General features: G+C 69.9%; 50 protein-coding genes (1 of these 50 cut by a window edge). 27 read left to right on the plus strand and 23 right to left on the minus strand.

Features of this window, described 5'->3' with window-relative positions; translation table 11 throughout:
* The first annotated feature begins 260 nt into the window (after positions 1-260).
* Positions 261-2,204, plus strand: a complete 1,944-nt coding sequence (locus tag ABS78_RS12200) for a PQQ-binding-like beta-propeller repeat protein (protein WP_293379226.1) — start codon at positions 261-263, stop codon at positions 2,202-2,204.
* Positions 2,205-2,219: 15 nt separating this feature from the next.
* Here the strand turns inward: ABS78_RS12200 and dnaJ are convergent, their stop codons facing one another.
* From dnaJ to ABS78_RS12215, 3 genes are all read right to left on the minus strand, one after another.
* Entirely contained in the window at positions 2,220-3,380 is a 1,161-nt protein-coding gene (dnaJ, locus tag ABS78_RS12205; RefSeq protein ID WP_293379228.1) for a molecular chaperone DnaJ, read from the minus strand.
* Positions 3,381-3,642: 262 nt separating this feature from the next.
* The gene (gene dnaK / locus ABS78_RS12210; protein ID WP_293379231.1) at positions 3,643-5,547 is read right to left on the minus strand and encodes a molecular chaperone DnaK; all 1,905 of its coding nucleotides are present in this window, start codon (positions 5,545-5,547) and stop codon (positions 3,643-3,645) included.
* Between the two features lie 205 nt (positions 5,548-5,752).
* A complete protein-coding gene (locus ABS78_RS12215) occupies positions 5,753-6,229 on the minus strand; it encodes a hypothetical protein (RefSeq protein ID WP_293379234.1) in 477 nt (158 codons plus the stop codon).
* A 91-nt stretch (positions 6,230-6,320) separates the two neighbouring features.
* On the opposite strand from ABS78_RS12215, the gene ABS78_RS12220 reads away from it, so the two are divergent.
* The gene (locus ABS78_RS12220; RefSeq protein WP_293379237.1) at positions 6,321-7,190 is read left to right on the plus strand and encodes a dienelactone hydrolase family protein; all 870 of its coding nucleotides are present in this window, start codon (positions 6,321-6,323) and stop codon (positions 7,188-7,190) included.
* Positions 7,191-7,226: 36 nt separating this feature from the next.
* On the opposite strand, the gene ligD is transcribed toward ABS78_RS12220, so the two are convergent.
* From ligD to otsB, 3 genes are read right to left on the minus strand one after another with little or no spacing between them, the layout of a single operon-like run.
* A complete protein-coding gene (gene ligD, locus ABS78_RS12225; protein ID WP_293379240.1) occupies positions 7,227-8,189 on the minus strand; it encodes a non-homologous end-joining DNA ligase in 963 nt (320 codons plus the stop codon).
* Entirely contained in the window at positions 8,155-9,558 is a 1,404-nt protein-coding gene (otsA, locus tag ABS78_RS12230) for an alpha,alpha-trehalose-phosphate synthase (UDP-forming) (RefSeq protein WP_293379243.1), read from the minus strand. The genes ligD and otsA overlap by 35 nt, the downstream gene beginning before the upstream one ends.
* Positions 9,555-10,304 (minus strand): trehalose-phosphatase, encoded by a 750-nt coding sequence (gene otsB / locus ABS78_RS12235; protein WP_293379246.1) that lies wholly within the window; start codon positions 10,302-10,304, stop codon positions 9,555-9,557. Before otsB ends, otsA begins: the two co-directional genes overlap by 4 nt.
* 121 nt (positions 10,305-10,425) lie before the next feature.
* On the opposite strand from otsB, the gene zwf reads away from it, so the two are divergent.
* Positions 10,426-11,880 carry a glucose-6-phosphate dehydrogenase gene (gene zwf / locus ABS78_RS12240; RefSeq protein ID WP_293379249.1) on the plus strand — a complete coding sequence of 485 codons (1,455 nt, stop codon included), beginning with the start codon at positions 10,426-10,428 and terminating at the stop codon, positions 11,878-11,880.
* A gap of 4 nt (positions 11,881-11,884) precedes the next feature.
* Here the strand turns inward: zwf and ABS78_RS12245 are convergent, their stop codons facing one another.
* Positions 11,885-13,789, minus strand: coding sequence for a glycoside hydrolase family 15 protein (locus tag ABS78_RS12245; protein ID WP_293379252.1), 1,905 nt, complete (start codon positions 13,787-13,789; stop codon positions 11,885-11,887).
* 201 nt (positions 13,790-13,990) lie between these two features.
* Here ABS78_RS12245 and pgl point away from each other — a divergent pair, with 201 nt between their 5' ends.
* From pgl to glk, 3 genes are read left to right on the plus strand one after another with little or no spacing between them, the layout of a single operon-like run.
* Complete coding sequence (gene pgl / locus ABS78_RS12250; protein WP_293379255.1) at positions 13,991-14,665, plus strand: 6-phosphogluconolactonase; 675 nt, start codon at positions 13,991-13,993, stop codon at positions 14,663-14,665.
* Positions 14,666-14,676: 11 nt separating this feature from the next.
* Complete coding sequence (gene edd / locus ABS78_RS12255; RefSeq protein WP_363083180.1) at positions 14,677-16,488, plus strand: phosphogluconate dehydratase; 1,812 nt, start codon at positions 14,677-14,679, stop codon at positions 16,486-16,488.
* Positions 16,488-17,459 carry a glucokinase gene (gene glk, locus ABS78_RS12260; protein ID WP_293379258.1) on the plus strand — a complete coding sequence of 324 codons (972 nt, stop codon included), beginning with the start codon at positions 16,488-16,490 and terminating at the stop codon, positions 17,457-17,459. The genes edd and glk overlap by 1 nt, the downstream gene beginning before the upstream one ends.
* A gap of 10 nt (positions 17,460-17,469) precedes the next feature.
* Here the strand turns inward: glk and ABS78_RS12265 are convergent, their stop codons facing one another.
* From ABS78_RS12265 to ABS78_RS12275, 3 genes are read right to left on the minus strand one after another with little or no spacing between them, the layout of a single operon-like run.
* Complete coding sequence (locus ABS78_RS12265) at positions 17,470-18,321, minus strand: hypothetical protein (protein ID WP_293379261.1); 852 nt, start codon at positions 18,319-18,321, stop codon at positions 17,470-17,472.
* Between the two features lies 1 nt (position 18,322).
* Positions 18,323-19,105: an enoyl-CoA hydratase/isomerase family protein gene (locus tag ABS78_RS12270; protein ID WP_293379263.1), complete on the minus strand. Its 783-nt coding sequence runs from the start codon at positions 19,103-19,105 to the stop codon at positions 18,323-18,325.
* Positions 19,102-20,268, minus strand: a complete 1,167-nt coding sequence (locus tag ABS78_RS12275; protein ID WP_293379267.1) for an acyl-CoA dehydrogenase family protein — start codon at positions 20,266-20,268, stop codon at positions 19,102-19,104. The genes ABS78_RS12270 and ABS78_RS12275 overlap by 4 nt, the downstream gene beginning before the upstream one ends.
* A gap of 99 nt (positions 20,269-20,367) precedes the next feature.
* Here ABS78_RS12275 and ABS78_RS12280 point away from each other — a divergent pair, with 99 nt between their 5' ends.
* From ABS78_RS12280 to ABS78_RS12290, 3 genes are read left to right on the plus strand one after another with little or no spacing between them, the layout of a single operon-like run.
* Positions 20,368-21,126, plus strand: coding sequence for a helix-turn-helix domain-containing protein (locus ABS78_RS12280; RefSeq protein WP_293379270.1), 759 nt, complete (start codon positions 20,368-20,370; stop codon positions 21,124-21,126).
* A 28-nt stretch (positions 21,127-21,154) separates the two neighbouring features.
* Positions 21,155-22,384 (plus strand): CoA transferase, encoded by a 1,230-nt coding sequence (locus ABS78_RS12285; protein ID WP_293379273.1) that lies wholly within the window; start codon positions 21,155-21,157, stop codon positions 22,382-22,384.
* Positions 22,385-22,397: 13 nt separating this feature from the next.
* Positions 22,398-22,937, plus strand: coding sequence for a hypothetical protein (locus ABS78_RS12290; protein WP_293379275.1), 540 nt, complete (start codon positions 22,398-22,400; stop codon positions 22,935-22,937).
* Positions 22,938-22,956: 19 nt separating this feature from the next.
* Here ABS78_RS12290 and ABS78_RS12295 read toward each other — a convergent pair whose 3' ends face one another.
* A complete protein-coding gene (locus ABS78_RS12295; protein ID WP_293379278.1) occupies positions 22,957-24,099 on the minus strand; it encodes a hypothetical protein in 1,143 nt (380 codons plus the stop codon).
* A 166-nt stretch (positions 24,100-24,265) separates the two neighbouring features.
* Here ABS78_RS12295 and ABS78_RS12300 point away from each other — a divergent pair, with 166 nt between their 5' ends.
* Positions 24,266-25,372 (plus strand): hypothetical protein, encoded by a 1,107-nt coding sequence (locus tag ABS78_RS12300; RefSeq protein ID WP_293379281.1) that lies wholly within the window; start codon positions 24,266-24,268, stop codon positions 25,370-25,372.
* 25 nt (positions 25,373-25,397) lie between these two features.
* Here the strand turns inward: ABS78_RS12300 and ABS78_RS12305 are convergent, their stop codons facing one another.
* Entirely contained in the window at positions 25,398-26,090 is a 693-nt protein-coding gene (locus tag ABS78_RS12305) for a DnaJ domain-containing protein (RefSeq protein ID WP_293379284.1), read from the minus strand.
* A 91-nt stretch (positions 26,091-26,181) separates the two neighbouring features.
* Between ABS78_RS12305 and pdxH the strand changes: the two genes are divergently transcribed.
* The 4 genes from pdxH (at position 26,182) to ABS78_RS12325 (ending at position 30,680) form a co-directional block, all read left to right on the plus strand.
* Positions 26,182-26,856, plus strand: coding sequence for a pyridoxamine 5'-phosphate oxidase (gene pdxH / locus ABS78_RS12310; RefSeq protein ID WP_293379287.1), 675 nt, complete (start codon positions 26,182-26,184; stop codon positions 26,854-26,856).
* 16 nt (positions 26,857-26,872) lie between these two features.
* Positions 26,873-28,369, plus strand: coding sequence for a bifunctional aminoglycoside phosphotransferase/ATP-binding protein (locus tag ABS78_RS12315; protein WP_293379290.1), 1,497 nt, complete (start codon positions 26,873-26,875; stop codon positions 28,367-28,369).
* A 95-nt stretch (positions 28,370-28,464) separates the two neighbouring features.
* Complete coding sequence (locus ABS78_RS12320; RefSeq protein ID WP_293379293.1) at positions 28,465-30,111, plus strand: long-chain-fatty-acid--CoA ligase; 1,647 nt, start codon at positions 28,465-28,467, stop codon at positions 30,109-30,111.
* Between the two features lie 41 nt (positions 30,112-30,152).
* Positions 30,153-30,680 (plus strand): GNAT family N-acetyltransferase, encoded by a 528-nt coding sequence (locus tag ABS78_RS12325; RefSeq protein ID WP_293379296.1) that lies wholly within the window; start codon positions 30,153-30,155, stop codon positions 30,678-30,680.
* On the opposite strand, the gene ABS78_RS12330 is transcribed toward ABS78_RS12325, so the two are convergent.
* A complete protein-coding gene (locus ABS78_RS12330; RefSeq protein WP_293379299.1) occupies positions 30,641-31,111 on the minus strand; it encodes a DUF983 domain-containing protein in 471 nt (156 codons plus the stop codon). The genes ABS78_RS12325 and ABS78_RS12330 overlap by 40 nt on opposite strands.
* A 79-nt stretch (positions 31,112-31,190) precedes the next feature.
* Between ABS78_RS12330 and ABS78_RS12335 the strand changes: the two genes are divergently transcribed.
* Positions 31,191-32,573, plus strand: coding sequence for a PLP-dependent aminotransferase family protein (locus tag ABS78_RS12335; RefSeq protein ID WP_293379302.1), 1,383 nt, complete (start codon positions 31,191-31,193; stop codon positions 32,571-32,573).
* Positions 32,574-32,851: 278 nt separating this feature from the next.
* Here ABS78_RS12335 and ABS78_RS12340 read toward each other — a convergent pair whose 3' ends face one another.
* Positions 32,852-33,751, minus strand: coding sequence for an MBL fold metallo-hydrolase (locus ABS78_RS12340; protein WP_293379305.1), 900 nt, complete (start codon positions 33,749-33,751; stop codon positions 32,852-32,854).
* Complete coding sequence (locus ABS78_RS12345) at positions 33,748-34,158, minus strand: TIGR01244 family sulfur transferase (RefSeq protein ID WP_293379307.1); 411 nt, start codon at positions 34,156-34,158, stop codon at positions 33,748-33,750. The genes ABS78_RS12340 and ABS78_RS12345 overlap by 4 nt, the downstream gene beginning before the upstream one ends.
* A gap of 137 nt (positions 34,159-34,295) precedes the next feature.
* On the opposite strand from ABS78_RS12345, the gene oppB reads away from it, so the two are divergent.
* Both oppB and ABS78_RS12355 read left to right on the plus strand, forming a co-directional pair.
* The gene (gene oppB / locus ABS78_RS12350; RefSeq protein ID WP_293379310.1) at positions 34,296-35,219 is read left to right on the plus strand and encodes an oligopeptide ABC transporter permease OppB; all 924 of its coding nucleotides are present in this window, start codon (positions 34,296-34,298) and stop codon (positions 35,217-35,219) included.
* The gene (locus tag ABS78_RS12355; protein ID WP_293379313.1) at positions 35,216-36,094 is read left to right on the plus strand and encodes an ABC transporter permease subunit; all 879 of its coding nucleotides are present in this window, start codon (positions 35,216-35,218) and stop codon (positions 36,092-36,094) included. The genes oppB and ABS78_RS12355 overlap by 4 nt, the downstream gene beginning before the upstream one ends.
* A 26-nt stretch (positions 36,095-36,120) precedes the next feature.
* Here ABS78_RS12355 and ABS78_RS12360 read toward each other — a convergent pair whose 3' ends face one another.
* Positions 36,121-36,654 (minus strand): hypothetical protein, encoded by a 534-nt coding sequence (locus tag ABS78_RS12360; protein WP_293379316.1) that lies wholly within the window; start codon positions 36,652-36,654, stop codon positions 36,121-36,123.
* Between the two features lie 302 nt (positions 36,655-36,956).
* Here ABS78_RS12360 and ABS78_RS12365 point away from each other — a divergent pair, with 302 nt between their 5' ends.
* Positions 36,957-39,977 carry a TonB-dependent receptor gene (locus ABS78_RS12365; protein ID WP_293379319.1) on the plus strand — a complete coding sequence of 1,007 codons (3,021 nt, stop codon included), beginning with the start codon at positions 36,957-36,959 and terminating at the stop codon, positions 39,975-39,977.
* Between the two features lie 127 nt (positions 39,978-40,104).
* On the opposite strand, the gene sppA is transcribed toward ABS78_RS12365, so the two are convergent.
* The 6 genes from sppA to ABS78_RS12395 form a co-directional block, all read right to left on the minus strand.
* Complete coding sequence (gene sppA / locus ABS78_RS12370; protein ID WP_293379322.1) at positions 40,105-41,883, minus strand: signal peptide peptidase SppA; 1,779 nt, start codon at positions 41,881-41,883, stop codon at positions 40,105-40,107.
* A gap of 112 nt (positions 41,884-41,995) precedes the next feature.
* Positions 41,996-42,364, minus strand: a complete 369-nt coding sequence (locus ABS78_RS12375) for a response regulator (RefSeq protein ID WP_293379325.1) — start codon at positions 42,362-42,364, stop codon at positions 41,996-41,998.
* A 1,017-nt stretch (positions 42,365-43,381) separates the two neighbouring features.
* On the minus strand, positions 43,382-44,566 hold the full coding sequence (locus tag ABS78_RS12380) for an FAD-dependent oxidoreductase (protein WP_293379328.1): 1,185 nt from the start codon (positions 44,564-44,566) through the stop codon (positions 43,382-43,384).
* Between the two features lie 15 nt (positions 44,567-44,581).
* A complete protein-coding gene (locus ABS78_RS12385; protein ID WP_293379331.1) occupies positions 44,582-45,409 on the minus strand; it encodes an alpha/beta hydrolase in 828 nt (275 codons plus the stop codon).
* 27 nt (positions 45,410-45,436) lie between these two features.
* Positions 45,437-46,270: a hypothetical protein gene (locus tag ABS78_RS12390; RefSeq protein ID WP_293379334.1), complete on the minus strand. Its 834-nt coding sequence runs from the start codon at positions 46,268-46,270 to the stop codon at positions 45,437-45,439.
* 11 nt (positions 46,271-46,281) lie between these two features.
* Positions 46,282-46,542, minus strand: a complete 261-nt coding sequence (locus ABS78_RS12395; protein ID WP_293379337.1) for a hypothetical protein — start codon at positions 46,540-46,542, stop codon at positions 46,282-46,284.
* Between the two features lie 192 nt (positions 46,543-46,734).
* On the opposite strand from ABS78_RS12395, the gene ABS78_RS12400 reads away from it, so the two are divergent.
* Entirely contained in the window at positions 46,735-48,342 is a 1,608-nt protein-coding gene (locus ABS78_RS12400; RefSeq protein ID WP_293379339.1) for an AMP-binding protein, read from the plus strand.
* Positions 48,343-48,349: 7 nt separating this feature from the next.
* Here the strand turns inward: ABS78_RS12400 and ABS78_RS12405 are convergent, their stop codons facing one another.
* Complete coding sequence (locus ABS78_RS12405; RefSeq protein ID WP_293379343.1) at positions 48,350-48,910, minus strand: TetR/AcrR family transcriptional regulator; 561 nt, start codon at positions 48,908-48,910, stop codon at positions 48,350-48,352.
* A 300-nt stretch (positions 48,911-49,210) separates the two neighbouring features.
* Between ABS78_RS12405 and ABS78_RS12410 the strand changes: the two genes are divergently transcribed.
* From ABS78_RS12410 to ABS78_RS12445, 8 genes are all read left to right on the plus strand, one after another.
* Complete coding sequence (locus ABS78_RS12410) at positions 49,211-50,581, plus strand: MFS transporter (RefSeq protein ID WP_293379346.1); 1,371 nt, start codon at positions 49,211-49,213, stop codon at positions 50,579-50,581.
* A gap of 4 nt (positions 50,582-50,585) precedes the next feature.
* Positions 50,586-51,800, plus strand: a complete 1,215-nt coding sequence (locus ABS78_RS12415) for a CoA transferase (protein WP_293379349.1) — start codon at positions 50,586-50,588, stop codon at positions 51,798-51,800.
* 119 nt (positions 51,801-51,919) lie between these two features.
* Positions 51,920-52,255 carry a non-heme iron oxygenase ferredoxin subunit gene (locus ABS78_RS12420; RefSeq protein ID WP_293379352.1) on the plus strand — a complete coding sequence of 112 codons (336 nt, stop codon included), beginning with the start codon at positions 51,920-51,922 and terminating at the stop codon, positions 52,253-52,255.
* Positions 52,252-53,580, plus strand: coding sequence for an SRPBCC family protein (locus ABS78_RS12425; protein WP_293379354.1), 1,329 nt, complete (start codon positions 52,252-52,254; stop codon positions 53,578-53,580). The genes ABS78_RS12420 and ABS78_RS12425 overlap by 4 nt, the downstream gene beginning before the upstream one ends.
* A 1-nt stretch (position 53,581) precedes the next feature.
* Entirely contained in the window at positions 53,582-54,160 is a 579-nt protein-coding gene (locus ABS78_RS12430; protein WP_293379357.1) for a 3-phenylpropionate/cinnamic acid dioxygenase subunit beta, read from the plus strand.
* Entirely contained in the window at positions 54,157-54,963 is an 807-nt protein-coding gene (locus tag ABS78_RS12435; protein ID WP_293379360.1) for an SDR family NAD(P)-dependent oxidoreductase, read from the plus strand. The genes ABS78_RS12430 and ABS78_RS12435 overlap by 4 nt, the downstream gene beginning before the upstream one ends.
* A gap of 120 nt (positions 54,964-55,083) precedes the next feature.
* On the plus strand, positions 55,084-55,884 hold the full coding sequence (gene hpaH / locus ABS78_RS12440) for a 2-oxo-hept-4-ene-1,7-dioate hydratase (protein ID WP_293379363.1): 801 nt from the start codon (positions 55,084-55,086) through the stop codon (positions 55,882-55,884).
* Between the two features lie 2 nt (positions 55,885-55,886).
* On the plus strand, positions 55,887-56,527 hold the 5' portion of the coding sequence (locus ABS78_RS12445) for an aldolase/citrate lyase family protein (RefSeq protein WP_293379366.1). It continues 148 nt past the right edge of the window; 641 of the gene's 789 nt are visible here — the first part of the coding sequence; the start codon lies at positions 55,887-55,889; the stop codon falls past the right edge of the window.

Below are 56,527 nucleotides of genomic sequence, written 5' to 3' on the forward strand. Positions count from 1 at the left end.
CTTGGCTTTACTCAGCTATTTCGACCCTCACCCAAATCGCACTTGACTTAGCGTTGCCTTCGGAGGGCAACGCTCTATCCAGCTGAGCTACGGGTGCGTCTCTCGCGGAGCGGTGTCTCTAGCGGAAAGGGCGCGCGGCCGCAAACGCTGGCTCGCTCGCCGGCCAGGATTTCAGCGAGGCAATCGCGCTGGAGGTTTTCACGGCTAGGTTCCGCGCCTGGAACATGGTCGAAAGACCGGTATGGCGTCTGGGGGGAAGCATGGGCGGCTGGAAGCAGACCCGGAAGCCGATTCCGGGATGGGTCGGGCTGATCGCGGCGGTCGGGCTCGCCGCGGCGAGCGTCGGTTCGTCCCTGGCCTGGGCGCAGGCCCAGGCGCATGTGGAGGACGAGCCGCCCGGAAAGCTCGTCTACGAACAGTTCTGCGCCGCCTGCCACGACAATGTCCCCGCGGGCGACCGCGCCGCGCCCGTGGCGGCGCTCAGGAAGATGAGCGCCCAGACGCTGACGACCGTATTGACCACCGGCGTGATGAAGCCCATCGGCGACAGCCTGGACCCTCGCCAGCTCCGTGACGTGGTGGCGTATCTGGCGGCGCCGGAAGATGCTGCGGGCACGGCCTGGATCGACGACGCACGCTGTGCGCCCGACCGGCGTGAGGTCGACCTGAGGCCGACGCCGGCCCAGATCGGTTTCGGTGTCGATCACGAGAACTCCCGGCGGATGAGCGCGGCCCAGGCCGGGCTGAAGACGGCCGACATGGCGAAGCTGGAGGTGGCGTGGAGCTTCGCCCTGCCGCGCACCTCGGGCCTGCGCGGGTCGGGAGTGGTGGTCGGGTCCACGCTGTTCTATCCCGCCGGACAGGCCGGCTATGTGCTGGCGCTCGACACCCGCACGGGCTGCGTGAAGTGGGCGACGCCCACGCCGTCCCAGGTGCGCAACAGCCTGGCCTATGGCCGCCTGGGCCAGGACGGCCCGCTGGGCCTCGTCGCCGCTGACGGCCAGGGCCGCCTGATCGCGTTCGACGCGAAGACGGGCGACATCCTGTGGCGGGTCGACCCCCGCCACGACAGGACGGCGCCGCTGTCGGGCTCGGCGCTGATCCACGACGGCAAGGTGATCGTGCCGATCTCGGGCAGCGACGTGGGCGCGGCCATAAGGCCGAGCTACGAATGCTGCAAAGGCCACGGCGCCGTCGCGGCCGTGGATGCGAAGGACGGCCGGGTGCTGTGGACCTGGCACACCATGCCGGACGCCCGCCCGCTGGGCGTGAAGAATTCCCAGGGCGTCGAGATGTACGGGCCCTCGGGCGCGCCGGTGTGGTCCTCGCCCGCGATCGACGTGCGGAAGGGGCTGGTCTTCGCGTCGACGGGCGAGAACACCTCGCCCCCCGCCACGAAGACCAGCGACGCCATCGCCGCCATGGATCTGGCGACCGGTCGGGAGACGTGGGTCTTCCAGGCGCTGGAGAACGATGTCTGGAACTTGTCGTGCCCCGTGGGGTCGCCCACGGGCGACCGCGGACCCGGTCCCAACTGCTTCTTCGCCGGCGAGGGCAGCGTCCTGCTGGACCACGACTTCGGTGCGGGGCCGGTGATCTTCCGCCGCCCTCGCGGCAAGGACGTGATCCTGGGCGGCCAGAAGTCGGGCGACGTCTGGGCGCTGGACGCGGAGACGGGCAGGGTGCTGTGGCGACAGCGGTTCGGAGAGGGTACGCCGCTGGGCGGGATCCACTGGGGCATCGCCCACGACGGCAAGCGGGTGTTCGCGCCGATCAGCGATCCCAACGTGCCCAGGGAGCGTTCGGCCGCGGGCATGCACGCCGTCGACATCGCGACCGGCAAGGTGGCGTGGCAGTGGTTCGCCGCGCCCGACTGCGAAGGCCCGCGCGCCAAGGTCGTCACCTGCAAGACCCGGCACGGGCTCTCGGCCGCGCCCCTGGTGATCGACGGGGCGCTGCTGGCGGGATCGCTGGACGGGCGGCTGTGGGTCTTCGACGCCGCGACGGGCAAGGTGCTGAACATGGTCGACACGGCGACCGCCGACTACCGGCCGGTGAACGGCCTCCCGGGCGCCGGCGGCTCGATCGATGCGGCCGGCCTCTTCGCGGGCGACGGCATGGTGTTCGTCAACTCGGGCTACGCCAGTTTCGACCAGGCGGCGGGCAACGTGCTGGTGGCGCTGCGGCCGAAGTCCGGCCGTTGACCGGGAGGGACGGGATCAGGCCTGTCCCGTCACGCTGTCCCAGAAGCGCCTGGCCTTGCCGGTGAAGCCGGCGGCCTTGGGGTGCTGCTGTTCCTCGCAGAGGCCCGCCAGTTCGCGCAGAAGCTCCTTCTGGCGCGCATTGAGCTTCGTGGGCGTCTCGACGAACAGCTCCACGACGAGGTCGCCCCGTTGCGGTCCGCGCAGCGAGGGCATGCCGCGCCCCTTCACCCGCACGGTGCGGCCGGTCTGCGCGCCCTCGGGAATCTGGACGGTGATCTTGCAGTTCCCGTCGCAGTTGTCGCCGCCCAGCAGGCAGGGCGCGTCGATCTCGCCGCCGAGGGCCGCGACGCACATGGGCACGGGCACCGTGCAGAGCAGGTCCAGGCCGTCGCGCTCGAACAGTTCGTGCGGGGCCACCGAGATGAAGATGTAGAGGTCGCCGCGCGGGCCGCCGCGCATCCCCGCATCGCCCTCGCCGGCCAGGCGGATGCGGGCGCCGTCGTCCACGCCGGCCGGGACGCGGACGGCGAGCGTGCGGTTCCGGCGGATCTGGCCCTGGCCCCGGCAGTCGCCACAGGGGTCGAGGACCATCCGGCCCGAGCCGCCGCAGCGGGGGCAGGCGCGCTCGATCGAGAAGAAGCCCTGCGTGGCGCGCACGCGGCCCTGGCCCTGGCAGGTGGTGCAGGTCGTGGGGCTGGTGCCGGGCTTGGCGCCCGAGCCGTCGCAGGTTTCGCAGGTCAGGGTGGCCGGGACGGTGATCTCCACCTCGGCGCCGGCATAGGCCTGCTCGAGGGTGATCTCCAGATCGTAGCGCAGATCCGAGCCGCGGGCCGGGCCGCCCCGCTGTTGGCGACCGCCGCGGCCGCCGAACATGTCGCCGAAGACGTCGCCGAACACCTCGTTGAAGATGTCGTGGACGTCGTGGAACTGGCCATTGCCGCCCATTCCGCCCTGGCCGTTCACGCCGGCGTGGCCGAAGCGGTCGTAGGCCGCGCGCTTCTGGGGATCGGACAGGACCGAATAGGCCTCGTTCACTTCCTTGAAGCGCGAGGCCGCCTCTTCGCAGCCGCCGTTCCGGTCGGGATGGTGTTCCATCGCGGCCTTGCGAAAGGCGCTCTTGAGGGCTCCCGCGTCGCAACCGCGGTCCACGCCCAGGATCTCGTAATAGTCCCGCATGAAATCGTCAGGCGCTCGATAACTGATGGATTTTCAGGTGGGTGGCCCCCCGCCCACCCGCAAGCCTTAGCAAGGCCGGGGGGGCGGGGAAACCGTTCCGGGCGCGCGGGGTGAAATCGACTGGCGGTTTCGCCCGCAATGCGCGCTCCAATTCAACGTCCGGGCGCCGATCGGGCGCCCGGGCCGCGAAGGCGGCGGCGACGACCCCGTGGCCGTTGTGACGCCGGGGCGCCGGTCGGGCCATGGGGCGCATCGTCACGCCCTACTTCTTGTCGTCGCCGTCGACTTCCTCGAACTCGGCGTCCACGACGTCGTCCGAAGCCGAGGGGCCGTCCTCGGGCTGGCCGTCGCCGGCGTCGCCCTGCTGGGCCTTGTACATGGCCTCGCCCAGCTTCATCGAAGCCTGGATGAGGGTCTGCGTCTTGGCCGAGATCGCCTCGGCGTCACCGCCCTCCAGCGAGCCCTTCAGGTCGTCCAGCGCGGTCTGGATGGCCGAACGGTCGGCTTCCGAGACCTTGTCGCCGTGCTCGCTGAGCGCCTTCTCGGTCGAGTGGACGACCGCGTCGGCCTGGTTCTTGGCTTCGACCGCCGCCTTGCGCTTTTCGTCGTCGGCCTTGTGCGACTCGGCGTCCTTGACCATCGCGTCGATGTCCGCGTCCGAGAGGCCGCCGTTGGCCTGGATGCGGATCGACTGCTCCTTGTTGGTCGCCTTGTCGCGGGCCGTGACGTGCACGATGCCGTTGGCGTCGATGTCGAACGTCACCTCGACCTGCGGCACGCCGCGCGGCGCCGGCGGGATGCCGACCAGGTCGAACTGGCCCAGCATCTTGTTGTCGGCCGCCATCGGGCGTTCGCCCTGGAAGACCCGGATCGTCACCGCCGACTGGTTGTCGTCGGCGGTCGAGAACACCTGGCTCCGCTTGGTCGGAATGGTGGTGTTGCGCTCGATCAGCGGGGTGAACACGCCGCCCAGGGTCTCGATGCCCAGGGTCAGAGGCGTCACGTCCAGCAGCAGCACGTCCTTGACGTCGCCGGCCAGAACGCCCGCCTGCACGGCGGCGCCCAGGGCCACGACCTCATCGGGGTTCACGCCCTTGTGCGGCTCGCGGCCGAAGAAGGCCTTCACCGTATCGACGACCTTGGGCATGCGGGTCATGCCGCCGACCAGGATCACCTCGTCGATGTCGGACTTCTTCAGGCCCGCGTCCTTCAGCGCCTGCTCGCAGGGGCCGATGGTCCGGGTGATCAGGTCCTCGACCAGGGCTTCCAGCTTGGCGCGCGACAGCTTGATGTTCAGGTGCAGCGGACCCGAGGCGTTCATGCTGATGAAGGGCAGGTTCACCTCGTACTGGGTGACGCTGGACAGTTCCTTCTTCGCCTTCTCGGCCTCTTCCTTGAGGCGCTGGAGGGCCAGCTTGTCCTTGCGCAGGTCGACGCCCTGCTCCTTCTTGAACTCGTCGGCCAGGTAGTCGACGAGCCGCAGGTCGAAGTCCTCGCCGCCCAGGAAGGTGTCGCCGTTGGTCGACTTCACCTCGAAGACGCCGTCGCCGATCTCCAGGATCGACACGTCGAACGTGCCGCCGCCCAGGTCGTAGACCGCGATCTTCTTGCCGTCGTTCTTCTCCAGCCCATAGGCCAGGGCCGCCGCCGTCGGCTCGTTGATGATGCGCAGGACTTCCAGGCCGGCGATCTTGCCGGCGTCCTTGGTGGCCTGGCGCTGGGCGTCGTTGAAGTAGGCCGGGACGGTGATGACCGCCTTCTCGACCTTCTCGCCGAGGTGCTGCTCGGCGGCTTCCTTCATCTTCTGCAGGATGAACGCCGAGACCTGCTGAGGCGAATAGTCCTTGTCGTGCGCCTTCACCCAGGCGTCGCCGGTCGGACCCTTCACGATCTCATAGGGCACCATGCCCTTGTCCTTCGCGACCACGGGATCGTCGAAGCCGCGGCCGATCAGGCGCTTGATCGCGAACAGGGTGTTGGCGGGGTTGGTCACCGCCTGGCGCCGGGCGGGCTGGCCCACGAGGCGCTCGCCGTCGTCCAGGAAAGCCACGACCGAAGGGGTGGTCCGAGCGCCTTCGGCGTTCTCGATCACTTTCGGGTTCTTGCCGTCCATGATGGCCACGCACGAATTCGTGGTGCCGAGGTCGATGCCGATGATCTTGCTCATTAGTGGGTCTTGCTCGCTCCTTGTTGGCGGACGCCGCGGGTGGGCCTTCTAGAGAAGCGCCCGAGGAAAAGCGACGCCCCCGGTTCGATTAAGTTCCTCGTCCGGCCCCGGCGCCCGAGTGGGCGAGGACCGTCTTCGAGAGCCGATATGGGAAGGTTTGGCGCCCCTGCAAGAGCGAAAGCCCTTCGTACTGTAAGGATATACGCTACGTCCGCCGCCACGCCGTGCTGGCCTCGGCGTAGCGGGCCGCGGGGTGCGGCGTCTCGCCGCCCCTCGACGCCAGGAAGGCGTGCTCCACGATCATGGCCTGCTGCTCGATGTTCAGGGCGGCGAAGGGCGGTCCGTCCAGGTCGTAGGCGTAGGCCCGGGGCCCGTCGCCCGCGCGCAGCTTGGCCAGGATCAGCGAGATTCCGTTCTGCGCCTGCCACACGTGGGTCAGCTCGTGGACGAAGACGGCCTGGCGTCGCAGCGGCGTCTCGGGCGCCGCGAAGTCGGCCGGGCAGGTCGCCGCGGGCCAGACGATCAGCGCCGGGCCGGCCACGAACGCTCGATTCCAGGCCGGGACCGCCAGGATGCGCACACGGCGGCCGTCGAGGCCGGGCCCGAACATCTCGGCGCCCAGCGCCCGCTCGCCGGCCGTCAGCGGCCGGATGGAGAAGGGTTTCGCGGAGGTGGCGGCCATCGGCGGTTGACGGCTCCTCGGACAGTCGGGTTCGCTGCGTCCCAGCATCCCGCCAAACGCCGCGCATGGAAACGCCCGAAAGGAAACCCTCATGGTCACCCTCACCCGTCCCGACGGCACGCGCCCGGAAGACCTGAACCTCTCGCGCCGCGGGCTGACGCTCGCGATCACCGGCGGCTATGCGCTGGCGGCCTGGTCGGCGCAGGCGGCGCCCATCAGGACCGATGACGCGGGCCTCTGGACCGGCATGGTCGGGATCAAGGCCCCCGACCGCGAGATCCCGGCCTTCGTCGCCCGGCCCTCGAAGGCCGGGAAGCATCCCTGCGTGGTCCTGGTCTCGGAGATCTTCGGCCTGCATGAGTATATCCGAGACACCGCGCGACGCCTGGCCAAGGCGGGCTATGTCGTCGTCGCGCCCGACTTCTTCGTTCGCGCCGGCGACCCGTCGACGATGACGGACTTCCCGGCGATCCTGAAGATCGTGGCCACCGCGACCGACGCCCAGGTGGCGGGCGACGTCGGCGCGGCGCTGGCCTGGCTGAAGGCCCAGCCGTTCGCCGACGCGAAGCGTGTGGCGATCACCGGCTACTGCTGGGGCGGCGCCGTGACCTGGGAAGCGGTGGCCCGGTTCCCGGAATTCAAGGCCGGCGTCGCCTGGTACGGCCGCCTCACCAGCGGCATGGCCGCCGATCCGGATAACAAGAATCCCCTCGATCTCGCCGGCGAGCTGAAGGCGCCCGTACTGGGTCTCTACGCCGAGAAGGACAGCGGCATCCCCCTGACAGACGTCGAGAAGATGAAGGCGGCGCTGAAGGCGGCCGGCAAGACCGACAGCGACATCGTCGTCTATCCCGACGCCCAGCACGGCTTCCACGCCGACTACCGACCCTCCTACAAGCAGGACGCCGCCGAGGACGGCTGGGCCAGAATGCTGGCGTTCTTCAAGCGGCACGGGGTGTAAGGCGTCCGCGCGCGCCGGATGGCGGCGGCTCGGGACTCAGCCGCGGTCCAGTTTACGGATCGCGGGCGACAACGGCCGCGCGGCCGCCTCGTAGTCCGCCCAGGCGGTCGTTCGGGCGAGAGCGGCGGGCGCGGTGCGGAGGGTCCAGGTATGCGGGTCCAGCCCCGGCTTCACCTGATCCCAGATCAGGGGGAAGGCGACCGTCGCGCCCGGTCGCGCCCGCGGTGAGAGCGGCGCGACGGCCGTGGCGGTGCGGTCGTTGCGCAGATAGTCCAGGAAGATCCGGCCCTTCCGCTTGGCCTTGGCCATGTTGACCACATACCGGTCGGGGGCGTCGGCGGCGACCGCCTCGCAGACGCGCCGGGCGAAGGCCTTGGCCGCGTTCCAGTCGGGTCCGCCGCGCTTCGGGGCGGCCAGAGGGGTGACGACGTGCAGGCCCTTGCCGCCAGTGGTCTTGCAGAAGGCCACGAGGCCCAGGGCCTCCAGCCTCGCCCTCACCGCCAGCGCCGCCGCCACCACCCGGTCGAAGGGCAGCCCCTCATCGGGGTCCAGGTCGAAGACCAGCCGCCCGGGCGCATCGGGCCGCCCCGGCGCGCCGTTCCAGGGATGCAGTTCGATCGCGCCCATCTGCGCCAGCGCCGCCAGCGCCTCGACCCGGTCCACCTGGAGATACGGCTTGCCGGAAGCGCCTTCGGTGTCGACGCGGGTGACCAGCGGCGACAGGCCCCGCGCGGCGTGCCGCTGGAAGAAGCGCGGCCCCCCGATCCCGCCCGGCGCGCGAACCAGGGAGCAGGGGCGCCCCGCAAGGTGGGGCAGCATCCATGCGCCGACCGTCTCGAAATAGCGGGCCAGATCCAGCTTGCTGATCGGCGCGCCCGCGCCGTCGTCGGGCCAGAGCGGACGATCGGGGTTGGTCAGCCGCACGCCCATCACCCACGCCGGGGCGGGTTCGCGGGGCGGCGGGTCAGACGGCGTGGGCGGGGGCGTGGGCTGGGTCACGGCCCATCAGTTTGCGCACGAACGCGTCGCGCCACCAGCTCACATCCTCGCGCTGGACGGTCTCGAAGAGCGCGGTCCAGCGCCGGACCCGCTCGGCCCGGTCCATCGTGAGCGCGCGCTTCAGCGCGTCGGCGACGTCCTCGGGGCTGTTGGGGTTGACCAGCAGGGCGTCCGGCATCTGTCCCACGGCGCCTGCGAAGCGCGACAGAACCAGCACGCCGGGATCCTCGGGGTCCTGGGCGGCGACGAACTCCTTGGCCACCAGGTTCATGCCGTCGCGCAACGGCGTCACCAGGCCAACCCGCGCCGCCGCGTAGATGCCGGCCAGTTCGTCGCGCCGGTAATTCTTGTTCACGTAGCGGAAGGGCGTCCAGTCGACGTCGGAGTATTCGCCGTTGATGCGGCCGCTCAGGGCGTCCAGACGGCCCCGGATCTCCTGGTAGGCTTCGACGGCCTCGCGGCTGGGCGGGGCGATCTGAAGCATCAGGACCTGGCGGCGCAGGTCGGGGTTGTCGGCCAGGAACTGCTCGAAGCCCAGGAACCGCTCCTCCAGCCCCTTGGAATAGTCCAGCCGGTCGACACCGACGATCAGGCGTCGGAACACCGTGGTCGCGGTCATCAGGTCGCGCATGCGCCGCGCCCGCGCGCTTGTCTTCATCCGGGCGAAGTCGGAGGCGTCGATCCCGATCGGAAACGCGCCCACCTGCAGCGTCCGGCCGAACGCCTTCAGCCAGTCCGGCTCGGGCTGCTCGCCGCCGGCCTCGGTCAGCACATATTCCTCGAACGCCTGCTGGTACTCGGCCGTCTGGAAGCCGGCGAGGTCGTAGTCGAACATCGCCTGCACGAGCTGGCGGTGGTGCGGCAGGTTGATCATCACCTGATGGGCCGGCCAGGGGATGTGCAGGAAGAAGCCGATCCGGTTCTTCACGCCCAGAGCCCGCAGTTCCCGCGCCAGCGGGATCAGGTGATAGTCGTGCACCCACACCACGTCGTCCGGCTGGATCAGCGGGGCGAGCGTTTTCGCAAAGCGCCGGTTCACCCGCGTGTAGCCGTCCCGGTAGGCGCGATCGAAGGCCGCCAGGTCGTTGCGGTAGTGGAACAGCGGCCACAGCGTCTTGTTGGCGAAGCCGTTGTAGTACTCGTCGAGATCGGCCTCCTCGAGATCCACCGTCGCAGCGGTGACGCCGCCGACCGTCTCGATGTTCAGGTCCCCCGTGAAGGTCTCGGTGGTGCGACCGCTCCAACCGAACCAGACGCCGGACGATTCCTTCAGCGCGGCCGCGAGCGCCATGGCCAGGCCGCCGACGCTTTCCTCGCCGTTCCCGGAGGGTGGGTTCACCCGGTTCGAGACGACGATGAGGCGGCTCAACGGGCGGCCTCCAGCCAGGCCAGGACCTCGTCCACGTCGCGCAGTCCGAACGTGGCCGCCGTCGCCCTGGGCGCGCCGACCAGGACGCCGTAGCCGCCCAGGCGGCGAACCTCGGCGAAGCCGTGCTCGTCGGTCACGTCGTCGCCCACGAAGACCGGCGTGGCGCCCGCGAACGCGTCCATCGCCATGAAGGCCCGGACGGCGTCGCCCTTGGTCGGCCCCGGGGTTCGCAGTTCGGCCACCATGTCGCCCTCCTGAATCGTCAGTCCCGTTTCGGCGGCCAGGTCCTTCGCCAGCCGCCTCGCCTCGGCGGCGCAGGCCGGCGCCAGCCGGTAGTGCAGCGCCACGCTGGCGCCCTTTTCCTCCACGATCAGGCCGTCGGCGCCCGCGGCGAAGGCCTGAAGTCGAGCGCGAACGGCCGGAAGCTCGGGATGTGCGGGCGTCTCTAGCACCGCCCGGCCGGCGTCGCGCCGTACAAGGCCGTGAACGGCGGCGGCCCATGCGACTCTGCCCTCCAGGATGGCGTCGATCTCGGGCAGGGTCCGTCCGCTGACCACGGCGAGGCGCCCGCCGAGCCCCGCGTCCAGCCGCTCCAGCAGGCGTGTACGCCGCGGATCGGGGCCGACGTCGGTGGGGCGGTCGGCGAGGGGGGCTATGGTTCCGTCGAGGTCCAGGAAAAGGGCGATGGCGCCCAGGGCCAGGGGCCCAGGCTTCGGCAAGGTGTCGATCAGCATATCCGGCAGCATAGCGGTCTCGTCCGGGATCGCGAAACGCGCGGGGGCGGACAACGATCCCGACCCGGCGTTCCGGGCTTGACCGCGCGGCGCGCGCCATGTCGTCTCCGCGCCGGAAACGGAAGGGCGAACCATGCATCAGGCCGACGCCATCGTGCTGTTCGGGGCTACGGGCGACCTGGCGCGGCGCATGCTGCTGCCTTCGCTCTACTTCCTCGACGCGGACGGCTTCCTGCCCGACGGCTTCCGCATCGTGGCCACGGCCCGCGCCGAGATGACCACCGAGGCCTTCCGGGCGCAGGCGGAGAAGATCCTGGCCGACCGGCCCGAGGGCCTGGACCCGCAGGTCTGGGCGCGGTTTTCGGATCGCCTCGCCTATGTGGGCGCCGACGCCACCACCGCCGAGGGCGCGGCACTTCTGCGGCCCGCGCTGGAGAGCTGCGGCGCGCCCTTCTTCTTCCTGGCCGTCTCGCCCAGCCTGTTCGAGAAGATCTGCGTGGCCCTGGCCGACGCCGGTCTCGCCACCGACCAGACCCGGATCGTGCTGGAGAAGCCGATCGGCCGCGACCTGGAGACCTCGCGCCACATCAACGCCGCGCTGGGCGCGATCTTCGACGAGGACCAGATCTTCCGCATCGACCACTACCTCGGGAAGGAGACGGTCCAGAACCTGATCGCGCTCAGGTTCGCCAACGCCTTCTTCGAGCCGCTGTGGAACAATCTCACCATCGACCACGTCCAGATCACGGTGGCCGAGACCGAGGGCGTGGGCGCGCGATGGCCCTACTACGACGAGTACGGCGCCCTGCGCGACATGCTCCAGAACCACATGCTCCAGCTCCTCTGCCTGGTGGCCATGGAGCCGCCAGCCGACATGGAGCCGGACTCGGTGCGCAACGAGAAGGTGAAGGTGCTGCGCAGCCTGCGCCGCTTCACCCGCGTGGACGCCGGCGACAAGTCGGTCCGCGGCCAGTACACCCCCGGCGTCGTGGCCGGCGCGGCGGCGGACGGTTACGAGTCCGAGCGTGGCCAGAAGAGCGGGACGGAAACCTTCGTCGCGCTGCGCGCCGACATCGACAACTGGCGCTGGGCCGGCGTGCCGTTCTTCCTGCGCACCGGCAAGCGCATGCCCGAGAAGCGCACGTCGGTGTCGATCCAGTTCAAGCCCGTGCCGCACTCGATCTTCGGGCAGGCGTCGATCCACGACATGACGCCGAACCGCCTGGTCATCGACCTCCAACCCGACGAGGACATCAGCCTGACCCTGATGAACAAGGCGCCGGGGCTCAGCTCGGGCGGCATGCGGCTTCAGTCGCTGCCGTTGTCGCTGTCGCTACTCAGCACCTACGAGGGCGCGGGCGGGCGCCGACGGATCGCCTACGAGCGACTGCTTCTGGACGTGATCCAGGGTGACGCCACCCTCTTCGTCCGCCGCGACGAGGTGGAGGAGGCCTGGCGCTGGGTCGACGGGGTCGCCGACGCCTGGGCCGAGGCCCGGCTGGAGCCCAAGCCCTACGCCGCCGGAAGCTGGGGCCCCTCGGGCGCCTTCGCCCTCATCGAGCGGTTCGGCAAGGCGTGGTCGGACTGACCGGTCAGCGGATCGACTGCCAGCTCTTCGACAGCAGGTTCGCGCAGTTGATGATGCCGACCAGGGAATAGGTCTGGGGATAGTTGCCCCAAAGCTCCTCACCGTCGAACGAGATGTCCTCGGGCAGCAGGCCGGCGGCCGTGCGCCGCGTCAGCATCTCCTCGAACAGGTCGCGCGCCTCGTCCGTCCGGCCCGACAGGTGGAGCGCCTCGATCAGCCAGAAGGTGCAGAAGTTGAAGGCGGTCTTGGGCGCGCCGAAGTCGTCCGGGATGGCGTAGCGCAGCATGTAGGGCCCGCGGCGCAGGCCGGCCTCCACCGCGGCCAGGGTGGCCTTCATCCGCGGGCTCTCGGGGTCGGCGAACCGCACGTCGACCATCTGGAGCAGGGACGCGTCGAGCTGGTCTCCCTCGAAGGTGGCGGCATAGCGCCCCAGTTCGGCGTTCCAGGCCCGTTCCTCGATCGTGGCCCGCACCTGGGCGGCGCGGGCGTTCCAGTAGTCGGCGCGCTCGGGCAGCCCGAGCCGGGCCGCCGCATTGCCCAGCCGGTCGCAGGCGGCCCAGCACATGACCGAGGAATAGGTGTGGACCGCCTCGCGCCCGCGGAACTCCCAGAGGCTGGCGTCCGGCTTGTCGTGCAGTTCGAAGGCCCGTTCGCCGATGGGCTCCAGGGCGTGGAAATCGTCGGCCGTGGCCGGGCGCAACAGGCGTTCGTCGAAGAAGGCCTGAACCGTCGAGAGCACGATCTGGCCGTAGACGTCGTGTTGCAGGTGCTCGTGCGCCTGGTTGCCGATCCGCACCGGGCCGATGTCGCGGTAGCCGGGCAGGTGCGGCGCGATCCACTCCGTCAGCATGGCCTCCAGCCCGACACCGTAGACCGGCTGGATATGGTCCGAGGCGCCGTTGGGCTTCCGTGTGGCTTCCAGGCCCGGGATGGAAGCCTGCCGGGCGCGTCGCCCGTCGGCCTTCATCTCGCCCCGCGTGGCCAGGTCGACGAGGTTGCGCAGGTAGACGAGGTAGTTCTCGAGCATGTCGGCCGCGCCCAGCCGGTTCAGCGCCTGGACCACATAATAGGCGTCGCGCAGCCAGCAGTACCGGTAATCCCAGTTTCGGCCCGCCCCGGCCTCGGCGTCGTGCTCGGGGATCGAGGTGGTCAGCGCCGCCACGATGGCGCCTGTCTCTTCGTGGGCGCACAGCTTGAGGGTGATCGCCGCGCGGATCACCGCCGCCTGCCATTCCAGCGGCACGCTCAGGGTTCGCACCCATTCCCGCCAGTAGTGCGTGGTTTCGCGCAGCATCCGGTCGACGGTGGCCGACACCTCGGCGTCCAGGCCCTCGTCCGGCCCCAGGAAGAAGCCCAGGGTGTCTTCCAGCCGGAACGGCCGCTCGTCCAGGATGTGTCCCACCGGGGCGTCGGTGGTGAGGCGCAGGTTGGTGCGGGAACCCAGGTATCGGATGTGGTTAGAGCCCGCGGTCTGCTCGCACAGGCGCTCGCCGTAGTTGCGCATGGGGCGCAGGCGGATGCGGATGCGCGGCGAGCCGTCCAGCGGCCGTACGCGACGCACGAAGGCCAGCGGCCGGTATTGCCGGCCGCGTTGGCGGAAGCGGGGGCAGAAGTCCAGAATCTCCACCCCGGCGCCGTCGGCGTTGCGGATCTCGGTGCGCAGGATGGGCGTGTTGCGCAGGTATTCCTGGCGGGTCTCGACGGCGCCCTCGACCTCGATGGACCAGACCCCCAGCGCGCCCTCGCCCTCGGCGTCACGTCCGCCGAGCAGGCCGCAGAAGAAAGGATCGCCGTCCACCCGCGGCGTACAGGCCCAGACAAATCGCCCCATGGGGTCGATGAGGGCGCTGGCGGCGCAGTTGCCGATCGGGAACAGGTCTAGGGTCTGAGGCAAGGCCCAGGTCTCCATCCGGTCATGCGTTCTGGCGGCGCGCAGGCGCCCGGCTCTCCCCGTGCGGTCCTAACGCCGAAGCGTCGCCCTGGCTCCCCCAATTTCCGGCGAAAGGGTGAGGCCTGCGTTACCGCTCCGCACTCGGACGGCGGACGAGTTTCGTGCTTTTGGGACGGGCAGGGGCGCCATCCGGGCGGCCGCCGCGTTATGCAGGCGTCCATGATCGAAACCTTTCCCGACGGCGGCGCCCTGGCCGAGGCGGCTGCGTGCGGCGTCGAAGCCGCCCTGTCGGAGGCGCTCGCCTTGCGCGGGCGTGCGAGTCTCGTGGCGACGGGCGGCAGGTCCCCGGGACCGGTCTACGATCGTCTCCGCGAAACAGTCGTCGATTGGTCCCGCGTCGGGGTGACCCTGTCCGACGACCGATGCGTGGACCCCGACGACCCGGCCTCCAACGCCGGCCTGGTCCGGGCGCGGCTGTTGAGAGGCCCGGCGGCGAAGGCCACGTTCCTGCCGCTCTGGCCTGCGCCGGACCCACAGGCCCTGGCTCCGCTCCTGCCCTTCGACGCCGTTATGCTGGGGATGGGCGAGGACGGCCACGTCGCCTCGCTGATCCCGGGCGACCCGGGACTGGCCGACGCCCTGGCGACGACGGACCTCGTGCGGCCGGTGCCCGCCGGCCTCGGCAAGCCGCCGCTGGCGCGGATCACCCTGACCCTGGCGCCTCTGACGGCCGCGCGTCGGGTCTTCCTCTTGATCGCGGGCGAGGCTAAGCGCGAGGTCGTGGCCCGCGCCCTGGCCGCCGCGAACTCGCCTGGGGACCTGCCGGTCGCCCGGCTGGCGAAAGGGGCAGGCGAGCGGCTGAGGATACTCTGGACCCCCGACGGAGGCTCATGACCATGACCGCCATCCATCCCGTCACGGCCGAGGTGACCCAACGGATCGTCGCGCGCAGCCGCGCGTCCCGCGCCGACTACCTGGCGCGCATGGAGGCGGCTCGGCACGACGGCCCAGGCCGCGCCAAGCTGTCGTGCGCCAACTGGGCCCACGCCTTCGCCGCCTCGCCCGACGGCGACAAGACCCGGATGCGCGATCCCGGCGCGCCCAATGTGGCCATCGTCTCGGCCTACAACGACATGCTCTCGGCCCATCAGCCGTACGAGCGGTTTCCCGACTTGATCCGCCGCGCGGCGCGCGAGGCCGGCGCCACGGCGCAGTACGCGGGCGGCGTGCCCGCCATGTGCGATGGCGTGACCCAGGGCCGGCCGGGCATGGAGCTGTCCCTCTTCAGCCGCGACGTGATCGCCATGTCGACGGCCATCGCGCTGACCCACGACGCCTTCGACGCGACCCTGATGCTGGGCATCTGCGACAAGATCGTGCCGGGTCTCTTCATGGGCGCGGCCGCCTTCGGCCACCTGCCGGCGATCTTCGTGCCGGGCGGGCCGATGACCTCGGGGATCTCCAACGCCGAGAAGGCCCGCGTCCGCGCCCTCTACGCCGAGGGGAAGGCCACGCGCGACGAGCTGCTCGATTCCGAGATGAAGAGCTACCACGGGCCGGGAACCTGCACCTTCTACGGCACGGCCAATTCCAACCAGATGATGATGGAGATGACGGGCCTGCATCTGCCGGGCGCCGCCTTCGTCACGCCCAACACCCCGCTGCGCGACGCCCTGACCGCGGCGGCGGCCCGCCGGGCGGTGGAAATCCGCGGCGGGACCAACGCCTACACGCCCTTCTACGCCGTGATCGACGAGAAGAGCCTCGTGAACGCCACGGCCGGCCTGCTGGCCACGGGCGGCTCGACCAACCACACCCTGCACATCCTGGCCATGGCGCGGGCGGCCGGCGTCCAGATGACCTGGGAGGACATGGACGACCTCTCGCGCGTCACGCCGCTGATCGCACGGGTCTATCCGAACGGGACCGAGGACGTGAACGCCTTCCATGCCGCGGGGGGCATGGCCTTCGTGACCCGCACCCTGCTGGATGCCGGCCTGCTCCACGAGGACGTCCGCACCGTGGCCGGGGAGGGGCTGAGCCGCTACCGGCAGGAGCCGTTCCTGGACGACGGCCGCCTGGTGTGGCGCGATGGGCCCGAGTCCAGCCTGAACACCGATATCCTCCGCCCGGCCAGCGATCCGTTCGAAGCGGAGGGCGGCCTGCGCCTGCTCACCGGACCGCTGGGGCGAGGCGTCATCAAGACCTCGGCCGTCAAGCCGCAGCACCGGATCGTCGAGGCGCCCGCCGCGGTGTTCGACGACCAGGACGCCCTGCTGGACGCCTACAGGCGCGGCGAGCTGAATCGCGACTTCGTCGCCGTGGTGCGGTTCCAGGGGCCGCAGGCCAACGGCATGCCCGAGCTGCATTCGCTCACGCCGCCGCTGGGGGTGTTGCAGGACAAGGGTTTCAAGGTGGCCCTGGTCACCGACGGCCGCATGTCGGGCGCCAGCGGCAAGGTGCCGGCGGCGATCCACATGACCCCCGAAGCCGCCGTCGGGGGACCGCTCGCCTACGTCCGCGACGGTGACGTCATCCGCCTGGACGCCGAAGCCGGGACGCTCGACATCCGGATCGACCCGCGGGAACTGATGGGCCGCCAGCGTGCGATCTGCCCGCCGGCCGGCCACGGCTTCGGCCGCGAGCTGTTCGGCTGGATGCGCCGCGCCGCCGGCCCGGCCGACACCGGCGCCTGCGCCCTCTTCGAGGCCGCCTGATGCGCACGCTCTGGATGGGACTGGTGGGAGACATCGGCGGCACCAACGCCCGTCTGGCCCTGGTCGACGTGGAAGGGCGCATCCGGCACCCCCGCACCTTCGCCAACAAGGACTACGCCAGCCTGGACGACGTGATCGCCGACTATCTCGCCACGACGGCGGGCAAGAAGCGGCCGCCTCGGGCCGTGCTGGCCGTGGCGGGGCCGGTGGTGGACGGCGAGATCGAGTTCACCAACCTCCATTGGACCGTTTCCGAGGGCGATCTCCTCGCCCAGTTCGAGTTCGAGGCGGTCGAACTGATCAACGACTTCGCCGCCCAGGCCCTGGCGTGCCCGCGCCTGGAGGGCGCCGATCTGCGGGTCCTCGGTCCTGACCTGCCCAAGGGCGCCCACGACTGCCCGATCGTCGCCCTCGGCCCCGGCACGGGGTTCGGCGTGGCGGCGCTGGCGCGGGGCGAGCGGGGGGAAATCCCCATCGCCACCGAGGGCGGCCATGCCGGATTCGCCCCGTCCGACGAGGTGGAAATCGAGATCCTCAAGCAGATGTCGGCGAAATACGGCCGGGTCTCGGTCGAGCGCCTGCTGTCCGGACAGGGCCTGTACGACCTCTATGGCATCCTCGCCGAGATGCGCGGCGAACCGGCGTCGCTTCCGGACGAGGCGGCCGTGACGCGGGACGGGCTGGTGGGCGATCCGCTGGCCGGCGCCGCCCTCGACCGCTTCTGCCGCATCCTGGGCTCGGCGGCGGGCGACCTGGCGCTCACCTTCGGCGCCCGCGGCGGCGTGTTCGTGGCGGGCGGCATAGGCCCGCGGATCGCCGAACGCCTGGCCGGCGGCGCGTTCCGGAAGCGTTTCGAGGCCAAGGGCCGGCTGTCGGACTATGTGAAGGCGATCCCGACCTATCTGGTCATCCACCCCTATCCCGCGATCGTCGGCGCCGCGCGGCGCCTGGAGCAACTGGACCGCCTGTAGCCGTTCCGGCTCAGCAGGGGGGTGCGGGACTCAGGCGGCGGATCTGGATGGTTTCGGTCTGGGCTCCGGCCGGGGCGCGGGTGACCCGACGCTCGGTCAGGGTCACCACCCGTCCGTCGGTGGCGGCCACCTCGGCTTCGGAGACGATCGCGCGGCTGACGCCCGAGGCCGAGCGGCTGGTCTCGCGCTTGATCCGCACGCGGCAGTCGGGCTTCTCGACCGACACCTCCAGCGTGGCGCGTCCGGCGGTGGGACGGTCGGCGTTCAGATCGGTGATCCCCAGGGGCGCGGCGCCCTGGATCTCCATGGCGGCCATCAGGCGCAGATCGCCCAGCACCAGTTCGTCGGCGGCCAGCAGCGGCGGCTGATCCAGGCGTTGGCGCACCAGCGCTCGCACGGGATCGGTCTCGGGCAGGGCGGCTTCCACCCGCGCCTGCATCCGTTCGCGGAACTCCGGCCAGTTGTCGACGGCGGTCAGCCGGCCGTCACGACCGATACGGAATTCCAGCCCCTCGCCGACCGTCGCCTTGAGGGCCGCTTCCATCGAGGCGCCGCCGCTGTCCTTGAGCCGAGCTTCACGCAGCGTATAGCGCAGGCGCAGGCCGCCGCCAGGCTCCACCCCCAGCACCTCCAGGTCGAACACCTGACGGTTGGACTGGGTCTGGCCGCCCTGGTCGTCAGTCTGGACGAACTCGGTGTCGCTCTGGAAGCGGTAGAGGTCGCCGGCCTGATCGGGCCGGGTCCGCACCGCCACCGTCGTCCGGCCGTCATTCGGGACGACGGCCGTATCGCCCACCTGCGCGCCCGCGGGCGCGGTGGCGGACGCCGCCAGGACCGCGGCGCCGAGGATGGCGGCGCGCATGCTAGCGCCCCTTGAAGTTCCCGGGCCGCCGCTCGGCGACCGAGCGGACGCCCTCCTGGAAGTCCTCGGTCGCCCGAAGCGCCGCCTGCTTGGTGTGTTCGATGTCGGTGCGCGCCTTTATCGCCTGGGCGAGGTCGGCGCGGAGGGTCTTGCGGGTCTCGATCACCGCCAGCGGCGCCGCCTCGGCGATCTCCTGCGCCAGCTTGAGGGCCGCGGCCCTCAGCTCCGCCGCCGGGACAATCTCGTCCACCAGGCCCCACGGCAGGCCGTCCTCCGGCTTCACGCGCCGGCCCGTCAGCAGCATCAGCGCCGCGCGCTGCTCGCCGATCAGCCGCGGCAGCGCCAGACTGATGCCGAAGCCCGCGTGGAAGCCGAGCTTCACGAAATTGGCGGCGAACCGCGCCTCGGGGCTGGCGATCCGGAAGTCGGCCACCAGGGCCAGGCCCAGGCCCGCGCCCACCGCCGCGCCCTGCACCGCCGCCACGATGGGCTTGGCCACCGAATAGAGCCGCACGGCCTGGACGTAGAGGTCGTTGATGCCGCCCATGCCCGAGGCCACGGAGTCGGTGGACGAGCTGAAGTCGGCGCCTGCGGAGAAGCTCTTGCCTTCCGACTGCAGGACGACGGCGCGTGCTTCCGGGTTCTCGTCGATGGCCTGGCTGGCGTCGGCCAGGTCGCGCATGAAATCGACCGAGACGAAGTTGTGTGGCCCCCGGTCCAGGGTCACCACCGCCACATGGCCGTCCATCGCGACCTTCACGTGGTCGCCGTAAGCGCTCTTCATCGTCTCGTCCCCAACAGGTTCCTGGCCACCACCCACTTATGGACTTCGGTGGGCCCGTCATAGATCCGCATCGTCCGGAGCTTCGCCTGCATGAGCTGCAGCGGAAGCTCCTTGGTCATGCCCATCGCGCCGAAGGCCTGCATGGCCCGGTCAACGGTCTCGTAGGCCATCTCGGTCGCGAACCACTTGATCATGCTGATCTCGGAGCGCACGTCGCGGCCGTTGTCCAGCTTCCACGCGCAGTCGTAGGTCATCAGGCGGGTGGCGTGGATCTTGGTCACCGCCTCGGCGATCCAGAACTGGATGGCCTGTCGCTCGCTCAGCGGCGCGCCGAAGGTTTTCCGCTGCGGGGCGTACTCGATCATCATGTCGACCGCCCGCTGAGCCATGCCGACGGACCAGGCCGCCATCTGGATTCGCCGCGTGCCCAGGCGCGTCTGCATGGGCGCGAAGCCGGCGCCCTCCTGGCCCAGCAGCTTCCAGCCTTCGACCCGGCAGTCCTCCAGCGCCACCTCGTAGGTGTACTGCCCGCCCAGCATGGGGATGCGGCGCAGGACGTTGAAGCCCGGTGTGCCCTTGTCGACCAGGAAGGCGGTCATGCCGCCGCGCGCGCCTTTCTCGGGATCGGTCACGGCCATCAGGATCGTGAAGTCGGCGTCGGCCGCCCGGGTGATCCAGATCTTTCGGCCGTTTATGATCCAGTCGTCGCCGTCGCGGACCGCGCGCGTGGTCATGGCCGCGGGGTCCGACCCGGCGCCGGGTTCGGAGATGCCGATGGCCGACACGGTCTTGCCGGCCACGTAGGGCGCCAGATAGGCCTGCCGCTGGCGCTCGTTCACCGTCGCCATCAGCATCCGCAGGTTCGGGCTGTCGGGCGGCAGGGTGTAGGGCGTGACGGTGCGGCCGATCTCCTCCTCGACGCCGACCATCGCCACCATCGGCAGGTCCGAGCCGCCCACGTCCTCGGGGGCGTCCAGGCCGAACAGGCCGAGTTCATGGGCCTTGGCGTCCAGGCGCGCCTGCACCTCGGCGTCCAGGTAGAGGCCACCGCCCTCGGCCTCCCGCGCCATGACGCCGGTCTCCAGCGGCATGAGTTCGTCGCGGACGAACCGGGCCACCAGATCCTTGAGCATGCGATGCTCTTCGGACAGCTCGAACTCCATGGCGTTCCCTCTGTTTTCACCCATTGAACAGGGTGCGGCGAACCGTTACTAGCTCCGACGTAGAACGCCCATATATGGATCGAATTTCCATATATGTGGATGAAGGGCGACGGGGAGGCGGTTCTGGCGGACGGCGGAGTCAAGTCGGCGCAGCGGGCCCTGGAGATCCTCGAGGTCTTCGCCCGCCAACGGCGGCCGCTGGCGCTGAAGGAGGTGCTGGACGAACTGGGCTATCCCGCGTCCAGCGGCTCGGCCCTGATGAAGTCGCTCGTGATCCAGGGCTACCTCGACTACGACCGCGAGCGGCGGACCTATTTCCCCACCATGCGGCTGACCAAACTCGGCGACTGGGTGCCCGGCGTCCTGTTCGGGGACGGCCCCCTTCTCGGGACGCTGGAGGATCTGCGCCGCAGGACGGACCTGACCGTGATCCTCGCGGTCCAGAGCGACCTGCACGCCCAGTACGTCCACGTCCTGCACGCCACCGAACCGACGCTGCACCGCGTGCCGCCGGGCACATTGCGGCCGCTGGCGCGCTCGGGGCTGGGGCTGGTGCTGCTCTCGGCCAAGCGTGACGGCGAGATCGAACGCCTGCGCCGACGGATCAACGCGGCAGGCGACGATGTGGGTCAGACCCGGGAAGACCTCATGGGGCGCGTCAACGAGGTGCGGGCGCGCGGCTACGCCTTCTCGCGAAACACCATCTCGCCGGGCGTGGGCATTCTGGGCGCCGCCCTGCCGAACGGCCCGTTCGGTCGGACGTTCGCCGTGGGCGTGGCCGGCCGTGTCTCCGACCTGGAAGAAAAACGCGATCTGATCGTCGACGATTTGCGCGCCGCGATCGATCGGCTGGCCTGACGTACCGACCATCCCGTAGAGGAGCCGCATGACCGCCCGCCCCCTCGCCGACAAACCCACCGGCCCGCTGTCGGGCATCCGCATCCTGGACCTGACCAGCGTGGTCAACGGCGCCTATGGCACCCAGATCCTCGCCGACCAGGGCGCCGATGTGATCAAGGTCGAGGACCCCGGCTCCGGCCGGGGCGACGGCGGCGACATCATGCGCTGGGCGGGCCACATGCCCGAGGGCGCGCCGCGCGGCATGGGGCCGATCTTCCTCACCATCAACCGCAACAAGCGCTCGATCCTGCTGGACATGAAGACCGACAGCGGCAAACGGGCGCTGCGGCGGCTGATCCGATCCTGCGACGTGATCGCGAGTTCGATCCGTTACGAAGGCATGAAGCGCCTGGGCCTGTCGTATGAGGACGTAGCCGCCATCAGGCCGGACATCGTCTTCGTCCATGCCGCCGGCTACGGCTCGGACGGCCCTTACGCGGGGGAGCCGGCCTACGACGACCTGATCCAGTCGGCGTCGGGTTGTGCGGACATCCTGGGCCGCACCGACGGGAACCCGACGCCCCGTATCCTGCCGACGCTGATGGCCGACAAGGTCTCGGGCCTCTTCGTCTCGCAGGCGATCACCGCCGCCCTTCTGCATCGCGCCCGCACCGGCGAAGGCCAGTTCGTCGAGGTGCCGATGTTCGAGTGCGTCACCAGCTTCCTGCTGGTGGAGCATCTCTACGACAACACGTTCCAGCCTCCGACCGGCCAATGGGGCTACCAGCGGGTGATCAATCCCAACCGCAAGCCGTTCCGGACCAAGGACGGCTGGATCGGCCTGCTGCCCTACACCGACAAACAGTGGGACCAGTTCTTCGACGCGGCCGGATATGGCGAGCAGGTGAAGAACGACCCTCGCTTCGCGGACTACGGCACGCGCGCGAAGCACATCCAGGAGCTCTACGGCCTGATCGAGACGGCCGCCGCCACCAAGACGACCCAGGAATGGCTCGACATCCTCAAGCCGCTCTCGATCCCGGTGGTGAAGACCAACGCCCTGGACGACCTGCCCGACGATCCGCACCTGAAGGCCGTCGGCTTCTTCCAGGAGTTCGAGCATCCGGACGTGGGCCGGTATCGGCTGATGAAGCCGCCCGTCCGCTTCTCGAAGACCCCGTCCAACCTGCGGCGGCACCCGCCGAAACTCGGCGAGCACACGGACGAGGTGCTGGGCGAACTGCCGGCCGAGATCGGACCCGACGCCGAATCCTGACATTCTCGCCGTCATGCGCGTGGCGGTGATCGGCAGTTCGGGGAGCGGGAAGACCACCTTCGCGAGGACCTTGGCGGTCGCGCAGGGCGTGCCGCACATCGACCTGGACGCCGTCACCTGGCAGCCGGGCTGGGTCGCTTTGCACGAGACCGATCCGGAGGAGTTCCTGCGGCGCTGCGAGGCGGCCATGGCCGCCGAGGCCTGGGTGAGCTGCGGCAATTATGTCCGCCGGCCCAGCCTGCTGGCGCGCGTGACCCATCTGGTCTGGCTGGACTATTCGCGCTCGGTGGTGATGTCGCGCGTGATCCGCCGCTCGTTCACCCGGGCGCTGTCGGGCGACGAACTCTGGCCCGGCACCGGCAACCGCGAGACCTTCGCCAGGTGGCTCGACAAGGGTCACCCCATCCGGTGGGCCTGGGACACCTACGATCGGCGCAAGGCGCAGTACGAGACGCTGTTCGCATCCCCCGACATCGCCGGCCTGGAAGCCTTCAGGCTTGGCCACCCGCGCGAGGCGCCGGCGCTGATCGCCCGTCTTTCGGCCAACGCCTGACGGCCTATGCCCCTCAGGCTCAGCGGGACCGGGTATGGCTGGCGATGAAGCCGCGCAGGTCGCGGTAGGCGTGGCCTTCCATCGCGCGCAGGGCGTCGATACGCGCTTCGAGGTCGCCGCCGTCGAACTGGGCCCGCGCCTGGACGGCGGCGGCGTTGTACCAGGCGTATCGGACGAGATCTGAGGCCGGAAACAGGCCGTCGTTGACCGCTCGCAGGCCGAGGGCCAGGGCCGCCGCTGCGGCCGCCACGGCCACGGCCGCCTGGACCCCCAAGGCGGAGAGGGTGAATCCGAAGGTCAGCAGCACGCCCGCGAGACCGGCGGCGGCGACGGCCGCGACCGTCAGCCCTCCCACCGCGCGCCGGGCCGCATCGGCCTGCTGGCGTGGCGCGGCCAGCGAGTCGCCCAGCTTGCGGCGGCTGTAGTCGATCTGGACATCCATGCGCTGGGCCCGCAGGCAGGAGAGCAGAAGATCGAGCTGCGGGCTGGTCTCGGGCGCGGGCGGGGCGGTTCGCCAAGCCGGCAGGATCCACACCTCGTCGTCGGCCACGTCGCGGGTCATGTCACGCACCCGGCCGGCGAGATCGCCGGCGGGCGGCAGGGCGTCGAGCGCCTGGGCGCGGGCGCGCTTCCAGGCGCCCAGCGCGGCGTCGTCGGTCATGGCCCGGGCCGCAAGGTCGAGGTTGTTGACCAGAACCTGGAAGTAGAGGCCCCGGGCGCGTTCGGTCCAGTAGCGGCTGCCCAGCCATTCGGCCTTGGAGCGGGCGGCCATCATCTGGCAGAGCGCGAGGGCGCCGGCCGCCAGCGCCAGGAACGCCGCCAGGGCCCCTGCTATCTGCGCTCCGGCCGCTTGGCCCGCCGCGCCGGCCAGCGGTGTGAAGGCCGCCAGCACCAGGGCCGCGACACCTACCAGCACCGAGGTCAGCCCCAGTCGCCGGTCGCGCCGGGCGTGATGGTTGGCCGGCGCTTCGTGCTTGTTGAACAGCGCCCGCAGTTCGGGCCAGTCCAGCACCCGCAAGGCCTGTGGATGCTCGGCCCCCAGCCGCCGACGCGCGTCCTTGTCGAGCAGGATGTCGTCATTGACCCATCCGGCCAGCGGATCGGCGAAGAGCGGAATCCGGGCGTCCGCATCGGCGGGCGGCGGCGGGGCGGATTCGGACATGCCTCAATGTATCGCATGCCGGCGGTGGGGGCATCCGTTGCGTGTGTCGCGGGGATCACCGTTGAGGAAGCGCCTCGCGATTGTCCGGCGCGCCATGATCCGTGGCTATGGCCGCCGCAATGTGCGCCGGCTTGCGTCCGGACGGCGCCTCGGGTCTGCTGGCGTCATGAAGGGACGCGTATCGAGGACGCCGAGACGCCGGGACGCGCTCTCCGGTCTGGTGGGCGTGGCAGGATTGGCGGGCGCGGGCATGGCCGTGGGCGTGGCGTCGGCGCGTGCGGGCGAGGGGCGGTGGCGTGTGCGTCGTCTCGTCGACCGACCCATCATCGCCCCCGGCATGGACTCCCGGATGGGCGACAACATCGAAGGGCCGTCGCTGATCCGCGCCCCCGACTGGCTGCCCGGCCGGCTGGGCCGCTACTACCTCTATTTCGCGGATCACAAGGGCGACTACATTCGCCTCGCCTACGCCGACCGGCTGGAAGGTCCGTGGACGGTGCATGCGCCGGGCTCCCTGGACCTCGCGCAATCCGGCTTTCCGACGGTACGCCAGTCCGGTTCCCCCGAAGCCGAGGCGAAGCTGCTCCAGGGCGCCGGTCCCAACCGGGCTCCCCCTGGAACGCCGGGAATCCCGTCGCCCCTGGACGACGCCACCCTGCCGCACATCGCCTCGCCGGACGTCCACGTGGACCACGAACGGCGACGGATCGTCATGTACCATCACGGCCTCTCGGCCTTCACGCAGCAGCGCACACGGGTGGCGATCTCGATGGACGGGGTGTCGTTCCGCCCGCTCGGCGAGACCCTGGGACCGGCTTACATGCGGGTGTTCCCTCATGCGGGCCAGACGTATGCGATGGCCATGCCGGGGATCTTCCTGCGGTCGCCCGACGGATTTGCGCCGTTCGAGGTCGGACCGCGGCTGTTCGGGATCGACCAGCGCCACAGCGCGCTGCTGCAACGCGGCGACACCCTGCATGTCTTCTGGACGCGCGTGGGCGATGCGCCCGAGCGGATCTATGTCTCGGATATCGACATCTCGGGCGACTGGGCGGGCTGGAAGGCCGGTCCTCCCGTCGAGGTGCTGCGCCCCGAACGCCCTTGGGAAGGCGCAGGACTGCCCCTGGTCCCGTCCTACCGCAGCGCGATCAACCTTCCCGCCAACCAGCTCCGCGACCCTGCGATCTACGAGGAGGGCGGCCGCGTCTACATGGTCTACGCCGTTCAGGGCGAGCGCGGGCTGGGGATCGTCGAACTGGGGCTTCCGGCCTGATCGGGGCCGGATCGCAGGCCGGCTCCTAGGCCGCCCAGGCGGCGGCGAAGCGGCGCAGGAGCGCGAGGGCGGCGCTGTCGGTCGCACCGATCTCGGCGCTGAGGCGAATGAAGAGATGGCCCCTGGCCCGGCGTCCGCGCGCCGGAAGGCCCTCGCCCTCCACCCGCACCAGGCCGCGCTCGGCCGCCTTCCGGTCGATCCAGACGCTGCGCCGGCCGATGGGTGTCTCCACGGCGATCCGGCCGCCCTTCTTCAGAACAGCGGGTGAAACCCGCGCCGTCAGCCAGAGGTCGTCGCCGCGCACGATCACGCCGTCCTGGGCGCGGATGTAGACGCTGAGCGCGGCGCCGGCGGCGCGGACCTTGTCGCCCGAGCGCAGCCCAGCCGGCAGCGTGATGCGGATCATGCGCCCGTCGGGCAGACGGTGGTCGACCTCGCCGCCCTCCAGCGCGATCAGTGGCGAAATCTCCAGGTCGGGGGTCGGCGTGGCGCGCGGACGCCGGGGGGCCTGTATCATGCGATCGCCCAGCGGGTCCTGCAGGCGGCGGTAGGCCTCCACGATCTGACGGAAGGCGCGTTCGTCCCCGCCCGCGTCCGGATGGGCCCGCTTGGCGGCCTCGCGATAGGCCTGGCGGATCTCGGCGGGGGTCGACGCGGAACTGACGCCCAGCACCTCGCGGGCGTCTTTCAGGCTCATCTCGGCGGCGGCCAGACTCATGAGCTGCGAAATTAGGGTAAACGGCGTCAATACTCCGTTAAACGCCACGGCCGCTCGCCACCCGGCTGCGGCGGGACTATAGGGACGGCCCGTGACCGACGACGCCCGCAACACCGCTATCCCGGCCTCGCCCAGCGAGGACGACTATGTGCGCCAGGTGGCGGCCGCCGAGCCGCCGCCCTTGCTCTCGGAAGACGATCCCTTCGTCCTGTTCGACGCCTGGTTCGCCGAGGCTTTGCGGCATGAACCCAACGACGCCAACGCGATGGCTCTTGCCACCGTCGACGCCGACGGCCTGCCCGACGTGCGGATGGTTCTGCTGAAGGGCGTCGATGCGGGCGGCTTCGTGTTCTACACCAACCTGGAGAGCGCCAAGGGCCGGGAACTGGCCGCGAATCCCAAGGCCGCCCTGCTGTTCCACTGGAAATCCCTGCGTCGCCAGGTGCGCATCCGCGGGCCGGTGACGCCGACGACCGACGCCGAAGCGGACGCCTACTTCGCCACCCGGGCCCGTCCGGCTCAGATCGGAGCCTGGGCCAGCGCGCAGTCGCGCACGTTGCCCGACCGGCTGGCGTTCGAGAAGAAGATCGCCGAGGTCGGCCTGCGCTTTGGCCTGGGCAAGGTGGCCCGTCCGCCGCACTGGTCCGGGTTCCGGGTCGAGGCCCGGTCGATCGAGTTCTGGCGCGACCGTCCGTTCCGCCTGCACGAGCGCCTGCTGTTCGAGACGTCCGGCGCCGGCTGGACGACGCGTCGGCTGTTCCCTTGAGCGAGGCTCGCGTCCCTTGAGCAACGCTTGGGGCGAGCCCGAAGGCCTCGAAGCGGAGGTCATGGCCTTCCTGGCGGGACTGAGCGAGCGTCGCATCGACACCGCCTGCGCCCATGTCTTTCTGGGGCGTGAGCGCGCCTGGAAGATGAAGCGCCACGCCGACTTGGGCTATGCCGACTTCTCCACGGCCGAGCGGCGGCGCTGGGCGCTGGACCGCGAACTGGAATTCAACCGCGCCACCGCGCCAGACATCTATCGTGCGGTGCGCCGGATCACGCGCGAGGCGGACGGCGCCCTGGCGCTGGATGGGGCCGGCGAGTCCGTCGAACCGGTGCTGGAGATGCGCCGTTTCGACGAGGGCCAGGTGCTGGCCGCCAGGCCCGAGGCGGTGACCGGCGAACTGGCCGAGGCGCTGGGGCGCACGATCGCGGGCGTGCACGCCGGGGCGCCGCTGCGACCGGCGGGCGGACTCACCGCGCTGTCGTTCACGGTGGGGTCGAACGCCCGTCTCCTGCGCGAAACCTGCGAGGGCCTGGACCCGGCCCGTGTCGAGACGCTGATCGAGCTGACCGAAGCCGAGCTGGAGCGACAGGCGGCGCTGCTGGCGCATCGGGCGGCGGCGGGATTCTCGCGCCGCTGCCACGGGGACCTGCACCTCGGCAATATCCTGCTGGAGGCCGGTCGGCCGATCCTGTTCGACTGCATCGAATTCAGCGACATCCTTTCGGACGTGGATGTCCTGTACGACCTGGCGTTCCTGCTGATGGACCTGGACTTCCGCGGGCGGCGCGACGCGGCGGTCCGAGCGCTGTCGGCCTACCTCGACCAGGCGGCGCGTGACTTCCCGGACGAGCACTGGACGGGGCTGGCGGCGCTGCCGCTGATGCTGTCGGTGCGGGCCGGCGTGCGGGCGCACGTGTCGGCCCACTCGGGCGATCCAGCCCTGGCCCGGGCCTATGTGGAGGCGGGGATCGCTCACCTGTCGCCGCCGCCGCCCGTGCTGGCGGCGGTGGGGGGGCTGTCGGGCTCGGGCAAGTCGACCTTCGCTCGCGCCGTCGCGCCGGGCCTGGGCGCCTCGCCCGGCGCGGTGGTGCTCCGGACCGACGAGGTGCGAAAGCGGCTGGCCGGCGTGGGGCCCACCGACCCGCTGCCGCGCGAGACCTATACGCCGGTCGCCCAGGCGCGGGCCTACGACGCCCTGTTCACGGCGGCGCACGATCTGCTGCGGTCGGGCCGGGCGGTGGTGCTGGATGCGACCTTCCTCGACCCGGCGGTGCGGACGCGGGCCGAGGCGCTGGCCGCGGACTGTGGTGTCCCCTTCCGCGCCGCCTGGCTGCACGCGTCGCCCGACGTCCTGGAGGCCCGCGTGGCCGCGCGCACCGGTGATGCGTCGGACGCCACCATCGCTGTGCTGCGCGACCAGGTCGCCCGCATGGGAGATGCGCGCCCGTGGCCCGTCGTGGACGCCCAGGCGCCCACAGAGGCGTCGTCGCGCGCATGGCTGGCCGGCTGAGGCCGCTCAAACGCCTGTTCCCGTTGCGGAAACGGGCCCGCCTCTCTAATCCTGCCGCACAAGCGACAAACGATAACCTCGGGAGGCGGACGCCAATGCTGGGCGCGATGCAGAACTGGCCGCTGACGGTCGACAAGATCCTTGACCACGCCAAGGCCTGGCATCCTGACCGCGAGGTGGTGACCCGTTCGATCGAGGGGCCGATCGTGCGCACGACCTATGCGCAGATCCACGACCGGGCCAAGCGGCTCTCCAACGTCCTGAAGGGACTGGGAGTCCAGCCGGGCGATCGGGTCGCCACCCTGGCCTGGAACACCGGCCGCCACATCGAGGCGTGGTACGGCATCATGGGCATCGGCGCGGTGTGCCACACGCTGAACCCGCGCCTGTTCGCCGACCAGCTCGCCTACATCGTCAACCATGCCGAAGACCGGATCATCTTCACCGACCTGACCTTCGCGCCGATCCTGAAGGGGTTGGCGGGCAAGATTCCGACGGTGAAGCAGATCGTCGTCATGACCGACGCCGACGGCATGAAGGGCTGCGATCTGCCCGGCGCGCTCTGCTACGAGACCTTGCTGGAGCAGGCGTCGGCCGACTGCGTCTGGGGCGACTTCGACGAGAACACCCCCGCGGGCCTCTGCTACACCTCGGGCACGACGGGCAATCCCAAGGGCGTGCTCTACACCCACCGCTCGAACTTCCTGCACACGGTCATCACCATGGGCCGCGACGTCATGGGCCTGGCGGCCACGGATGTCGTGCTGCCGGTGGTGCCGATGTTCCACGCCAACGCCTGGGGCCTGGCGCTGTCGTGCCCGGCGGCGGGCTCCAAGGTGGTGATGCCGGGTCAGAAGCTGGACGGCGCATCGGTCCACGAACTGCTGGAGAGCGAGGGCGTGACGTTCTCGGCGGCGGTGCCGACGGTGTGGCAGATGCTGCTGGCCCACCTTCGCGAGACCAAGGGCCAGCTCACCACGCTCAAGCGGGTGGTGATCGGCGGCTCGGCCGTGCCCGAGGCCATCGTGCGCGGCTTCCGCGACGAGTACGGCGTGGACGTGACCCACGCCTGGGGCATGACCGAGATGTCGCCGCTGGGGACCATCGCCGCCCCGACCGCCGGCATCGCCGCCCTGGATTCCGAAGGCCAGCTCAGATCCAAGCTCAAGCAGGGTCGCCCCCCGGTGGGCGTGGAGATGAAGCTGACCGACGACGCGGGCGGGCGTCTGCCGCACGACGGGGTCACCTTCGGCCGGCTGAAGGTGAAAGGCCCCTTCATCGTGGGCGAGTACTTCAAGGGCGACGGCGGCGAGATCCTGGACGAAGAGGGCTTCTTCGACACCGGCGACGTGGCGACGATCGACGACCAGGGCTTCATGCAGATCACCGACCGGGCCAAGGACGTCATCAAGTCGGGCGGGGAGTGGATCAGCTCCATCGAGATCGAAAACATCGCCATGGGGCACCCCAAGGCGGCCAATGCGGCGGTCATCGGCGCCCTTCATCCCAAGTGGGACGAGCGTCCGGTGCTGCTGGTCAAGCTGTGCGAGGGGGTCGAGGCCGAGGGGGCCGAGTTCCTGTCGTTCCTCGAAGGCAAGATCGCGAAGTGGTGGATGCCCGACGACGTGGTCTTCGTGGACGACATCCCGCTGGGCGCGACCGGCAAGATCGACAAGAAGCTGATCCGGGAGCGGATGAAGGACTATGTCCTGCCGACGGCCCGCGAGAAGGCGACGGCCTGACGCCTCTCGCGGAAACGTCCGCCCCGGGGGCCAGGCTCGAAATGCTGCAGCTGAGCCCGGCGACCGAGGCCGACTGGCCCGAGGTGGTCGCGGTCACAAATCGCGCCTACCGGACCTCCGACGGTCAGACGGCGTGGAAGGTCGAGACCATCGTGGGCGGTCAGCGGATCGACGCAGGGCTGCTGCGCGAAGACCTGTTGCGGCCGGGCGCCGTACTGCTGCTGGCGCGCGAGCCGGCCGGCGCGCCGGTCGGGCATGTGAGGCTGGACGCCGGGGATGACGGTGTCTGGACCCTGTCCATGCTGACCGTGCGCCCCGAGTGTCAGGACGCTGGCGTCGGTCGGCGTGTCCTGGAGGCCGCCGAGGCCTGGGCGGCGGCCCGGGGTGCGCGGCGCATGCGGATGATGGTGGTCGGCCAGCGCGCCGAACTCATCGCCTGGTATGGTCGTCGCGGCTATGCCGGCACGGGCGAACGCAGGCCGTTTCCATATGGAGACGCCCGGTTCGGCGCGCCGGTCCGGGACGATCTCTACTTCGTGGTGCTGGACAAGCCGCTCTCGGCGGCCTGACGGTCGGAGACGCCGCGGCGATCGTAGGTGAAGCCGCCGTCGCCGTGCGCGCCCAGGCTCTGCCATCGGGCCTCCTCGGCCTTGTGGAGGTATTGCTCGGCCACGAGCCAGGCCTTCACGGGCCGCAACGTGAAGAGACAGCCGCCGACCAGGGCGGGCAGGACGGTGGCGAACTGGAGCCAGATGGGCGGCTGGGCGACGACAGCCCACCAGGCCCAGACGGCGACCACCACGATGCTGACGCCGCTCATGACGAAGAAGGCCGGGCCGTCCGCCGGCTCGGCGAAGCCGAAGTCCAGGCCGCAGCGTTCGCAGCGCGGCGCGATCTTGAGAAAGCCGGCGAACAGCTTTCCCTCGCCGCACTGCGGACAACGGCACCGGAGGCCGGCGCTCAGCGAGGACGGGCTTTCGACCTGAACATCGACGGACATCTACGTGCTCCATACATTCGATGTATTGAACGCATACAATATTGATATAATGTATGTGTCACAGGTGGAGTCCGCAACCGTGAATCGCGTCGATCCCTCATTGCGCTGGCTGGACCGTGTGGGGGACGGAGCGGCTCCGATCTACCTGCGCGTCGCGGGGGCCCTGGAAGCGGCGGTGCGCGACGGCGAACTGCAGCCGGGCGACCAGCTTCCGCCCCAGCGGGCCGTGGCCCGCGCGCTGGGGGTCGATCTGACGACCGTCACCCGCGCCTACGCCGCCGCCCGCGCCCGGGGGCTGCTGGAGGGCGCGGTCGGCCGTGGCACCTTCGTGCGATCGGTCGCCGACGAGGCGGGGCGCGTTGACCTGAGCATGAACCTGCCGCCGCCGCCGCAGGGCGTCCCGCTGGGCCGCCTGCTGAAGGAGACGACGGCGGCGATCCTCGATCGTACCGATCCCAGCGTCCTGATGGCGTACCATCCCGGCGGCGGCAGCCTGGGGCAGCGCGTGGCGGGGGCGGCCTGGCTCGCGCCCGTTCTGGGCCGGGAACTGGGCGATCTCGCGCCGGAGCGGGTGCTGGTGGCGCCCGGCGCGCAGACGGCGCTGGCGGCGGTCCTGGCCCTGGCGCCGGCGGGTTCGGCCCTGGTGGTGGAGCCCCTCGTCTACCCGGGCGTCATCACGGCGGCCCGGCGCCTGGGCCTGCGGCTCGTGGTCTGCCCGGCGGACGCGGGCGGAATGGACCCCGAGGCGCTCGCCCGGGTCCTCGCCGCCGAGAGACCGGCCGCGGTCTATGTGACTCCGACGACCAACAATCCCACCGCCGTGACGATGGACGCCGGCCGCCGCGCCGCCATCGCGCAGGCCGCCAGGGTCGCGCGCGTCTGGATCGTGGAGGACGACCCCTACGCCCGGCTGTTGGAAAGGCCCCTGCCGTCGCTGGCGAGCCTCGCGCCCGAGCGCACCTTCCACATCGCCACGCTGTCGAAGTGCCTCTCGCCCGGCCTTCGCACCGCCTACCTCGTCCCGCCGCCCGGGCCGACCGTAGCGACCACGGCGGAAGCCCTGCGCGCCCTCGCCCAGATGCCGGCGCCGCTGATGACGGCGGTGGTGACGGCCTGGATCCGCGAGGGAACGGCGGAGGCCCTGTTGGCGGGGGTGCGGCGCGAGGCCCTGGCCCGCCGGGCGCTCGCCGCCGAGATGCTCCCCACGGCCCGGGGCGCCGCGGAGAGCCTGCACGTCTGGCTGGACCTGCCGGCCGGCCGCGACCCCGCGCGCCTGCGCCGGCTGGCGCAGGAGAGGGGACTGGCCCTGGTCGCCGCCGACGCCTTCGCCGCGGCGCCGGATCACCCCGACGGCCTGCGAATCTCGCTGGGCGGCCCGGCGAAGCAGGTCGTGCTGCGGACGGCGCTTGAGGGTGTGGCGGCGCTCCTGTCCGACTCGGGTCCGGCTCGGGCGGTGGTCTGAACCTGCGCGTCGGAGGTCGCCGAAGGCTGCTAGGCTCGAGAGTTTTGACCAGGCGGGCCGTCTCCGAGCCCCCGCGCGAGCGGAGGCTCTGCATCTCTGCCCTCGGATGCACACGGATGGCGTGGCGGCCATCATCCGTGTCGATCCGTGTCAATCCGTGGACCTTGAAATCGTAAGGCGCCGCTTCGCGGCCTCGCAGGACCGGACGCCGGCGCTCCACTGATCGTCAGTGCTTTTCGTGTGGCCCGTGGTTTAAAGTTCGCGCGCCTGCGGTGCGCTCAGCCGGCCAGGCGATAGGTGGAGTCGGGGCCGGGCGCGCTGTCGGCGGCGAGGCGGCCCTGGCGGACCAAGTGCAGGATTCCGGCCAGCATGGACCGGGCCGCCGCCGGATGCAGGCGCGAATCAACGTCGGCGTAGAGCCGGGGCACCAGTTCGCGGATACGGGCCGGACCGGCGGCGAGCGCGGTGAGGATCTGATCCAGACGCTCCTGCCGGTGCGCGGCATAGGCGCGGATGAAGGCGTCCACGTCCCGGATCGGCGGCCCGTGGGTCGGCCAGAGCACGTCGAAGTTCCGCGCGCGGATCGCCTCCAGGCTCTCCAGGTAGTCCGAGAGGTCGCCGTCGGGCGGCGTGATGACCGTGGTGGACCAGCCCATGATGTGGTCGCCCGAGAAGCAGGCGCTTTCCTCCGGGAAGGCGAAGCACAGGTGGTTCGAGGTGTGACCCGGCGTGGGGATGGCCTCCAGCGTCCAGCCCGGTCCCGAGACGGAACCGCCGCCGCACAGGCTGATGTCGGGCTGGAAGCTCAGGTCGTGCCCGGCCTCCATCTTCACCCCTTCGTCGTCATCGTCGGCGTGGGCGGCGACCGCGCAGCCGTAGATCACGGCCCCGGTTCGCGCCTTGAGCGGCCCGGCCAGGGGCGAGTGGTCGGAATGATGGTGGGTGATGACGATATGGGTGATCCGTTCGCCGGCGGTCGCCGCGAGGATCGCCTCGAGGTGAGCGGGATCGTCCGGACCGGGGTCGATGACCGCCACCTCGCCCCGGCCGACGATGTAGGTACCAGTGCCCTTGAAGGTGAACGGGCCTGGATTGTCGGCGGTCACACGCCGGATCAGCGGCGAGACCTGATCGCAGCGGCCGTACTCGATGTCGATCTCTCGAACATAGGGGATCATCCGCCCAGAACTCCCGACAGGTCGTAGCCGGCCGCCCGGCCGAGGCCGACCAGTTCGTCGCGGTCGTGAGCGCCCGAGGCGGCCTGGCACAGGGACCAGGTGACGATCGAGCGCGTGCCCGAGCGACAGAAGGCCAGGACCGGGGTCTCGGCGGACGCCAGGATCTCCTGCGTCTGCGCCACCTGCTCGGGCGTAGGGCCGCCGCGGACCGGCACATGGTGATACGCCAGTCCCGCGGCCTTCGCGGCGGCCTCAACCTCGGCGCTGGCGGGCTGGCCGGGGTCCTCGCCGTCGGGGCGATTGTTGACGAGGGTTCGATAGCCCAGCCGGGCCGCCTCGGCGACGTCGGCCAGGGCGATCTGGGGCGCCGTGGTGAACTCGTCGGTGACGCGTCTGAAGTCAGGCATGGGGACTCTCGAATTTTGGCGCATAGCCTTCGTTGACATCATCGGGGGTGGGTGAAAGTTTCGCAACGGCCCACCTCACCGTTGTCCCTGGCCTGAACGCCTGGGCCGTCGCCCCTGGAAGGTTTTCTCAAGCGCCCATGCTGCGATTCATCGGCCGGCGTCTCCTGGTGGCGATCCCCACCCTGTTCCTGGTGATCACCGCGGCGTTCTTCATGATGCGGGCTGCGCCCGGCAGCCCGTTCGACATGGACCGCAAGCTGCTCCCCGAGATCGAGGCCAACGTGCTGGCCCAGTTCGGGATGAACAAGCCGCTTCACGAACAGTACGTGGACTACCTGGCCGGGGTGGCCCGCGGCGACCTGGGGCCGTCGCTGAAGTACCGGGACAAGTCGGTCGCCGACATCCTGAAGGAGAACTATCCCGTCTCGCTGAAGCTGGGCCTTTCGGCCATCGGCATCGCGGCCGTGATGGGCGTCAGTCTGGGCGTGATCGCGGCGCTGCGACAGAACGGGACCGCCGACCATGTCGTGATGGGCGTCGCGATCCTGGGGGTCTGCATTCCCACCTTCGTCACCGCGCCGCTGCTGGTTCTGGGGATCGCCTCGAAGCTCGGCTGGCTGCCGACGGCCGGCTGGAACGACGGCGCGCTCGCCAACATGGTGCTGCCGGTGACGGTGCTGGCCCTGCCGCAGATCGCCATCATCTCGCGGCTGACGCGGGCGGGGATGATCGAGGTGCTCCACGCCAACTATATCCGCACCGCCCGCGCCAAGGGCCTGCCCGAGGGGCTGATCGTGCGCAAGCATGCGCTGCGCGCGGCGATCCTGCCGCTGGTCAGCTACCTGGGCCCGGCTTGCGCCGGCCTGATCACCGGCTCGCTGGTGGTGGAGAAGATCTTCAACCTGCCGGGCCTCGGGAAGTTCTTCGTCATCAGCGCGCTCCAGCGCGACTACACCGTCGTGATGGGCATGGTGATCGTCTACGCGGCGCTGATCCTGGTGCTGAACCTGATCGCCGACCTGCTGTACGCGGCCCTGGATCCGCGGGTGAGGCTGTCATGAGCGACGCCGTCGTTCCGCTTTCCGCCGTCCGCGGCCGCAGCTTGTGGGACGACGCCCTGCGGCGCCTGCTCCGCAATCGCGCGGCGACCGCCAGCCTGGCGGTGCTGGGCTTTCTGATCGTGGCGGCGGTCTTCGGCCCGATGCTCTCGCCCTACGCCTACGATCAGGTGGACAAGGCCGGGGTCTGGCTGCCGCCCCTGGCGGAAGGCCGGGTCATGGGCACCGATGCGCTGGGCCGCGATCTCCTGGTCCGGCTGCTGACGGGCCTGCGCGTGTCGCTGGCCATCGGGCTGGTGGCGACGCTGGTCTCACTGGTCATCGGCGTCGCCTGGGGCGCGGTGGCGGGCTACGTCGGCGGCAAGGTGGACGAGGCCATGATGCGGGTCGTGGACGTCCTCTACTCACTGCCCTTCATCTTCTTCGTCATCCTGCTGACGGTCACATTCGGCTCGAACATCGTGCTGATCTTCGTGGCGATCGGGGCGGTCGAGTGGCTGACCATGAGCCGGATCGTCCGTGGCCAGACCCTGACGCTGAAGAACAAGGAGTTCGTCGAGGCGGCCCGCGCGGCCGGCCTGGGACGGGGCGGGATCATCCTGCGCCACATCGTGCCCAACCTGCTGGGGCCGGTGGTGGTCTATGTCACCCTGACCATCCCGGCCGTGATCCTGGCGGAGAGCTTCCTGAGCTTCCTGGGCCTGGGCGTCCAGCCGCCGATGGCGTCGCTGGGCACGCTGATCGCCGGAGGCGCGCAGGACATGGAGCTGGCGCCGTGGCTGCTGATCTTCCCGTCGCTCGCGATGGTGGCGACCCTGATGTGCTTCAATTTCCTCGGCGACGGCCTGCGTGACGCCATCGACCCGAAGGACCGCTGACGGCCTGGGCCGAAACGCACCGGCCCCTACTCGACTCTTCTGGCGCGATAGGCGCGGCGGCCCTCGACGCTGAGAAGGAAGCTGCCGAGAGAGGCGCGGCGCACACGCACCTCCATCCCCGGCTTGGGCGCGAGCATCCCCATCGCCGTGTCGGCCTGGGCCCAGACGGCGCCATCCTCCAGCCGCAGTGTCCAGCGGCCGGTGGAGTCCTGCCGGGCCGAGGCGATCCGGCCCGTGACGCTCTCCAGCTCCTCGCGCGCCTCGCCGCGCTCGAAGAACGTCATGGCGGGAAGCGAGAAGCCGAACGCCTGACGCCGCACCTGGCGGGCCTGATCGCGATCCATGACCACCACGTCGCCTCCCGCCTCGGCCTGGTCCAGCGCGCGGACAGCCTGGTCGTAGCAGCCCAGGCGCGCCGCATCGTCGGCGATCTTCTGGCAGTCGACGAGGCGTTGCACGGCGCCCGCGCGGGTCGGCTCGGCCGCCGCTCGAGCCGGCGCGGCCGACGTCGCCACAAGGCCTGCTAAGCCGAGGGCCAGAATTCGAAGATCCGGTGTCATGGTCCACCTCTTTCAGCGATCAGCTCTACCATAAGTGTAGGTTCCGACCTCGTCGGCCCAGGGAGCCGCATATTGCTTCCAATGGTCAAGCTTCGACAAAAATGCTAACCGAACAAGCTTCACCGTAATATGTGTCCCCAAAGATACACATTCTGGACATAAATATTCGACCTCCGGAATGGTCGTTGACCGTTTTCCCAGACAATCCGTAACTCGGAAACAACCGAGGGGCGTATCCCCCGGGACCTTGTTTTCCTTGTGGGATGCGGCCGCCGACCGGCAGAGCCGCTGGAGGTAAGATCGTGAAAACCAAGCTCATGCGGGAGCGCCTTCTGGCGTCTTCGATGATCTGTGGCGCGGCCATGCTGGCCCTCGCCACGCCCGTCTCGGCTCAGGACACCGGAACGGCGGAAGTCTCGGAACTCATCGTCACGGGGTCGCGTATTCCGACCCCGAACCTGACGAGTGTCAGCCCCGTGCAGGTGGTCGGCGCCGAAGAGGTGCTTCTGGGCGGACGTCCCGACACCGCCGATGTCCTGAACCAGCTGCCTCAGGTGACCCAGAACAGCCAGACCGGCCTTTCAAGCACCTCGAACCCGCTGTCCGGGCCGGGCGGCGTGGCGACGGTGGACCTCCGGGGCCTGGGCCAGCAACGCACCCTGGTTCTGATGGACGGCCGCCGCCTCGGCGTCGGCGACCCCAACACGGGCAATCCCAACGCGTCGCCCGACATCAACCAGATCCCCTCGCAGCTCATCGAGCGCATCGAGGTCCTGACGGGGGGCGCCTCGTCGACCTACGGCTCGGATGCGGTCGCGGGGGTCGTGAACTTCGTGATGAAGCGCAACTACGAGGGCGTCCAGATCGACGCGCAGTGGGGCGTCTATCAGCACAACCAGCACAACGAGTTCGTGCAGGGCCTGCTGCGCTCGAACGCCCCGGCCATCAACGTCCCGAAGCGGGCGTGGGACGGCAAGTCGCGCGACCTGAGCCTGGTCTTCGGCCTCAACAGCCCGGACCGCCGCGGGAACGTCACGGCCTTCTTCACCTATCATGACCAGGACCCGGTCACCCAGGGCAAGCGCGACTACTCGGCCTGTCAGGTGAACACGAACGCCGCCGGCATTGCGGGGTGCGCAGGCTCGAGCAACTCCAACATCTTCTACCTGGCCGACGGCACGGGAGACGACTTCGCCGTGCTGGGCAATGCATTCGTCCCGTACGATCCGAACGCTTCGACCACACCGGTTCCGCGGTTCAACTCGAACGACTACTCGTACCTGATGCAGCAGAACACCCGCTACACCGCGGGCTTCTTCGCGCATTACGAGGTGAGCGACAAAGTCGAGCTGTATTCCGACTTCAACTTCATGGACAGCCGGTCCAACGTCCAGATCGCCCCCACCGGTCTGTTCCAGGGCAGCGGCGCGACCGACACGGGCGGTTTCCTGGTCAACTGCGACAACCCGTTCCTCAGCGGGCAGCAGCGGGGCGCCATCGGCTGTACGGCCGACGAGATCGCCGCCGGGGCCACCAAGGACCTCTACATCGGCCGCCGCAACATCGAGGGCGGCGGGCGCAACTCGTACTACCAGCATCAGAACTACCGCATCGTGGGCGGCGCCCGCGGAAGCATCGTGGATTCGTGGAAGTTCGACGTCTACGGGTCGTACTACTACACCAGCCTGTACCAGGCCTCGGAGAACTACCTCTCCATCTCGCGCATCCAGGAGGCCCTGCTGGTGCAGCCCGGCGCGAGCGGCCCCGAGTGCATCTCGGGCGGATCTTGCGTGCCCTACAACATCTTCCAGGACGGCGGCGTCACCGACGCGGCCCTGGCCTACCTGGACGTGACCGGGACCTCGCGCGGCGTCACGACCCAGCGGATCATGGAAGCCGTCATCAACGGCGACCTGGGCGACTACGGCGTGAAATCGCCCTGGGCCACCAGCGGCGTGGGCGTGGCCTTCGGCGTGCAGAACCGTCGGGATCATCTCGAATACGCCCCCGACGTGGCTCAGCTCAGCGGCGACCTCTCGGGCGCGGGGGGCGCGTCGACGCCGATCGACAACAGCATCTCGGTGACTGAGGGCTTCGGCGAGATCCGTGTCCCGCTGGTCGAGGACATGGCCTTCGCCCGGGAACTGATCCTGGAAGGCGGCTATCGCTACTCGGACTACTCGACCGGCGTTTCGGCCGACACCTACAAGGTCGGGCTGCAGTGGGCGCCGACGTCCGATCTGCGGTTCCGCGGCTCGTTCCAGCGCGCCATCCGGGCGCCGAGCATTCTCGAACTCTACACGCCCCGCTCGGTGACCAACACCAGCCAGCTGGGCGTCGACCCCTGCGCGCCCAACGGCGGCGCGGCGGCCACGGCGAGCCTCGAACAGTGCCTGCGCACCGGCGTCACCGCCGCCCAGTACGGCAACGGCGGCACGACCAACACGATCGTACAGTGCCCCTCGGGCCAGTGCGCCGTCCTCAACGGCGGCAATCCGGTTCTCGATCCCGAGAAGGCCAAGACCGTCTCGTTGGGCTTCACCCTGACTCCCGGCTTCCTGCCGCGCTTCGTGGCCAGCATCGACTACTACCGGGTCAAGCTGGACGGCTCGATCGGCTCGGTGCCGCTCGGGATCACCATGGACAAGTGCCTGACCACGGGCGACCCGGCGTTCTGCGACCTGATCCGCCGCGCGCCGAACGGCACTCTGTTCGGCACCAGCGTGGTCGGCGGCGGCTATATCGACGGCTCGAACGTCAACATCGGCGCGGGCAAGGTGGAGGGCCTCGACTTCCAGGCCAGCTACGCCCTGCCGCTCGAAGACTGGGGCGTCGACAGCTGGGGCGGTCTGTCGCTCAGCTTCGCGGGCAGCTATCTGCTCAAGAACACCACGGTGCCGCTGCCGGGCGATCCCGAGTACGATTGCGCGGGCCTGTTCGGGCCCACCTGCCAGACGCTGAACCCGCGCTGGAAGCACAACCTGCGCCTCAACTGGACCACCCCGTGGGACGCCACCATCTCGCTGGCCTGGCGCTACATCGGCGGGGTGAAGTTCGAGCGTGACTCGGACGAGCCCACGATCGGCTCCAACACCACGCCCGAGCTGTTCAATCCACGACTGCCCGCCCGCAGCTATGTGGACCTGTCGGGCGTGTGGCACGTGCGCGAGAACTTCAGCCTCCGCGCCGGGGTGAACAACCTGTTCGACCAGGATCCGCCGCTGGTGCGCAACACCATCGCCGAGACAGGGCTGCCGAACACCTATCCGGTCTACGATCTGCTGGGCCGGCGGCTGTTCATCGGCTTCACGGCCGATTTCTGAGGCCAGGGCGGACGTTCGCGCCCGTCGGGGGCGGAGGTCTTGAGGGAAGGGCGGCGGGGAGACCCGCCGCCCTTCTTCCTTGTCGGCAAGGCTGGGCGTCGCGGCGAGGGCCGTCGGTCCTCAGCGGTCAGCGGAACGGGGTCGGCGCCAGGACCATCCCCTGGCCTTCGCCGCGCAGCCTTGCTGCGGCCACCTCGTCGATGACGGCCTGGGCGCGCGGGTCGCCGAAGATCCAGGCCGCGGCCATCAGGGTTCGGGCGGAACTTCCCGAGACGCCCAGCGCCTTGCGCAGCGTGTCGAAGGCGCCGCTCGACGGCGTCATGCGTCGCAGCGGGATCTCGCCCTCGATCTTGGCCAGGGCCTTGGCGCGGGCCACCGCCTGGTAGAAGCCTCCCACCTCGTCCACCAGGCCGATCCCCTTGGCCTGGGCGCCGGTCCAGACGCGGCCCTTGGCGATCTCGGCCACCTGTTCGGGCGGCAGCTTGCGTCCGGCCGCCACCCTGCCCAGGAAGTTGGCGTAGATGCGGTCCATCCAGCCGCCGAAGGCCTCGCGCTGGGCGTTGGTGAAAGGCTGGCCCATGCCGAACGCCCCGGCGTAGTCGCCGCCCACGCCGATCTGGCGCATGTCGACGCCATAGCGCGCGAGGGCCGGACCCAGGGCGAATTTGCCGCCGTACACGCCGATCGATCCCGTGAGCGTCGTCGGCTGGGCGACGATGGCCGAGGCCTCCGAGGCGATCCAGTAGCCGCCGGACGCGCCATAGGTGCTCATCGAAACCACCACGGGCTTGCCCTTGGCCTTGGCGAAGCGCACCGCATCCAGAATCTGCTCCGAGGCCGTATCCGACCCCCCGGGTGAATTCACCCGCAGTACGATGGCCTTGATCTTGTCGGACCGGGCCGCGCGCAGGATCGCCTTGGCCAGATCGTCGGAATAGATCGCCGAGCCGCCCGTGAAGGGATTCGCCCCCCGGTCCTCGCCGGTCACGATCGGCCCCTCGGCCTCAATCAGGGCGATGGCGTCGGTCAGTCCGCGGTCGGTTTCGGGCCGGGCGTCGACATAGTCGTCGAAGTCCACCGTCTTGGCGCCGGCGCCCGCCTTGGCCAGCAGGGCCTCCTCGGCCTCGCGCACCTGGCCCACCTTGTCGATGAGCTTGAGAGTCAGCGCCTCCTCGGCGCCGTGCGGCCCCGCCTCCAGGGCTGCGCGCAGGGCCGCGGGTTCGGCCTTCCGGTCCGTGGCGGCGGCGGTGAGGTTCGACTCGTAGACGGACGACAGCCACGAGACCGTCGCCTCCCGATGGGGGGGGGTGTAGTCCGAGAACAGGAAGCCGTTGACGGCGTTCTTGTATTCCTGGCGCTGCTCGTACTGCGGGACGACGCCGTACTTGTCGAAGAACCGGCGCAGGAACAGGTCCTCGGTCGCGACCCCGGTGACCTGGAGCGAGGCGCCCGGCTGCATCCAGAACTCGTCGGCGGCGGCGCCCAGCATGTAGGTCGTGGTCACGACGCCGGCGGGATAGACGCCCTGGCTATGCGCGTAGACCGGCTTGCCCGCCGCGCGGAAGCGGGAGAAGCCCTGGCGGATCTCGTCGGCCATGCCCGGCTCCAGCCCGCGCTCGGGCAGGCGGACCAGGAGGCCCTTGATGCGGTCGTCGCGCTCGGCGCGGCGCAGGGTCTCGATGATCGCCATGACCGACGTCGAATTGCGACCGAGCCCCCACAGCGGGTTGTTCGGCGACTGGTCCGAGAGCGACCCGCGCAGATCGAGCTCCAGCACCGTGTTCGCGGGCACGGGTTGGGGCGCTGCGGCGGCCAACGCCATGCCGACCAGCACGACGGGCACGCCGATCAGGAAGACGACCAGGCCCGCGAACACGCCCGCCATGGTGATCAGGAACTGTTTCATCGCCCGCTTTCGCGCACCGCAAGTCCGAGGGTGTGGCCAGGGCTTCGCACACATTCGCCTGCCCGCAAAGCGGCGACGCCCAGGGCTCGGCCCGGCCGGCGGATCCAGGCGGTCAGGGGCGCCGGCGGGTCTGCAGCGCCGAGCGCAGGGCGTGCTCCAGGGCCCGGGCGTGATAGGGCTTGTCCAGCACCGCGCGGCCGCTGTGCCGCTGGGCCACGCCGGCGGCGCCGTAGGCGGTGGCGAAGACGAGAGGCAGGTCGCGTTCGGTCAGCGCGTCGGCCACCGGAAAGACCGGCGTGCCCGCGATGTTCACATCCAGGACCGCGGCGTCGATCTCCTCGGTGTCGAGCAGCGCGAGGGCTTCCTCTACCGTCGCTGCGGGCCCGACCACGTCGCAGCCGAAGCCGCGCAGCACGTCCTCCAGCAAGGCGGCCACGAGGAATTCGTCCTCGACCACCAGGATGCGGGCGCCGTCCAGCATGTCCCGCCGCCGAGCGCCGCCGGTCCGAGGAAGGCTCGCCGCCCCCCGGCCCGCTATCGCGCCCGACATCCACCCTGCCGCGCCCAACTCAACCTCCGGACTCTCCGGCCACACGCCGACACTGAACCACATCACAACTTGCGCGGGAACAGGGGCGATCAAAGATGATTGACGCAAGGTAAGGGACGGGCCGGCGGCGGGCGACGCGCGGGCTCTCTTCGCAAACCTGGGTCCGGTGCGCGCTGAACAAGCATCCTCACCCCCTTCGAGCATTGATTTCCCTGTTGGCAGGGAAAGGGGCGGCCAGAACGCACACCTCAGCTTTGGGCTTGGGGCGAAAGCCGGAGAAACGCCGCTAAAGCGCGACTTCAGGCGGTCCGGAGAGGCATGCGCGCGAGGCGTATCCGCCTAAGAGGCGGATTTCGTACACCTATTGGCAGGACAGGATTTCCGCGGTTGTCGCGGAAATGAATGGTCGTGCGTGCAGTCGGTAGGCAAAAACTCTCCCGATAAATGGGAGACAAATCCGGCTGAATCGCGCCAGCGTGCCTTGTAGCCAGCAGGGAACTGCCTCGGCCATATTCCCTGTTTGTTCTCGGCGGGGGCGAAATGCGGTACTCTTGCGTACTTTAGTGAGTTGACGAGCTCCTCAGGTGGGAAATCAGTTTGGGGAAGGCCGACGCCTGGCTATCGATCGGGTGAGCCCGGGTCATATTCGCTTGGGGCGACCCGAGCCCGAAGCTGTAGCCCCAAGGTCACGCTGCGCGTCTTCCAGCAACATGTGAAGAGCAACGGATTATCGGACGCACAGCTCGATCTCGCGCTGGCCGAGCAGTCCAGGGAGGGTCACCCGACGCGCCTGAAGCTATTCCTGTCGATCTAGTTGTTGGCTTCTGGAGCGACCTAGCCCCGTTTCGCCTCGGCGATATGGGGCCGGCCAGCTCCACCACAAGCTGGTCAAGGACCGGCCAAACGGCGTCGACGTGGAGCTCCGCGCAGGCGGCGCGGGGGTGGCGCTCAGGAGGCTCTCCCGTTCGCGGCGGCCATCCGGCTGGCGAGCGTGGGCAGGGCGCGCTGCGCCATGCGGACATCCCGTGCGCGGTCGACGCCGATCACCGCTGCCACTGCGCCGTTGCGGCCATACCGCCAGACCGGCTTCTCGCCGGCCTCCGCGTCCATCAGCTCGAGGTCGGGGTCGGGGAGACCGGCGATCTGGATCAGCCGGCCGAACTGGTCCGACCAGAACCAGGCGGGTTCGTCATAATCTCGCGGCTCACCGACGATCGCCGCCGCGGCCAGGCGGGCCTGGGTCTCGGCATGGCGCCAGGACTCCAGCCGCAGGCCCGGACCGGCCGCGGATGCGCAGAGCCTGGCCACATCACCGATCGCGAAGATGTCGGGGTCCGCGGTGGCTCCGTTGCAGTCCGTCAGCACGCCGTCAGCGGTGGGCAGCCCGGCCGCCACGGCGAGTTCGTCACGCGCCGCGATCCCGACGGCGACCACAGCCAGATCATAGGGCTGGGCGTCCGGGGGCAGGGTCAGGCCGTCTTCCCCAAGGACGGGCTGCACACAGGCGCCGAGACGTACATCGACGCCATGGCCGCGGTGCAGCTCGAGGAGGTATTCGGACACCTCTGACGGCGCTGAACGCGCGCACAGGCGGGGCGCGGCCTCGGCCAGGGTGACCTCCAGGCCTTGCTGGCGGATCGCGGCGGCGACTTCCAGACCGAGCCAGCCGCCTCCGATCACCAGAACGCGGCGCGCTCCCGGCAAGGCCGCGTGCAGCGAGAGCGCATCCGACAGCGTCCGAAGCTCGAAGACGCGTCGGCCGTCGACGGGAAGGTCCGGAAGACCCCGCGCCGTCCCGCCGGTCGCCAGCACCAGGGTCTCATACGGGATCACCTCTCCTGCGTCCGTCATCACCTCGCGGGCGGCCCGATCGATCGCCGTCACGCGGGTGGAGGTGGAGAGCGTCACGCCCTGGGCGCGCTGGGCGTCATCGCCCAGCAGCCACAAGGCGTCCGGCGCGCGACCTTCGATCAGCACCTGCTTGGAGAGCGGCGGCCGCTCATAGGGCGGCTGCGGCTCCTCGCCCAACATGCGGATCGAACCTGCGAACCCATTCTCTCGCAGCCCGCGGGCCAGAGCCGCGGCCGCCTGGCCGGCCCCAACGATGACGACGGGGCCCGTGCGACGCTTCAAGCTGACTCTCCCAGATCAGGCGAGGCGGGCGATGAAGTTCAGCGTCTGTTCGACGAACTGATCCTGCCGCTCGATCTGAACCCAGTGACCGCACTTGCCGAAGACATGCAGCTCGGCGTTGGGCACGTGCTCGGCGATGCGCAGGCTGCACTCCAGCGGGATCATCTTGTCCTCCCGGCCGTGCAGGGCGAGCACCGGCGTCGTCACCTGCTCGAGGGTGGACGGCGGCAGCCCGCGGACGGTCCGCTGCTCGCCGGCGGGGCCGGGTTCCGGGAACAGGGCGCGGTAGGCGTCGAGCCCGCCGGCCAGCATGGTGACCTCGTGACGCGAGGCGACCATCTCGTCCGTGACGATGGACTTGTCGTACGGGAACTCTCGCAGCAGCGCGCCCATGTTCTCCACGGACGGCTCGTAGTACCAGGCGCTCGAGCCCGAGGTGCGCGTGAAGTCACCCGCTGGGGTGCCCATCAGCACCATGCCCGAGAGCTTGTCCGACTGGCGCGCGGCATAGGCCAGCGCCAGGCTGCCGCCGAAGGAGTTGCCTACCAGGACCGGCTTTTCGAGGCCCAGGGCATCGATGAAGCCGGTCAGGTGCTGGACCCAGAACTTGATGTTGTACTGGGCCTCGGCCGGACGCTCGGTGAAGCCGAAGCCCACGATGTCGGGCGCGAGCACGCGGTGCTGCTTGGCGAGCTCGGGCATTACCCGATGCCAGTTCTCCCATCCTGAGACGCCCATGCCCGAGCCGTGCAGCAGGATCACCGGCCGGCCGGAGCCCATCTCGTGGTAGTTGGTCTTCAGGCCGGCGGCGACGACGGACTTTCCGATGGCGGGGTGGCTCAAGGTCTCGTTTCCTTCCAGGTGCTCAGGTCAGGCGGCGGCGTGGATTTCAGCGAAGCCGAGGCCCGCCACCCAGTCCGGTTCATTGTGGTAGGCGATCAGCGCGCCGCTCCGGCCTGGCAGGGCGCCCATGGCGCAGGCCAGGTTGCGGATCTCCAGGCCTCCATTGCCCGCCTGCTCGATGATCTCGGCGTCGGACAGGGCGAACAGGGGTTCGGGATCGCCGCGGACGACGCAGTCCAGAACCATACGGTCGAAGCCCTCGTTGTGGTCGCCCATGCGCGGCATGCCGACCCAGTGGCTGATGCCGCCGGAGCCGATCACCACCACGCGTTCGTCGGCGTCGGCCGCCTCGACCGCCGCGCGGATGGCTCCACCGACCTCATAGGCCCGGCGGATCGGGATCAGCGGCTCCACGCCGCTGGCCAGATAGACCGGAATGACCCCCTTTACCGTGGAGTTGGGCAGGGCGCAGATCCGCGCCGGCAGGCCCACCGAGTGGTCGACCCGCAGCGACTTCGACGCCGACCAGTCGAACCCGTGGACGCGGCCGTGCTGCAGGATGTGGCGGGCGAGCTCTCGGTTGTTCGGGATCTCGTCCTGGCGGACGCCCGGGAATTTCTCGTACGGGCCGGTGACGTCGCCGATCCCGATCAGGAAGTTCGGCAGGCACTGCGGGCCGAACAGGACATAGTGATCGGCGCCGATCACCACGACCGTGGTGGCCTGCAGTTCTCCGATCCGGTCGCGCACCCGGTCGTAGGCCGCGTGGACCTCCAGCAGTTGCGGCTTTGCGGCCTCCTTCGGCGTGAAGAAGAGGCCGGGTTCATGCGGCAGGACGAAGCCGCCGACGATCTTGCCCATGGTTTGAGCTCCTATTGGCAAGCGCGCAGATGGGCGAGGTAGTCGCGGAGCGACCGGCTAGGATGGTTCATCGTCCAGAAGCCCATGGTCAGCAGCGGGCTCACCTTCCGCGCCTGCAGTCCCGCCACGTCGAAGTCGCGGATCATCGCCGCTTCCTCCGATGTGAGGGCGTAGCGGGCGAGGAAGGCCTCCGGGTCGCTGGCGAACCCGGTGCGCGCCTCGCGTTTGACGCCGAGGTCATACAGGGCGACCTCCACGGCCTCTGAGCTCATCGATTTTTCCTCCCGCGGCTCGAACGCCGCCATGCGCCACAGCGGCGCCGGTACGCCCGTTCTTGGCGGCTTGAACATGCAGTACTGTATGGATATGACTGCCGCGCGGGCTTGTCAAACGAGGCTTCCGGCGCGTGTGCGGCCGGGGGCGGGAAGGCGGGCCGCGCGCGTATAGGTGCAGAGGTCCGGACGATGCCGTTTCCCCATTGGTTTGAAGACCGCCCGGCCACCGCCGACACCTGCGTCGTCCCCACCTTGCTGGCCCGCCGGGCCTCCGAGACGCCGGACGCGGTCTGCGCAACGTTCGCTGACGGCTCGCGCTGGACCTACGGCGAGGCCTGGACGTACGCGCGCCAGGCCGCGGCCGGGCTCTCAAAGGTCGGTGTCCGGGAAGGCGACCGGGTGCTGCTCTTCCTGCCGAACGGGGCGGCCTTCCTGCGCGCGTGGTTCGGGGCCAGCGCCCTGGGCGCGGTGATCGCGCCGCTGAACGTGGCCCTACGCGGGGAGATCCTGCGGCATGCGGTGGTCACCGCCGACGCCGCAGTGATGGTCTGCCATCCAGAACTGGCCGATCGGCTTGCGGAGTTCGACGCCGGGCGCCTCGAGACGGTGATCCTGGCGGGCGCCGGAACGGCGCCTTCGCTTGCCCTGCGCACCCTCGGCGAGGAGGTTCTGTGGGGAGAACCGCTTGCGGAGACCGCGTCGCCGGAGCCCTGGGACATCGGGGCGGTGCTGTTCACCTCCGGCACGACCGGGCGGGCGAAGGGCGTACTCTGCCCCTACGGGCACCTCGGCGCGGCGGGAGCAGTTTCACACGGCTACCTGGGCCCCGAGGACCGGATCTACATCTACACCCCGCTGTTCCACACCCTGGCTCTCGGCGCAGCGCTCTCCGCCCTGGCGGGCGGGGCGCCCATGCACCTGGCGCCGAGCTTCAGCGCCCAGACGCTCTGGGCCGACGTGCAAGCGGCCGGCTGCAACCGGCTGGTGGGGCTGCTGAGCTCGATCACCAGCTACCTGGCCGCTTCGGTCGACCCGGGCGCCAAGGCGCCCTTCGACTTCACCATGATGTCGCCGATCACGCCCGACACCGCGGCCTTCGCCAAGCGCCAGGGCTTCTCCTACTTCGCCGCCTTCAGCATGACGGAGGTGTCGGTGCCGATTCTGACGCCGGTGGACAGTCAGACGTATGGCAGCTGCGGCCGGGTCCGCGACGGGATCGAGGCGCGGATCGTCGACGCCCACGACCAGCCGGTGGAGGTGGGCGCCGTGGGCGAGCTGATCCTGCGCGCCAACCAGCCCTGGACCATGAACGCTGGATACCTAAACGATCCGGCCGCCACGGCGGCGGCCTGGCGCAACGGCTGGTTCCACACCGGCGACGCCTTCCGCTGCGACGCGGCCGGCAACTTCTACTTCGTCGACCGGCTGAAGGACGCCATCCGCCGACGGGGTGAGAATGTCTCCTCCCAGGAGGTGGAGCGCGAGATCGCCGCGTTCCCGGGCGTGCTGGAGGTGGCGGTGATCGGGGTGCCGTCGCCGCACGGCGATCAGGAGGTGATGGCGGTGATCGCGCCGGAGCAGGGGGCGGACGTCTCGCCGAGGGCCCTGACCGAGTTCCTGGCGGCCCGCTGCGCCCACTTCATGGTGCCGCGCTTTGTCCGCCTCGTGCCGGCCCTGCCGAAGACCAGCACCAACAAGGTCACCAAGGATCAGCTCCGGCGTGAAGCGGTGACGCCCGACACCTGGGATCGCGAGGCCGAGGGTCTGCGCCTGCGCGGGCAGGTCCTGTCCGCCTGAGCCCCCGTCAGTCTGGCGTCTTCAGGGCCGCGATCTGCTGGTTGAGGATATGGGCGCGGCAGCTGCGGATCTGCTCCTCGGTGATGACCTCCTGAAGCATGGATTCGCCGATCGTGTAGGCGTAGCCGAGGAGTCCCAGGTAACGAGCCTCGGTCTCGTCTGCGCCGCCCTCCAGCATCAGGCCGATGGTGAACTCCAGCCGCTCGCGGTCCACCTCGGCCACGATCCGCTTGGCGAGCTTGTCTCGCCTGGCCCAGGCGCGGATCGCCAGTTCCAGGGCGGCGGCGGCGTCGGCCTTGCGGCTTCCGGGGAGGGTGCGCAGCTGAGTCAGCTGTTCGCGGACGCCGAGACGCCGATCCTGCTTGATGCGTTCAACGATGCGACGCGTTTGGTTCTCCCGCCACTTGGCGAGGATGCCCTCGAGGAGCTCCTTGCGGCTCTTGAAGTGCCAGTAGAAGCTGCCGCGGCTGACCCCGATCTCGGCGGCCAGGGGCTCCACCCGGACGGCGTCCACGCTCATGTTGACCAGCCGTTGCGTCGCCGCGTCAATCCAGTCGTCGCGGGTCAAGGAGCGCTTCTCCGCGGGGCTCCCCGCCCCGGCGCCTTGGGCTTTGGGTGTCGCCAACTGCGATCCCTCCTTCAATCTGCTTCGGATCACGCAAGTGATCGTCGTTCGGAGTTCATAAGGCCGCTCTCGGACGAACGCGACTCTGGGACCTATCTCTGCACGATAGTCGACGGTTGTGTACGGAATTCCTTCCCGGAAGATTTCCCCACACGGTGATTGATCTGCACCACGCCAGACGGTACCAAAAAGACAGAACTGTATGGCGCAAGGTTCCGGTGGAGCCTTTAGGGGGAGACAGCCATGGCCGACCACGCTGCGCGCTTGGGCGACGACGCCGCGCGGACGGCGCCGCCGCCGGTCGGCGAGGGCGCTCTGATGTCGGCGAGGGACCGGCGCTACGCCATGTTCCTGCTCCTGCTGATCTACACCTTCAACTTCCTCGACCGGCAGGTGATCAACATCCTGGCCGAGCCGATCAAGGTCGAGCTGGGTCTGGCCGACTGGCAGATCGGGGTGATGACGGGGCTCGCCTTCGCCCTCCTCTACAGTGTCCTGGGCATCCCCATCGCCCGAGTCGCCGAACACGGCGACCGGCCGCGGATCATCGCGCTCTCCGTGCTGATCTGGAGCAGCTTCACGGTCGCCTGCAGCTTCGTGACCAACTTCTGGCAGCTCGTCCTCGCCCGCTTTGGCGTAGGCGTCGGAGAGGCGGGCTGCACCCCGCCGGCGCACTCGCTCATCTCCGACTACATGCCCCGGGAGAAGCGCGCATCAGGACTGGCCTTCTATGCCATGGGCACGCCGCTGGGCTCGCTGCTGGGCATGGCGCTCGGCGGCGTCATCGCCGATGCGTATGGCTGGCGCGCCGCCTTCCTCGCAGCCGGCGCGCCGGGGCTGCTGCTGGCGATCCTGGCCGCCACCACGCTTCACGAACCCCGGCGCAAGCTTAGGGCGGCTCTCGCCGCGAAGGCGGCGCAGCGGCCGAAGTTCGCCGACGCCTGCCGCGAGCTGGCGACCAAGCGGACGTTCTGGCTGATCGCCTTCGCAGCCGCCGTCCAGGCCTTCGTCACCTACGGGCAGACGGCCTTCACCGCATCCTTCTTCCTGCGCAGCCACGCCGCCGAACTGGCGTCGCTGGGCGCCGCCTTCGGCCTCAAGTCCGCGGGCTTCCTGGGCATCGCCCTGGGTCTGACGAGCGGGCTGGCCGGGATCCTGGGCGCGGTGCTCGGCGGGCGCCTGTCGGACCGGCTGATCGCCAAGGACCTGCGGGCCCACGTCTACCTGCCGGCCGTGTTTGCGGGCCTCGCCCTGCCATTCGTGGTCAGCGCCATGCTGGTCCCCTCGGCCGTCCTCGCGATCTTCCTGCTGGCCGGCGCGGCCTTCCTCAACACTGCCTGGTTCGGCCCCGTCTACGCCTCCATCCAGGGCCTAGTACGCCCGCAGACCCGGGCCACGGCCGCGGCGGTGCTGCTGTTCATCCTGAACCTGATCGGCCTGGGCTTTGGGCCGCTGGCTGTGGGCGCGATCAGCGACCTGCTGGCCACGTCCGGCGGCATGGGCGCGGCCGAGGGCCTGCGCTGGGCGAAGATCATCGGAGAGCTGGTGATCGTCGTCTCCATCGTCCTCTTCGGGTTGGCGGCCCGGACCATCCGCGACGAGACCGTGAGCTAGGGGCATGGCTGGAACCTGCAAGGAGAAGCCGGGCGAGGGACCCCTCGCCGGGCTGAAGGTCCTCGACCTGGCGCGGTTCGTCGCCGGACCCTACTGCGCGATGATCCTCGGCGACATGGGCGCCGAAGTGATCAAGGTGGAGAGCGGCGCTGGCGACAGTCTGCGCCACTACCCGCCGGACCTGGGCGGTACGAGCCTCAACTTCCACGTCATGAACCGCAGCAAGCGCGGCCTCTCGCTGGATCTGCGCAACCCTGAGGGGCAGGCGGTGCTCAAGGCGCTCGTCGCCGAGGCCGACGTATTGGTGGAGAACTTCGTCCCCGGCACCATGGAGAAGATGGACTGCGGGTGGGAGGCGCTCAGCGCCATCAATCCCCGGCTGGTGATGGCCCGGATCAGCGGCTTCGGCCAGGACGGGCCCTACGCGTCGCGCCCCTGCTTCGACTCCGCGGCCCAGGCAATGAGCGGGCTGATGGACCTCACAGGACCAGCGGACGGGCCCCCGGTGCTGATGGGTGTCTTCGTCTGCGACCATGTGGCGGGCCTCTATTCGACGGTCGGCATCCTGGCCGCCCTTCAGGCTCGCGAGCGCACGGGCCGCGGACAGGTGGTGGACATCTCGCTGCTGGAAAGCGGCGCCTCGCTGCTCATGACCGCCATCCCCAACCAGATCCTGAACGGGGTCACCGCCACCCGGAACGGGGCGCGCGGACGCACCGTGGCGCCCAGCAACGCCTTCGAGTGCGGCGACGGCGGCTGGGTTCTGATCCTCTGCGGGGGCGACGACATGTTCGAGCGCTTCCTAAAGGCTGCGGGCCGCCTCGAGCTGCTGGAGGATCCACGCTTCGCCACCAATTCCGCGCGGGTCGCCAATCTCGCGGCGACGGAAGCCGTCGTGCAGGCCTGGACGGCCCAGCATTCGGCGAGCGAGGTGGAGGAGATCCTGGGACGGGCCGGCGTGCCCAGCGCCCGGATCGCCACGGTCGCCGATGTGGTGGAGAACCCCCAACTTCGCCATCGCGGCTTCATCGTCGAGATCGACCAGGGGGGCGGGGCCGTGCTGCCGATGCAGGGGCCGGTCACCCGGCTCTCGGACACCCCCGTGGCGCCCCGCAGCCCGACCCCGCTTCCCGGCGAGCACAGCGACGAGATCCTGCAGAGCTGGCTGGGCTACGACGCCGGCCGGATCGCGGCTCTGCGCGCCAAGGCCGTGATCTGATCGCCGGCGCTGATTGACAGACCCGGGCGGCCTCCCTAAACCGTACAGAACTGTATGGTGAGTTTTGTGGGGCTTTGGTGGTGACGGAGTTGTCTGCCGAGAGCGCGGAGGCCGCGGGGATGACGCGGCTGCTGGCGCTTGACGAGGTGCCGGAAGGCGAGGTGCGTCGGGTGCGGCCGCCCGGCGTGGAACCGATCGCGGTGGTTCGGGTCGGCGGGGCCTGCTTCGCGACCCAGGACGGTTGCAGTCATGCGAAGGCGTCGCTCAGTGAGGGCTGGGTGGAGGGGCACGAGCTCTGCTGCCCGGTGCATGACGGCCGTTTCGACATCCGCGACGGCCGGCCGATGTGTTTCCCGGCCACCGATCCGATCCGCACCTTCCCGGTGCAGGTCGTCGATGGCGTGGTCTTCGTCGATCTCCGCGGCGCGCGGACGGACCAAGAGGTGTCAGGATGACCGTGCAGGTTCAGCAGGAGGAGTGGGCCCGTCCATCGGCCCAGGCGCTGCGCGAGATGGTCGACGTTGGCCGCGGGCGGATTTCGCCCCGGATCTTCTGGGACGAGGCGATCTACCGGCTCGAGCTCGAGCGGATCTTCGCCCGGTGCTGGATCTTCGTGGCCCATGAAAGCCAGATCCCCAATCCCGGCGACTTCCTCACCACCACCATCGGCGAGGACGGGGTGATCGTCTCCCGCGCCAACGACGGCCAGGTGAAGGTGCTGCTGAACGCCTGTCCGCACCGCGGCAACCGGGTCTGCTTCGCAGAAGCCGGCAACGCCCGGCGCTTCACCTGCAACTACCACGGTTGGGCCTTCGGTCGGGACGGCGCCTTCCTGGGCATGCCGGCCGAGGAGATCTACGAGAAGACCTGCCCGGATTTCGACAAGTCGGAGCTGGGCCTGATCCAGGCGCGGGTGGCCGGCTACAAGGGCCTGCTGTTCGCCACCTTCGATCCCGAGGCCCCGACCCTTGACGAGTTCCTCGGCGACTACCGCTGGTACCTCGACGTGCTGCTCGACAATGACGAGGGCGGCACGGAATTCCTGACCGGCAACATCAAGTCGTGGATCGACTGCAACTGGAAGGTCCCGGCCGAGAACTTCGTGGGCGACTCGCTGCACGCCCAGTGGACCCACAACTCCGGCGCCGTGGCGATGCTCGGCATGGGCGTGGGCAAGGCCAAGCAGGACAGCGTCTACCAGGCCAACGTCAACGGCCACGGTATGCAGTTCGGCTTCGATATGGTCGGCAACGCCATGACCCTCGGCGAGCCCGAGGTGGTCCAGTACATCCGCGAGCGCGAGGCCATCATGGCCGAACGACTGGGCAAGCTCCGCTCGCGCATGGTGGGCGCCATGGGGTCGGCGACGCTGTTCCCGAACTTCTCGTTCCTCGCCGGCCTGAACACTGTGCGCACCTGGAACCCGCGCGGCCCGCATCGGACCGAGCTGCACACCTGGGTGCTGGTCAACAAGAACGCGCCGGACTCGATCAAGGAGAAGTACCGCAAGGGCGTCATGCGGACCTTCTCGCCTTCGGGCACGCTCGAAATGGACGACGGCGAGAACTGGGAGGCCGCGACCCGCACGGCCGCCGGTGTGGTCGCCCGCCGGCAGAAGCTCCACTACAGTCTAGGCCTGCACAGCCAGGTGGAGCACGAGGAACTCCCCGGCAACGTGCACCAGCGGAAATTCAACGATTCCAACCAGCGGGCCTTCTACGGCCGCTGGCTGGACCTGCTGTGCGCCGAAACCTGGTCGAACCTCCCGGAGGGCCGCTGACATGAGCCAAGCGCAAGCCCAGAACCCGGCGGACGCCATCCGCGATCCCCGGCCGCCCCAGTTTCCGCCGCTTCCCGACCGCGACCTGGTCTTCGAGGTCGAGCAGTTCCTGTACCGGGAAGCCCGGCTGCTCGACCAAGAGCGCTACGAGGAGTGGCTGGGGCTGATGACCGAGGACATCCACTACTGGATGCCTGGCGTGCAGGCCCGCTTCCGCAATGACACCTCGAGCGGTCCGCTCATCGAACGCATGGCGTTCTACGACGACGACCTGCTCAACCTGCGCCGGCGGGTGACGCGCTTCATGCACGCCACCGCCTGGGCGGAGGATCCGCCCACCCGGGCCTGCCACATCATCAACAATGTGGAGGTCGAGCTCACCGACAACGCGCGCGAGTACCGGGTCTATTCCACCTTCGTGAACTGCCGCGGGCGGAACGAGGCGGAGGAGACCTGGATTGCGGGGCGGCGGACGGACCTGCTGCGTCGGGACGACGCGGGCGCGCTCCGCCTGGCCCGGCGCGAGATCCACATCACCCAGGCCGTGCTGTTGGCCAAGAACCTCAACGTGTTCCTGTGACCGGCTGGCTGACCGATCAGGTGGCGATCGTCACCGGCGCGTCAGCCGGCATCGGCCGGGCCGTGGTCGACCGCTACATCGCCGAGGGCGCCCGCGGCGTGGTGGCGGTGGACCGCGACGCCGCCGGGCTCGAAGCCCTGTCGGCGGCGCACGGCGACCGGCTCCGGGTGGTGGTCGGCGACGTGCGCGAATGGGCCACCCATGAGGCGGCCGTGACCGCCGCCCGCACAGCCTACGGGCGTCTCGACGCCGCCGTCGGCAACGCCGGGGTGTTCGACTTCCACCGTCCGCTGGCCAAGTACACGCCCGAGAGCCTCGTGTCGGCCATGGACGAACTCTTTGCGATCAATGTCCGCGGCTACCTGCTGCTGGCGCTGGCCGCCCGGGAGGCCCTGGCGGAGAGTCGCGGCAGCTTGGTGTACACGGCGTCGGTGGCCAGTCAGGAGGCCGGCGGGGGCGGGGTCCTGTACGTGTCGTCGAAGCACGCGGTGCTGGGCGTCATCCGGCGCCTGGCGATGGAGTTCGCGCCGGACATCCGCGTCAATGGCGTGGGACCGGGCGGCACGCTCACCCAGCTGCGCGGGACCGAGAGCCTGGGGCAGGCGCAGCGCTCGCTGGGCGCGGACCGCGAGGCGTCTGCGGCGCGTATCGCTCCCACCAACCCCCTGCGCCTGGCGCAGGAGCCCGAAGACCATGCCGGACTGTATGTTCTTCTGGCGAGCCGTCGCGACTCCAGGGCCATGACCGGGCAAGTCCTGTACAGCGATGGCGGCGTTGGCGTGCGCCCGATCGCGGCCTTCTAGGTCGCTGGTTGACAGCCCGGTGACGCTCCCCTAATCCAAACAGAACTGTATGGTCAAGCCTGCGGCGGCGGGGCGACGGGCGGGCCGCCAAAGTCCCGCGTCCAGGAAGGAACTGAGCGAATGGACCAGGCCCAGATCGCCGAAGTCGCACGACGGCTCGACGACGCTGAGAAGACGGGCCGACCCATCCGGCAGCTGTCCCTCGAGTATCCGGACGTCACCTTCGCCCAGGCCTATGCCGTCCAGGAGGCGTGGGTGGCCCTGAAGCTCGCCGCCGGCCGCGAGGTCCGGGGGCACAAGATCGGGCTGACGTCCAAGGCGATGCAGCAGCTGGCCCGCATCGACGAGCCGGACCACGGCGTGCTGTTCGACGACATGATGCTGGAGAGCGGCGCCCAGATTCCGCTGTCGCGCTTCATCGAGCCCCGGCTGGAGGTGGAGCTGGCCTTCCACCTGAAGAAGCCTCTGCAGGGCCCCAACTGCACCCTGTTCGACGTGCTCGACGCCACATCCTATGTGACGCCCGCCCTGGAGATCATCGATGCGCGCATGCAGCGCGTCGATCCCGAGACCGGCGCCACCCGCAAGGTGTTCGACACCATCGCCGACAATGCGGCCAATGGCGCGGTGGTGCTTGGCGGGCAGCCCAAGCGTCCGGACGACCTGGACCTCCGCTGGATCTCCGCCCTCATGTTCCGCAACGGCGAGATCGAGGAGTCGGGGGTCGCTGCGGCGGTGATGAACCACCCGGCCAACGGCATCGTGTGGCTGGCCAACAAGGTGGCCCGGTTCGGCGGCCGCCTGGAGGCTGGCGAGGTGGTCCTCGCCGGCTCGTTCACCCGCGCGGTGCCGATCGGCGTCGGCGACACCTTCCACGTCGAGTACGGCCCGCTGGGCTCGGTCTCCTGCCGCTTCCTCTGACCATGGACGATCGTCTCACCAACCGGTTCAAGGCGAGGCTGCTGGCCGGCGAGTTGCAGGTGGGCCTGTGGTCCGTGCTTGGAGACGCCCTGGCTGCGGAGGTCTGCGCCGGGGCCGGCTTCGACTGGATGCTGCTGGATATTGAGCATGCGCCCAACGACCTGCGGAGCATCCTCGGGCAGCTGCAGGCGCTGGCGGCCTATGACGCCCATCCCGTGGTGCGCCCCCGCTCAAGCGATCCGGACGTCATCAAGCAGCTCCTCGACATCGGCGCGCAGACCCTGCTCGTGCCGATGGTCGAGAGCGGCGATCAGGCCGCGCGGCTGGTGCGCGCCATGCGCTACCCGCCCGGCGGGACCCGCGGCGTCGGCGCCGGGCTCGCCCGAGCCTCCCGCTGGGGGCGGATCGGCGGCTACCTCCAGCGGGCGGACGCGGAGGTCTGTCTGCTGGTGCAGATCGAGTCCCGCCGGGGCCTCGAGAACCTGGAGGCGATCGCCGCCACCCCTGGCGTGGATGGGGTGTTCATCGGCGCCGCCGACCTGGCCGCGGACCTTGGTCGGCTGGGGCAGGCGAACCATCCGGAGGTGGTCGCCGCCGTCGAGGACGCCATCGCCCGCATCCGAGCGCTCGAGAAGCCGGTGGG

This window comes from Phenylobacterium sp. SCN 70-31, assembly GCF_001724605.1.
Taxonomy (GTDB): Bacteria; Pseudomonadota; Alphaproteobacteria; order Caulobacterales; family Caulobacteraceae; genus Phenylobacterium.

Coding starts and splice junctions, on each gene's coding strand:
- ABS78_RS12390 (WP_293379334.1), bottom strand. CDS start 46,270: ATGGGCAAGATCGTCGGCGGCTTCGTCCTGCCGCATGAACCCGGCCTC.
- ABS78_RS12200 (WP_293379226.1), top strand. CDS start 261: ATGGGCGGCTGGAAGCAGACCCGGAAGCCGATTCCGGGATGGGTCGGG.
- ABS78_RS12270 (WP_293379263.1), bottom strand. CDS start 19,105: ATGAAGAGCGCTTACGGCGACCACGTGAAGGTCGCGATGGACGGCCAT.
- pgl (WP_293379255.1), top strand. CDS start 13,991: ATGATCGAAACCTTTCCCGACGGCGGCGCCCTGGCCGAGGCGGCTGCG.
- ABS78_RS12425 (WP_293379354.1), top strand. CDS start 52,252: ATGACCGTGCAGGTTCAGCAGGAGGAGTGGGCCCGTCCATCGGCCCAG.
- ABS78_RS12265 (WP_293379261.1), bottom strand. CDS start 18,321: ATGCGCGCCGCCATCCTCGGCGCCGCGGTCCTGGCGGCGTCCGCCACC.
- ABS78_RS12295 (WP_293379278.1), bottom strand. CDS start 24,099: ATGTCCGAATCCGCCCCGCCGCCGCCCGCCGATGCGGACGCCCGGATT.
- glk (WP_293379258.1), top strand. CDS start 16,488: ATGCGCACGCTCTGGATGGGACTGGTGGGAGACATCGGCGGCACCAAC.
- ABS78_RS12290 (WP_293379275.1), top strand. CDS start 22,398: ATGCGCGTGGCGGTGATCGGCAGTTCGGGGAGCGGGAAGACCACCTTC.
- ABS78_RS12360 (WP_293379316.1), bottom strand. CDS start 36,654: ATGACACCGGATCTTCGAATTCTGGCCCTCGGCTTAGCAGGCCTTGTG.
- ABS78_RS12395 (WP_293379337.1), bottom strand. CDS start 46,542: ATGAGCTCAGAGGCCGTGGAGGTCGCCCTGTATGACCTCGGCGTCAAA.
- ABS78_RS12420 (WP_293379352.1), top strand. CDS start 51,920: ATGACGCGGCTGCTGGCGCTTGACGAGGTGCCGGAAGGCGAGGTGCGT.
- dnaK (WP_293379231.1), bottom strand. CDS start 5,547: ATGAGCAAGATCATCGGCATCGACCTCGGCACCACGAATTCGTGCGTG.
- ABS78_RS12415 (WP_293379349.1), top strand. CDS start 50,586: ATGGCTGGAACCTGCAAGGAGAAGCCGGGCGAGGGACCCCTCGCCGGG.
- ABS78_RS12220 (WP_293379237.1), top strand. CDS start 6,321: ATGGTCACCCTCACCCGTCCCGACGGCACGCGCCCGGAAGACCTGAAC.
- oppB (WP_293379310.1), top strand. CDS start 34,296: ATGCTGCGATTCATCGGCCGGCGTCTCCTGGTGGCGATCCCCACCCTG.
- ABS78_RS12430 (WP_293379357.1), top strand. CDS start 53,582: ATGAGCCAAGCGCAAGCCCAGAACCCGGCGGACGCCATCCGCGATCCC.
- ABS78_RS12215 (WP_293379234.1), bottom strand. CDS start 6,229: ATGGCCGCCACCTCCGCGAAACCCTTCTCCATCCGGCCGCTGACGGCC.
- ABS78_RS12245 (WP_293379252.1), bottom strand. CDS start 13,789: ATGGAGACCTGGGCCTTGCCTCAGACCCTAGACCTGTTCCCGATCGGC.
- ABS78_RS12275 (WP_293379267.1), bottom strand. CDS start 20,268: ATGGAGTTCGAGCTGTCCGAAGAGCATCGCATGCTCAAGGATCTGGTG.
- ABS78_RS12320 (WP_293379293.1), top strand. CDS start 28,465: ATGCTGGGCGCGATGCAGAACTGGCCGCTGACGGTCGACAAGATCCTT.
- ABS78_RS12325 (WP_293379296.1), top strand. CDS start 30,153: ATGCTGCAGCTGAGCCCGGCGACCGAGGCCGACTGGCCCGAGGTGGTC.
- ABS78_RS12285 (WP_293379273.1), top strand. CDS start 21,155: ATGACCGCCCGCCCCCTCGCCGACAAACCCACCGGCCCGCTGTCGGGC.
- ABS78_RS12280 (WP_293379270.1), top strand. CDS start 20,368: ATGAAGGGCGACGGGGAGGCGGTTCTGGCGGACGGCGGAGTCAAGTCG.
- ABS78_RS12375 (WP_293379325.1), bottom strand. CDS start 42,364: ATGCTGGACGGCGCCCGCATCCTGGTGGTCGAGGACGAATTCCTCGTG.
- ABS78_RS12330 (WP_293379299.1), bottom strand. CDS start 31,111: ATGTCCGTCGATGTTCAGGTCGAAAGCCCGTCCTCGCTGAGCGCCGGC.
- otsB (WP_293379246.1), bottom strand. CDS start 10,304: ATGCTGCCGGATATGCTGATCGACACCTTGCCGAAGCCTGGGCCCCTG.
- dnaJ (WP_293379228.1), bottom strand. CDS start 3,380: ATGCGGGACTATTACGAGATCCTGGGCGTGGACCGCGGTTGCGACGCG.
- ABS78_RS12300 (WP_293379281.1), top strand. CDS start 24,266: ATGAAGGGACGCGTATCGAGGACGCCGAGACGCCGGGACGCGCTCTCC.
- zwf (WP_293379249.1), top strand. CDS start 10,426: ATGCATCAGGCCGACGCCATCGTGCTGTTCGGGGCTACGGGCGACCTG.
- hpaH (WP_293379363.1), top strand. CDS start 55,084: ATGGACCAGGCCCAGATCGCCGAAGTCGCACGACGGCTCGACGACGCT.
- ABS78_RS12305 (WP_293379284.1), bottom strand. CDS start 26,090: ATGAGTCTGGCCGCCGCCGAGATGAGCCTGAAAGACGCCCGCGAGGTG.
- ABS78_RS12340 (WP_293379305.1), bottom strand. CDS start 33,751: ATGATCCCCTATGTTCGAGAGATCGACATCGAGTACGGCCGCTGCGAT.
- ABS78_RS12400 (WP_293379339.1), top strand. CDS start 46,735: ATGCCGTTTCCCCATTGGTTTGAAGACCGCCCGGCCACCGCCGACACC.
- ABS78_RS12410 (WP_293379346.1), top strand. CDS start 49,211: ATGGCCGACCACGCTGCGCGCTTGGGCGACGACGCCGCGCGGACGGCG.
- ABS78_RS12345 (WP_293379307.1), bottom strand. CDS start 34,158: ATGCCTGACTTCAGACGCGTCACCGACGAGTTCACCACGGCGCCCCAG.
- ABS78_RS12355 (WP_293379313.1), top strand. CDS start 35,216: ATGAGCGACGCCGTCGTTCCGCTTTCCGCCGTCCGCGGCCGCAGCTTG.
- sppA (WP_293379322.1), bottom strand. CDS start 41,883: ATGAAACAGTTCCTGATCACCATGGCGGGCGTGTTCGCGGGCCTGGTC.